The organism is Comamonas sp. MYb21, assembly GCF_037479395.1.
Classification (GTDB): Bacteria; Pseudomonadota; Gammaproteobacteria; order Burkholderiales; family Burkholderiaceae_C; genus Comamonas.
The window spans coordinates 227,976-285,491 of the sequence record NZ_JBBGZC010000008.1 but is presented as its reverse complement, the minus strand read 5'-3'; the positions used below and the strand labels follow the sequence as shown (position 1 = coordinate 285,491).

Genomic DNA, 57,516 nt, shown 5'->3' with positions numbered 1-57,516 from the left:
GCGTCGCTCAGCACGGGCAGCTGGTGCTCGCTGCTGTGCCAGCGGCCTTCCTTGAAGCGGGCCTCGCCCTGCGGCTGGCTCAGAAAGCTGGCGATGATCTGGCTGTGTTCCTCACCCAGCACATTGGCCACAAACTTGCCCGTTTGCAGCAAGGTATCGCCCATTGACGAGGCGCTGTGCGCAAAAAAGCCGACCATCGGCGGCTCGGCCGAGATGGAGGTGAGGCTGGAGACGATCATGCCGGCAACATCCTTGCCCTGGCCGGTGGTCACGGCGCTGATGCCGGCGGGCAGGGCGCGCATCGCGGCCTTGAAGTCGGCCACCGAGACGACCTGGTCTTCCGCAGCCAAGGTGATGTGCGCGCGCACCTGGCCTTGGGTATTGACCCAGCCGTGCTGCTGCGCATAGGCCAGCATGGCGGCAAAGCCCGTGTCCCATTCGCTGTCTGCGGCCTGGCAGGCCAGAAAGCGCAGCACCTGGGGGAAGAGCCAGACATGGCTGTCGCCGTCGCGCGTGCCGATGCGGGTCAGGGCCTGCGCGAGCTGGGGCTCGGGCTGGGGTTCTATCAGCACATCGAGTGCCCGAAAATTGTGGGCATCCATCAGGCTGATGGAGCCGCAGTTGCTGAGGTGAACGCGCATGGCCCTGTCTCCTTTACGCCAGCGCTACGGCCTGGCCCACTTCTTTTTTCACGGCGGGAATGATCTTGTCGCCCCACAGCTCGATCTGCTTGAGCATGGTCTTTTGGTCAAAGTCACCCAGCTGGGTTTGCAGCGCAATGTGCTTGGGCTTGAGGATGCTGATCTCCTCGAGCAGCTTGTCGATCACTTCGTTGACCGAGCCGACGGGCAGGTTCTTGCGCAGCTGCTCGAAGGTCGGGTCGGTCTCGGTCGGCACTTCCTTGACCATGTAGCCGTCTTCGGACTGGGCGCGGCGGAACTTGAGGCTTTCCGAGATGCGGCGCTGAAAGCGGGCGCAGTCCAGGTAGGCATTGATTTCCGATGCATTGTCCGAGGCATAGCCGCAGCGCAGAAAGCCGAACTTCACATCACTGTCCAGGTCCTTGCCTTCGGCCGAGGCGATGTTCTCCAGCTTGGTGCGCAGGCCAGCAATCGCTTCGTTGCCGTTGAGCAGGGCGGTGACAAACAGGTTGTGGCCTTCGCGCACGCCCCGGCCCAGGGTGACCGGGTTGCCCGAGGTGACCCAGAGCGGCGGCATCGGGTCTTGCACGCAGCGCACCGCGATGGAGCTGGGGAGGATATTCAGGAACTCGCCCTGGTATTCGAATATTTTCTGGGTCAGGGCCTTGGGAATAATGTCGAGAAACTCATTGAAGATCGCGCCGGAATTGGCGATCTCGACGCCAAAGCGTTCAAATTCAAATTGCTGGTAGCCCGAGCCCACGCCCAGTTCGAGTCGCCCATTGGACACGGTGTCGACAAAGCCGACCTCGGCCAGGAAGCGGGCGGGGTGGTAGAGTGGCAAAATGCACACCGCCGTGCCCAGGCGAATGGTTTTGGTTTTGGCTGCGGCATGGGCCACGGTCATTAATGGCGATGGCGACAGTGAATAATTGTTGAAATGGTGTTCGGCATACCAGGCGGTATTGAAACCCGCTTGCTCTGCCACCACGGTTTGTTCGATGGAGTTGTTGATAACGTCCTGAGAGCGCTGGTGGTAGCCGCGCTGCTGCGCCAGAATGAATACGCCAAATTCCATGATGTCTCCTTGATGATGGGCAATATGGAATCATTCTAGGGGTGGGGTCAGGAGATCTGTATGCGTGAAATTCGAGATTCAGTACTGCGCAATCTGGAGGAATCATGGACCGTCTGAGAGCGATGGAGCTGTTCCTGTCGGTGTCGCAGACCCGCAGTTTTTCAGAGACGGCGCGGCTGTTTGGCATCTCGGCCACCGCCGTGTCGAGAATGATCACCGAGTTTGAAGACGGGCTGCAGGTCAAGCTCTTGCTGCGCTCCACGCGCCAGGTGTCGCTGACCGAATCGGGCCAGGAGTATGCGGCCCAGTTGGAAGGCATTCTCTGGACCATCAACCAGGCCCACACCAGCATCACCGCCATCAGCTCCGCCCCGCAGGGGCGCCTGCGCGTGCATGCCCGCACGATGTTCGGTCAGCGCGTGCTGCCGGGCCTGATTGCCCGCTTTCGCCAGGCCCACCCCGAGATCCTGGTGGAGCTGCTGCTGTCCGAGACCAAGGTGGACCTGGTCAAGAACAATATCGATATTGATTTCAGAATATCGCCGCCGGTCGAGGCGGGGGTCAAACGGCGCATGCTGTTTCACAGCCAGCGCTATTTGGTGGCGTCACCTGCTTATGCCGAGAAAATGCCTGCGATCCATCAACCCGCTGATTTATTGCAGGCCCAATGCCTGGCCTATTATTTGCCCGGTAAAGACCATATCTGGCATTTCAAGAATGAGGCAGGGGTGGAAGATATTCGATTTTCTCCGCGTCATTTGACCAACAATGGCATTGCCTTGTTGGAATTGGCCAAATTGGGCGAAGGTATTGCACTGCTCGATGATTACACGGTCTATCCGGATCTGGCGGCGGGCAATCTGGTGCGGCTCTTGCCAGATTATGTGGTGAGCAATACCACGTTCGAAGAAGGCATGTTTGCCACGATTGTCGATTCGGCGATTATCCCGGCCAAGGTCAAGCTGTTTCTGGATTTTGTCGCCAGCCAGGTGGCGGGGGAGGCGCAGCGCTTTGCGCTGCCCAAGTGACTAGTCGGGAATAAGGATGCGCGCCTGGGGCTTGGCCAATCCCCGGTACCCCAGCCCGGTGATGCGCAGAATGGCACCGTCCAGCGGGCCGCTGGCGCGCAGGCGGCCGCTGTCCGAGATGCTGGTGACATACAGGTCCGCCAGATCCGGCCCGCCAAAGCAGAGCGCGCTGGGGTGGGCCACAGGCAGGCGGATCAACTGGCTCAGCGCCCCTTGGGCATCGTAGCGGGCGAGCTGGCCGGTACGCACCAGGGCGGTCCAGAGGCCTCCCTCACTGTCCCAGCAGCAGCCGTCGGGGGCGGATTGCTGGGCCTGGGTGCTGACGAACAGCTGCTGGTCTTGTGCTTGCCCGCTGCTGATATCAAAGGAATAAATGCTTTGTGCGGCGCTGTCGGCAATAAAGAGGCGGCCGCTTTGGGGGTGGATCAGCGGGCCATTGGCGGTTTTGAGGGCTGGGCCTATGCGCGCCAGCTGGCCATCCCGCTCCAACACATAGATACCTCCCATGGGCGCTTCGCCTTCTTCCAGATGCAGATGCATGCTGCCGACCAGAAAGCGGCCATCGGGCAGCGCGCAGCCATCGTTCAGGCGCAGATGGGGCAGGTGCTCGTCCAGCTCGGCGAGGGTCTGCAACTGGCGGCTGGCAGGGTCATACAGGCCCAGCGCCTCCTTCAGCGCGATGACGATCCTGCCATCGGCATTCAGCGCGAAGGAGCCGGTGGGTGCTGGCAGCAGGTACTGCTCGGTCCGGCCGCTTTCCGGGTCGATGCGCAGCAGATGGCCGCGCCGGCAGTCCATGGCCCAGAGCTGGCCGGTGGCGGCATCCCAGTGGGGGCATTCACCCAGGGCCAGGCGTTGCGGGATCAGGGGCTGGATATGCATGGGGGGCTTGAGGTTGGGGCTCCTGGGGTGGAGCCGCGCTGCACGTAGGTTGCTGTCCATCATAGGGTTGCCCCAGGGCGCCACTACCCCGGGGAACGCAGAACAGATTCAACCAATCGGGGGGAAATCATTTGCAGGGTTCCTTCCTAGAATCAAACACAGATTCGAAACAGGCGCTCGCCATGAGCGGCCAAGATCCAAGGAGACAACATGCAAGTGATAGCGCCTATTGCGCAGGCTGCGCCCTGCGCCGCCATCCATCCCCTGGCTACCGCCGTAGCGGCCCACACCCGGGGAGGCCGCCATGTCTGAGCCCTCCGTTTTGCTGGAAGTCGCCGATGGCGTGGCCCTGGTGACCTTGAACCGCCCACCCGTCAATGCCCTTAACCGTGCGATGCGGCGCGAGCTGGTGGCGATTTTTGATGCGATCTCCGAGCGCGACGATGTGCGCTGCGCGGTGCTGACCGGCTCCGGCTCGGTGTTCTGCGCCGGCGCCGATCTGAAGGACCGGCCCAATGCCGAGGTGGCCGGTGACTTTCTGGAGCACAACCGCGTCACCCGCGAAACCGGCAATGCGATCAAGGAATGCGCCAAGCCGGTGATTGCTGCGGTGAACGGCACGGCGCTGGGGGCAGGCATGGGCCTGGCTGCGGCCTGCGACATTCTCTATGCCTCGTCGAACGCGAGCTTTGGCATGCCCGAGATCAATGTGGGCCTGGCAGGCGGGGCCTCGATGCTCAAGACCTTGCTGGGGCGCTCGACCATGCGCCGCATGTTCTTTACCGGCCAGCGCCTGACGGCCCAGGAGATGCTGCAGCGCAATGTGGTCGAAGAAGTGCTGGCGCCCGAAGCGCTGCTGCCCAAGGCGATGGAGATGGCGCGCGAGATTGCATCCAAGGCACCGCTGGCCGTGATCTACGCCAAGCGCGCCGCCAACATGGTGGACCTGATGCCCCAGCGTGATGCCTACCGCTTTGAGCAGGAGTTCACGATGGCGCTGGCCAAGACCGAAGACGCCAAGGAAGCGCGCATGGCCTTCCTGGAAAAGCGCGCCCCTGTTTTCAAAGGACGCTGAGCATGCTGCAGACTACCCGCCTGCAGCCCGGTGCAGGTCTTGATCCGTTTTTCAATGCGCGCGCGATTGCCATCATTGGTGCCTCTGACGATCCCACCAAGATTGGTGGGCGGCCGCTGCATCTGCTCCAAAAGCATGGGTTTGCCGGCGCGGTGTTCCCCATCAACCCCAAGGGCGGCAGCATCCAGTCGCTGCCCGCTTACACCAGCGTGCGCGATGTGCCGCAGGTGCCCGAGCTGGCCATCATCGCGGTGCCGGCAGCGATGGCGCCCGCTGCGCTGCGCGACTGCGCCGACAAGGGCGTGCAGGCGGCGATTGTGCTGTCGTCCGGATTCATAGAAGCGGGCGAGGAGGGCGCTGCGCTGCAGCGGCAGCTGAGCCAGATTGCGCGGGAGCGCCAGATCCGCGTGCTGGGCCCCAACTGCCTGGGCGCTGTGGGCATCGAGGAGCGGGTGATTGGCTCGTTCTCGGTGGCACTGGAAGACAAGCTGCCAGCCGCCGGCCATGTGGGCATCGTCTCGCAGTCGGGCAACCTGGGCAGCTTCACGATGCAGTCGGTGGTGCGCCGGGGCCTGGGCATCAGCCGCTTTATGGCGACCGGCAATGAGGCCGATGTGGACATTGCCGACGGCATTGCCGCGCTGGCCGGCGATCGCCAGACCCGCATCATCCTGTGCTGCATGGAAACCTGCCGCGATGGCAGCAAGCTGCTGCAGGCATTGGAAGCAGCCCGCGCCGCCGGCAAGGTAGTGGTGGTGCTCAAGATTGGCGCGACCGAGCAGGGCCAGGCGGCTGCGGCCTCGCACACCGGCGCGCTGACGGGGTCGAACGCGGTGATCGAAGCGGCACTGACCCGCGCGGGGGCGCTGACGGTGCAGTCCATCGAAGACATGGTGGAGCTGACGGCCGCGCTGTCGGTGCTGCCCCAGGCGCTGCTGCCGCGCAACCGGGGCGTGACCCTGGTGGCGGCATCGGGCGGCTTTGGCGTGATGATGGCCGATGCCATGGTGCAGGCCGGCCTGGACCTGCCCGAGCTGTCGGATGCGACGCGTGCCCGTATCCAGGAAGCGGTGCCGGTGGCCGGCACCCGCAACCCGGTCGATGCGACAGCGCAGATGTCCAGCCGGCCCGATATTTTGTACAAGCTGCTCACGGCCTTGCTGGAAGACGCATCGCGCAGCACCCTGGTGCTGCTGCTGTCGCTGTCCTTGCACAACCCGCGTTTGAGCGGTGTGTACCAGGAGGCCTTGGCGCAGATCCGTCGCGACTACCCCGACCGCCTGATTGTGCTGATTGGCCAGGGCCCGGCCGAGGTGACCGAGCGCATTGCCAATGCGGGCATTGCGATCTTCCCGACCATTGATGCGGCAGCCCGTGGGCTGGCCGGACTGGTGCGCCTGGGCCAGACGCTGGGCCAGCCGCCAGCCGCGCCTGCTGCCGCGCAGCACTGGGAGCCGCTGGATGCCCAGGTCTTCCGCAACGAGTTCCATGCCAAGGCCTTTTTGGCGCGGGCCGGTGTGCCGGTGACGCAGGAGCAGGTGGTGCAGTCCGCCGGTGCGGCGGTGGCGGCGGCTGAGCAGATTGGCTTCCCGGTGGTGTTCAAGATCGTCTCGCCCGACATTGCCCACAAGACCGAGGTTGGTGGCGTCGAGCTCAACATCCGCAGCGCCGCGCAGGCCCGCACGGCCCATGCACAGTTGCTGGCGCGGGTGGCCGAGCGCGCGCCGCAGGCGCAGATCGATGGCGTGCTGGTCGCGCCGATGGTGGGCGGCGGTGTGGAGATGATCACCGGCGTCTCTCACGACGCGGCCTTTGGCCCGGTGTTGATGGTGGGCATGGGCGGCATCTATGCCGAGGTGCTGAAAGACGTGGCGGTGCAGGTGGCGCCGGTGACGCAGGCCGAGGCGCTGCAGATGATTGCGTCTCTCAAGCTCTACCCGCTGCTGCAAGGGGTGCGCGGCCAGCCCGCTGCCGATGTGCAGGCCATGGCCGCCACAGTGGCGCGCCTGTCGGAGCTGGCGCTGGCCTATGCCGGCGAGATCGCCGAGATCGACCTGAACCCGGTGCTGGTCCAGCCCGCCGGCGAGGGCGTGATTGCGGTCGATGCGCTGATGGTGGCGGCCCCGCCGCAGGCCTGATGTGCAGCGTCATGCAGACTTTGATCGGAACTATGCGATGAAACAGGAAGAGAATTTCGCCCGCCCCGATGCCGCATCGGGCCCGGGTGCCTACCGGCAATATGCGCGTGACTGGCTGCAAAGCCATTTGCCCGCCCACATGCGCGCCGACAGCGTGGACTACCGCACGCCCAGCCTGGATGAGTGCCGCGACTGGGAAGCGCGCATGTACCAGGCGGGCCTGGCCGGCATGACCTGGCCGACCGCCTATGGCGGCCATGGCCTGAGCCTGCGCGAGCACCTGGCGGTGAACAAGGAAGTGGGCGCGCTGGCGATGCCCGAGAGCGTCAGCTCGATCGGCAAGGAGCTGGCCGGCCCCATCATCATGGCCGTGGGCACTGAGGCGCAAAAACAGGCCTTTCTGCCCGCGATTCTGGAGATGCGCGAGTACTGGTGCCAGGGCTTTTCCGAGCCCGAGGCCGGATCGGACCTGGCGCGGCTGCGCACCAAGGCCACGCCCGATGGCGATGACTGGCTCATCCAGGGCCAGAAGATCTGGACCAGCGGCGCCGCCAAGGCCCACTACTGCCTGCTGCTGACCCGCACCGGCACGGTGGCCGACAAGCACCGGGGCCTGCTGATGTTTGCGGTGCCGATGGATACGCCCGGCATCCGCGTGGTGCCGATCCGCTCCATCGACAACAAGCAGTCCTTTGCCGAGGTGTTTTTTGACCAGGTGCGCGTGCCCGATTCGGCCCGCCTGGGCGCTGCCGACGAAGGCTGGAGCGCGGCCATCCGCGTGCTGTCGATCGAGCGTGCCACCAACCGCATGTACCGCGCCTGGCGCTTTGAGTGCGAATTGCGCCAGCTGGTGCGTGCCTACCAGTCCGAGCCCGCGCTGCGTGGCCGCCTGCAAGAGCCGGGCCTGCGCCAGGCCATCGGCCAGGTGGCCAGCCAGATCGATGGCCTCAAGGGCCTGGTCGAGCGCAGTGTGGAGCAGCTGCAGGCCGGCGAACCGATTGGTGCGCGCGGGTCGCTCACCAAGCTGTACTGGTCCGAATGCCACCAGGCCTTTGCGTCGCTGGCGTTGGCGATGGTGGCCGATATCCACCCTGGCCACAGCGCGCTGGCACGGCGCGCCAAGGCCCATTTCACGCAGGCCTATCTGTTCTCGCGCGCCGAGAGCATCTATGCCGGGACCACCGAAGTGCAGCTGGATGTCATTGCCCAGCGCATTCAACAGCTGACCAAGGACTAAAGGGATGACGATGCAAACTGAAGAGCTGCAGCCCGAGGAGTTTGGGCAGGCGGCGCAGGCGGTCATCGCAGCGCTGCAAGGGCAAGGCCCGGCCGAGGCGGCCACCGCCATGGCCGATGCCGGTCTGTTTGGTATCTGCGCCGATGAAGCGCAGGGCGGCCTGGGCCTGCCGCTGGCCTTTGCGATGCCGGTGGTGCGGGTGGCAGGGCAGATGCAACTGTCCTACCCCTTGCCTGAGCAGATTGCCGCGAGCAAGGCACTGCAAGGTACGGAGGCCGGTGGCCAGCTGCTGCGCGGTGAGAAATCGCTGTGCGTGGTGATGGCCGTGCAGGCCGCTGGCGACTGGAGCGGGGTGGCGCGCAATGGCCTGCTGGCCGACTATGTGCTGGTGCAGACCGGTGCCGATTTTGCGCTCTACGACAAGGCGGCCTTGCGCTGCCAGGCCGAAGAAATGCTGGACCCGGAGGTGCCCCAGCTGTGGGTATCAACCACCGGTGCCACGCCGCTCTTGAGCCTGGACGCGCAGCAGTCGCAGGCCTTTTGCGCCGATACCAAGCTGCTCTGGGCCGAGTATCTGAACGGGCTGTGTGCCGGCGCGCTGGAGCGCACGGCCGACTACCTGCAGGCGCGCGTGCAGTTTGGCCGGCCGCTGTCGGCCAAGCAGGCGGTGCGCCACCACCTGGCGCGCATGCGTCTGCTGCTGGAGGCATCGAGCGCACAGTCCTGGCGTGCGCTGCGCCCGGATGAGTGGGGCGCCCCCCGCCAAGCCGATAGCGCCTTGGCCGCTGCCTTGAACCAGGGCGCCTGGGTGCTGGAAAAGGCCATCCACCTGCATGGCGGCATGGGCTTTACCTGGGAGCTGGGGCTGCACCGCAGCCTGCGCGAGCTCAAGAAACTTGACGCCTGCCTGGGGGCGGGGGCTGTGATGCGCGCCGTGGGCGCTGACTTTATCGACCGTTGTGAGGTGACGCAATGACAGGCGCAATCGCGAGAGATATGGAAGGCCGCGTGGCCCTGGTCACCGGCGCTGGTGCTGGTATTGGCCGCGCCACCGCGCTGCAGCTGGCTGCGCGCGGCGCCGTGGTGGCGGTCAATGACCTGAAGGAGGCGCTGGTCGAAGAGACGGTGGCTGCCATCACCGCCCAGGGCGGCCAGGCCTTTGGCGTGGTGAAGAACGTGGCCACGCGCGAAGAGATGACGGCGGCGGTGGACGAGGCCTATGCCCGCCACCAGCGGCTGGACATTCTGGTCAACAACGCCGCCTGGGTGCGCTACCAATCGGTCAGCGAGATCATGCCCGAGACGGTGGACCGCATGCTGGACATCGGCTTCAAGGCCGTGCTCTGGGGCATCCAGGCCGCCGCTGCCCGCATGGATGCGGAGCGCGGTGGCGCCATCATCAATGTGGCCTCGGTGGCGGCGCTGCGCTCGGCCGGCAGCTCGATGGTGTATTCGGGCATCAAGGCCGGCGTGCTGGGCATTACCCGCGCTGCGGCGGCGGAGCTGGGCGAGCGCCATATCCGCGTGAATGCGGTCTGCCCGTCTGCCGTGCCGACCGAGGGCACGCAGCGCAACCGCAATGCCGAGCGCGATGCCGGCCGCGTGGCCAAGACGCCGATGGGGCGCCTGGGCACGGTGGACGACATTGCCGGCACGATCTGCTTCCTCGCCAGCGATGCTGCGCAGTTCACCACCGCGCAGGCGCTGGTGGTGGATGGCGGCATTACCTTCACCAATATCTGAAGCCTATGCCCGCTGTCTTGATCACCGGTGCGGCCTCCGGCATTGGCCGCGCTGCCGCGCTGCAGTTTGCGCAGCAGGGCTGGGACTGCCTGCTGGCCGATATCAGCCCCGCGATTGCCGAGCTGCCCCAGCAGTGCCTCGCGCAAGGCGCGGCCAGCGCACAGGCTTTTGCGCTGGACCTGACCGATGCGCAGGCGCTGGCCCAGCTGGGCCGCCAGCTGGCAGAGTTGCCAGCGCTCGATGCCCTGGTCAACAACGCCGGTATCTCGGACAGCAGCGGCCGGCCGCTGGCCGAGCAGGCGCCCGCGCAGTGGCAGCGCCTGCTGCGGCTGAACCTGCAGGCACCACAGGCCTTGTTCGAAACCTGCCTGCCGCGCTTGAAGGTGGATGCGCGCATTGTCAATGTGTCCTCCGGCGCGGGGCACAAGGCCATTCCTTGGCGCGGGCTCTACAGCCCCAGCAAGGCCGGGCTGATTGCCTGGTCGCAAAGCCTGGCACAGCGCTACCCGCAGCTGAGTGTGAGCACCTTGTGCCCCGGCTTTGTGCGTACCGAGCTGGTGCAGGGTCTGATGGATGCCGGCCGCCTGGCACTGGCCGATGCCGTTGCCAAGATCCCGCTGGGCCGCCTGGCCGAGCCCGAAGAAATGGCCGCTGCGCTGGTGTTTTTGGCGCAGCCCCAGGCCCGCGTGCTGTCGGGCCAGGTCCTATCGGTCGATGGCGGATCGGGTATTTACGGCGGCAGTAGCCGCTGCGCGCTGAGCACCGCCGCGCCCGCACCGCTGCAGACGCCGCTGCATCTGCAGCTGCAAGCGGGCAGCGATGCCGCTTGTGATGGCGCCTGGTTGCAAGCGCTGCAGGCGGAGGACGGCGCGCAGGCGGCAATGGCCGCACCATGCCAAGGCCTGGTCAGCACCCAGGCGCTGGCCCCTGCCGGTGGTGATCTTGTGGAAGCCGTGCTGAGCGCCGGCCAGCAGTTTGCAGCCGCCCATGCGCGCGATGCCAGCCTGCTGCTCCTGCTGCCCGCGACTGCCCCCGAAGGCGTGCCCGCCTGGCAGCACCAGACGGCACTGGCTGCCGCACGCATGCTGGTGGCAACCCTGGCCTGCGAATGGGCCATGCAGGGCCTGCGTATCAATGCGCTGCTGCTCTCGCCCCAGCAGGCTGGTGGCCCAGCGGTGGCGCAACTGCTACCGCTGGTCCGTTTTCTGACCGGGGCGCGGGCGCAGTTTGTGACGGGGCAGTGCCTCGATATCTCAGGCAGCAAGGAGAGCCAGCATGGCTGAACTGGACACCGCCGCCGTCGAAGCCCTGTATCGCCAGGAGCGTGGCTACTGGCGGCCCTGGAATGCCCAGCTGCTGGCCCGCCGCCCGGCATTTTTGCAGGCCTATGCCCACTATGCCGGCTACCCGGCGCGCAGCGGGGGCTTGAGCGAGCGCATGGTGGAGCTCGTCTATGTGGCGCTCGACGCATCGGCCAGCCATTTGTTTGCCAGCGGCTTGAAGCTGCATATGCAAAAAGCGCTGGCCTGCGGCGCCAGCGATGAGGACTTGCTCGATGTGCTGACCTTGGTTTGCTTGCAAGGCGCAGGCGCGACAGCGGCGGCGTTGGACGAGGTAGCCCAGGTGTATGGTCTGCCACCCAAGGCAGAACCCACGGAAGGCCAGCAGCCAGACCTGTGGGCGCGGCTGCAGGCCATCGACCCGGCCTACTTTGGCCATCTGCAGGCGCTGGCCAGCACCGCAGAAAGCGGCCAGGGCCTGAGTGCGGGCGAGCGCTGCCTGATCACGGTTGCGCTGCATGCCTGCTTTACCGCGATGCAGCCCGAGGCCTTGCGCGCCGCCTTACAGCAGGCCCAGGGCCTGGGCGTCGCGCGCGAAGCGGTGCTGCAGGTCATTCAGATGGGCGCGCACCTGGCGGTGCATGGCACAGCGCTGGGCATCACGGTGCTGGCTGAGCTGGACGCCGCATGACATCGAACGACAAGGACAAGGAGACAAACATGAACCAGTTGCGTATCGAGCGCCGCACCCTGCTGATGGCGGCCATGGCTGCCGCACTGCCTGCCGCCCTTCCCCTGGCGCGGGCGGCCGCGCCCTGGCCCAGCAAGCCGGTGCGCCTGGTGGTGACCAGCTCGCCCGGATCGGGCGGCGATGTGTTTGCCCGCCTGCTGGCGCCTGGCCTGCAGGCGGCACTCGGCCAGCCCTTCTATGTCGAAAACAAGGTGGGTGCCAACGGCATCATCGCCAATGACTTTGTCGTCAAAAGCAATGATGCGCACACGGTGTTGTTTGCGCCGTCGTCGGCCATCGTGATCAACCCCTTTATCCAGCCCAAGCTGCCCTATGACACGCAGCGCGATCTGCTGCCCGTCGGCCAGATTGGGCTGTCGGGCATTTTTCTGGTCGCCAATCCTGACACCGGCATTGCCTCCTTGGCCGACCTGGTGCGCTATGCCAAGGCCAACCCGGGCAAGCTGTCCTGCGGCTCCTGGGGCAATGGTTCGTCGGGCCATCTGGCGCTGGAGGGCCTCAAGGCCCATTACGGCATCGACATCCACCATGTGCCCTACAAGGCGCTGTCCACCGAGCTGTCGGACATCATCGGCAACAACATTCCGATGGGCTTTATGGACATCGCGTCGCCCGTGCCGCATATCCGCAATGGCAAGCTGCTGGCCGTGGGGGTGACGGGCACGCAGCGCGCACCGGCCACGCCGCAGGTGCCCACCTTTACCGATCAGGGCTTCAAGTTTGATGCCGACGGCTGGTATGGCATGTTTTTGCCCGCTGGCACTTCCAACCCCGAGATGGTGGAGCGGCTGAACCAGGCCCTGGTGCAGGTGGCGCAAAGCGCCGATATCCGCAAAAAGTTTGAAGACCAGAACATGGCCCTGCCTGCCGTCAAACCCGCGGCAGAGTTTGCCCGCTCCATCCAGTCCGATATGAAGATCTGGGGTGGGCTGGCCAAGCTGGCCGATCTGAAGATGTCGTAACGAGCGCGCTGGCGGCTGCACCGGGCGCGACAAGCCCGGGCAGCGCTGACATGGCCAGCGGTAGAACCAGGTGGTAGCTGTGGCAAGGGCCGGCTATCCGCAGTCAACAGGAGACAAAAATGACCGATTCATGCGCAAACTTCAACCGCCGGCAGATGCTGCTGGGCCTGCTGGCTGCAGCGGGCACCGGCACGGCGCTGGCCAATACCGCCTGGCCCAACAAGGCGATCCGGATGATTGTGCCGGGGCCGGCCGGATCGGGCGGCGACATCTTTGCGCGCATGCTGCTGCCGCCGCTGCAGTCTACGCTGAAGGAAAGCCTCTACGTCGAGAACAAGGCCGGCGCCAACGGCATCATCGGCAATGACCATGTGGCCAAGGCCCAGGCCGATGGCTATACCTTGCTGTTCTCGCCGTCGTCGTCGATTGCGATCAACCCTATCATCCAGCCCAAGATGCCCTATGACGCCATGCGCGACCTGGCGCCCGTGGCGCAGGTGGGTGCAGCGGGCGTGCTGCTGGTGACCAACCCTGCGACCGGCTTCAAGAACCTGGCCGACATGGTGCAGTACGCCAAGGCCCACCCGGGCCGCCTGGCCTATGGTTCCTGGGGCAGTGGCTCGACCGGCCACTTGGTGATGGAAGGCATCAAGGCCCATTACGGCCTGGACATGCCCCATGTGCCCTACAAGGGCACTGCCGTGGAGCTGGGCGATCTGCTGGCCAACACGATTGGCGTGGGCTTTATGGATATCGCCTCGCCCATTCCTCATATCCGCAGCGGCAAGCTGCGTGCACTGGGCGCCACCGGCTCGGCGCGCGGCCCGGCGCTGCAGGAGGTGCCGACCCTGACCGAGCAGGGCTACACCTTCGACGCCGACGGCTGGTACGGCGTGTTTGCCCCCGCCAAGACCGACCCCAAGATCATCGACCGCCTCAATGCCGATCTGGGCCAGGCGCTGGGCAGCCCCGAGATGAAGGCCAAGTTTGCCGAGCAGAACATGCTGATCCCTGCGCACAAGTCGGCCGCGGAGTTCAGCCAGGTCGTCAAGAGCGATATGGCGCTGTGGCAGCAGCTGGCCAAGGTGGCCAAGCTCAAGGTCGATTGAGCGACGCCCCGGACAGGCAGCGGGGCTGAAGGCTCTGCAGCCCTCTGTCCAGGCCCCTCTGTGCCGTATTGGCACAGCCCACTTTTGCAATGGTCTGGCAATTGCCCGGCAGACAGGCTGGGCAAGGAAGGTCTTATGTCGATTAGGATTTTTTGGCGCGCTACCGCGCTGGGGCTGGGCCTGGCTTGCTGCGTGGCCACTGCACCGGCCGCTGAGGCGCAGGCCGCTTTTCCGCACAAGCGCGTAACCATCGTGGTGCCTTATTCTGCCGGCGGGCTGACCGATACGCTGGCCCGCTCGCTGGCGGCGAAGCTGGCGCTGCTCTGGGGCCAGCCGGTGGTGGTGGAGAACCGCGATGGCGCAGGCACCATCATCGGCACGAGCGCCGTGGCCCGTACGCCAGCCGATGGCTACACGCTGCTGTTCACCAGCTATGCCTACACCTCCAACCCGGTGCTGCGCCGGCAGTTGCCCTATGGGCCCGATGCGTTCCGGCCCGTGGGCCTGCTGGGCTCCAGCCACAATGTGCTGCTGGTCACCAACCGCTTGCGTGGCCAGTCGCTGCAAAACCTGATCGACCGCGCCAAGGCCGAGCCGGGCAGCTTCAAGCTGGCCTCGTCCGGACCAGGGTCGAGCCCGCACCTGGCGGCCGAGCTGTTTGCGACCAAGGCGGGCATCCGCTTTACCCATGTGCCCTACAAGGGCCAGGGGCCGTCGATGACCGATCTGATGGCGGGTGTCGTCGATGGCATGTTTGACGGCATGTCGTCGTACGCGCTGGTCAAGTCGGGCAAGGTGGCAGCCGTGGCCATTGCTGCCGAGCAGCGCCACCCGGGCGCGCCCGAGATTCCGACTTTCAAGGAGCTGGGCATGGACTTTGTCAGTGGCAGCTGGTTTGGCATGCTGGCGCCGGCTGCAACGCCCGATGCGGTGGTGCGGCAGATCAATGCCGACCTGCACCGCGCCCTTGAAGACCCTGCCGTGCGCGCCCAGATTGCCAAGACCGGTTTGCTGGTGTCGCTGTCCACACCCGAGGCCTTTGGCCAGTTTCTGCAGGCCGAAACCCGCAAGCTGCAGGCGCTCCTCCAGAGCGGCGTGCGCATTGATCTGGATTGAGCCGGGGCGGGTGGGGGGCCTGCCGCATAATGGGCTTTTTGCCACCTGTCTGGATTGCCCATGCCCTACGCCCGCCATACCCTCGCTGCCGGATTGCTCGCGGCAGCGTCTTTGCTGAGCGCACCGGCCTGGGCCATCAACAAATGCGTCGATGCCCAGGGCCGCACCAGCTTTCAGGATGAGCCCTGCGCAGCCGGGCAGAAGGCCGAGGCGATCACCGTGACGCCCTCCAGCCAGGGCATCAACCCGCGCGAGCATGACCGCCCGGCCACCAGCCGCCCAACGGATAACCCGCCGCCGTCCGCACCACCGGCAACCGCACCCGCCGATGAGCCAGAACCCCGCCCGGCCGATTGCCCCGACCCGGAGCGCATGAAGAGCATGCAGATCGAGGCCGAGTCGATTGCGCTGCCGCTGCCGATCCGCAAGCAAAAGCGGGCGTCGTTTGAAGCGCTGAAAGAGCGCTGCGGGGGCTAAGGCACCGCCCTCAGCAAAACGCCCGCGATTGCGGGCGTTGTTGTTTACACAGCCATCGGCGCCGTCAGCGGTGCATGGTGCTGGTAGCCTTCCAGCCAGAAGTCCGAGGGCTCCACCTTCTCCAGCCACTCCGGCTCGTATTGGCCGGTCACCGCATAGTCGGGGATGCGGTCGGACAGCACCAGCTTCGGCGACTCAAAGGGCTCGCGCTTGAGCTGCTCTTGCAGCATGTCCAGGTGGTTCTCGTAGATGTGGGCATCACCGATGAAGTAGGTGAACCAGCGCGGGGTGTAGCCACTCAGGCGCCCCATCAGGTGCAGCAGCGCAGCGCCTTCGGTGAGGTTGAAGGGGGTGCCCAGGCCGACATCATTGCTGCGGATATACAGGCACAGCGAGATCTCGCGCTTGCTCTGGTCAACCAGGAACTGGTAGAGCAGATGGCAAGGGGGCAGGGCCATTTCTTCGAGCTGGGCCCAGTTCCAGCCGTGAAAGAGAATGCGGCGGCTGCCCGGGTCCGTCATGATGGTGTCCAGACACTGGCGCAGCTGGTCGATGGCCTTGTAGAGCACGATCTGGCGCTTGCCGTCTTCGGCCACTTCGCCAATCTGGGTGTAGCCCTTGGCCAGCGCGTCGGCCACCTGGGCGGCGCCTTGGGGCAGGGCCTGGTCGATCAGCTTGTAGGCCGGCCATTGGCGCCATTGCACGCCGTAGACGGGGCCCAGGTCGTCGGCCTCCAGGCGGTAGGGGTTGGCCAGCCAGGCCTGGTTTTCATTGGCGTTCTGGTCCCAGACCTTGCAGCCCAGCGCGCGGAAATCGGCGGCGCTGCGCGCGGCGCGCAGAAAGCCCACCATCTCACCGATGGCGGATTTGAAGGCCAGCTTCTTGGTGGTGACGGCCGGGAAGCCTTGCTGCAGATCAAACTTGAGCATGGCGCCGGGCATGCTGAGCGTGCGGATGCCTGTGCGGTTGGACTGCCAGGAGCCTTGGTCCAGGATGTTCTGGACGAGTTGGAGGTATTGCTTCATGTTCTTCTGGCCTGATCGAGACGGGGGCCTTGCCGCCTCGCTGGTGCTAAGGCATTGCCTGGCCCGGTGCGATGGGCGCACTGCGAGGGCGGGGCAGGGGGCGAGGCCCAAAGGGCCTACTGTACGATGCCTGCGCTTTTTGCGTAGGCCGTAAGGATAAGCCAGTGTGGGAGATGTCTGCGGCCGCCCTGAGCAGCCATAAATTGGTGTAGGGTGTCGGCTTTGGCGCCCGGGCCCACCGGGGCCGGCGGTGCATGGCCGTGGCAAGCACAGGTGGGCAGCGGGACATCGACAGTTTGCCTGGCGCAGGAGAGGGCGCGGCAAACGCTACAAGGACAGCTAACTATGTGGATGATGACGAAAAAATGGGGCCTGGCCCTGGGCGCTGCTGCGGCGCTGGCACTGGCCGGCTGCCAGACCACGCCCGCTGGCGGCAACCCCAGCGGCCAACAGGCCTGGAACCAGCTGCAGGCCCAGGTGGGCCAGTACCCGCAGGATGCCGCTTTCTTGCAGCAAGGCGTGATGGCTGCGCGCATGCAGCACCTGCTGGGCGAGCACCGCGCGGCCTTTATGCAGAACCTGCAGGTGACCGGGCCGCTGAGCAAACAGGGCTCCGTCTACTACATCACCGGCAACCGCCAGCACGATGGTGGCCAGAATGCCGCCGCTGTGGCGCTGGATGCCAAGAGCAACACCATGCGCATCTGGTGGCTGCAGGACGGCCAGCCGCGCGTGGTGCAGGACCCGGGCGCAGCGTTTTCCTGGCCCAAGGATGTGAACCAGATGATCAGCAACGCGGTGGGCACGCCGGCGTCGTGATCCGCTGATGCGTAAAAAAACAGGGCGGCACCTCATGGAGGGCCGCCCTGTTTTGTTTTGGCGCTGGGTTTTAAGCGCGTGTGACCATCGCATGCGGGTTCATGATGTTCTGCGGGTCCAGCGCGGCCTTCACCGCACGCATCATCGACAAGGCCACCGGCGACTGGTACTGCGGCAAGGTATCGACCTTGAGCGTGCCAATGCCGTGCTCGGCCGAGATGGAGCCGCCAAAGGCGGCTACCGCGTCATAGACGATGTGGTTGACCTCGTGCTCGCGCTCGTCGAGAAACTGCTTGGCGTCCCCGCCCTCGGGCGCCTGCACATTGAAGTGCAGGTTGCCGTCGCCCAGGTGGCCGAAATTGACCAGGCGCATGCCCGGGACCTTGTCGTTCAGCACCTGGGTGGCATGCTCGACAAACTCCGGGATGCGCGAGATGGGCACGGAGATGTCGTGCTTGATGTTGAGGCCTTCCTCGACCTGGGCGAGCGGAATGCTCTCGCGGATATGCCAGAGGTTGTGGGCCTGGCCCAGGTTCTCGGCGACCACGGCATCGAGCACGATTTCCTGCTCGAATGCCGCTTCCATCAAGGCTTCAAAGCGGCTGCGGGCATGCTCTTCCGATTCGCTGTCGGAGTTTTCCAGCACCACGGCATAGGGGAAGGCGGGGTTGTCGATAAAGGGCACGCGCAGCTGGGGCATGTGCTTGTCGACCAGGGTCAGTGCAAAGCGGTTCATCACCTCAAAGCCGGTGAGGCCCGCGCCCAGGTACTGGTGCGCCAGTGCCAGCAGGCGCACGGCAGCATCGAACGACGGCAAGGCCGCCCAGGCGGTGAGCTGGCTCGCGGGCATCGGGTAGATCTTCATCGTTGCTGCGGTGATCACGCCCAGGGTGCCTTCGCTGCCGATAAAGAGGTTGCGCAGGTCGTAGCCGGTGTTGTCCTTGCGCAGGCCCTTGAGGCCGTTCCAGATCTCGCCCTGGGCGTTGACCACTTCCAGCCCCAGGCAGAGCTCGCGCGTATTGCCATAGCGCACCACCTGGGTGCCGCCGGCATTGGTGCCCAGGTTGCCGCCAATGGTGCAGCTGCCTTCGGCGGCCAGCGACAGCGGGAACAGATAGCCTTGACTCTCGCAGCGCTCCTGCAGGGTCTGCAGGATGCAGCCGGCCTCGACGGTGACGGTCAGGTTGTCCGTGTCGATCGCGCGGATCGCCTGCATGCGGCCCAGGTTCAGCACCACCTGCTGGCCCGAGGTATCGGGCGTGGAGCCCACGACCAGGCCGGTGTTGCCGCCCTGGGGCACGATGGAGGTGCCATTGGCCGCGCAGGCCTTGACGACGGCGGCTACCTGCTCGGTCGTGGCGGGGCGCACCACCGCCAGCGCCTTGCCGTGGACGCGGCGGCGCCAGTCCTGCTCATAGGCCGTCAGGTCGCCCTCGGTAAGCACATGGGCATCGCCCACAATCTGGCGCAAGCTCGCAATCAGGTCGGTCATCGGAAGTCTCAGCAAATAAAAAGAAAACGGTTCTAGGAAGCGGCTGCGCGCTGGGTGGCCGGGGAGGCGGCGCGTTGGCGGCCCCGGATATGCAGCACGCAGGCGGCAAACAGCAGCAGGCACAGCGCGATCTCGGCCAGCGCGCACCAGCGGCTGGGCGGCGCATCGCCCCAGGCGCGCACCACGCCCTCAATAAAATACAGCCACACCAGCAGGCTCAGCCAGCGGTAGGTATACATGCGGCGCTTGAGCAGGCCGGCCAATGGAATGCACAGCGGCAAGGCCTTGAGCACCAGCCAGGAGCCGCCGGGCCGCAAGGGGGCCAGCCACAGCTCCCAGGCCAGAGACAGCAGCACCAGGCCCAGCAAGGCCGCCACGGCCAGCCAGCGCGAAAACTGCGCAGCGGCACCCGCAGTTGCACCCGCAGCGGCAGGCGTTACCAAATCAGGCAGATTTGCGGCGGGTTCAGGGGTGGATGCAGGCATGGAAATGGCATCATATCGGTATGTACGTCAGTGATGAGAAAAACGCGGCATCTTTGCAGGTGCAACCGCGCCAGGGATGGGCTTTGTGGTGGCAGCAATTCGCGGCTTTTCCCTGGCGCAACACCGTCAATACCTTGCGCACGCGCTTTGGCGAGGACCGCCTGGGCCTGACGGCCAGCAGCCTGACCTTTACCACCATGCTGGCACTGGTGCCTTTCTTCACGGTGGCGCTGGCCTTGCTCACCGCCTTTCCGATGTTCGCGACGGTCGAGGCGCAGCTGCAGCGCTGGCTGATCGAGAGCCTGATCCCCAGCACCATCGCCAGCCAGGTGCTGGGCTATATCACGCAGTTTGCGTCCAAGGCCAGCCGCCTGGGCCTGGCGGGCCTGAGTTTTTTGCTGGTGACGGCGCTGGCGCTGATATTGACGATGGACCGCACCCTGAACAACATCTGGCGCGTGCGCCAGCTGCGTCCGCTGGGCCAGCGGGTGCTGATCTACTGGGCGGCCATGTCGCTGGGACCGCTGGTGCTGGCCTCCAGCCTGGTGCTGACCTCGTCGGTGGTGGCCGCTTCGCGCAGCGCGATGGGCGAGCTGCCCTACCTCATCCGCCTGGCCTTTGATTCGCTGGAGTTTGTGCTGCTGGCATCGGGCGTGACCGCCATGTACCGCTATGTGCCCAACACCCATGTGCGCTGGCGCGATGCGCTGGCCGGCGGGCTGTTTGTCGCCGTGGGCATCGAGGTGGCCAAGAAGGTGCTGACCCTGTACCTCGTGCATGTGCCAACCTATTCCACCATCTACGGCACCTTTGCGACCTTGCCAATCTTGCTGATCTGGATCTATGTGGCCTGGGTGATTGTGCTGTTGGGCGCGGTGGTCGCTGCCTACCTGCCCAGCCTGCTGGCCGGTGTGGCGCGCCTGCCGCTGGCGCAGAGCTGGGATTTTCAGCTCGCGCTCGAATGCCTGCGCGCGCTCAACCTGATGCGCTACCAGCCCGAGAAGGGCCTCTACCTGCACCAGCTTGCCACCCGCTTGCAGGTAGAAGATGTGCAGCTGCACCGCGCGCTCGATGTGCTGTGCCAGCTCGACTGGGTGGGCGCCGTCGTCGATGTGGACGAGCGCCGAACCAGCGCGGGCGCGCCCGAGAGCCAGCATGACATGCGCTATGTGCTGCTGATCGAGCCGGCGCAGACCCTGGCTGCACCGCTGGTCAGCGCGCTGATGCTGGACCGCAACGAGGCGACCGAGCCTTTGTGGTGGCACAGCGGCCTCGACCAGATCGCGCTGATTGCGCTGCTCGAGCGCCGCCAGTGGCTGCCGGAGGAGGTGCCTGCGGAAGAGGTGGAAGCAGCAGCGCAGGAGTTGGAGCCTGTGCTGGGTGATGAGACCCAAGCCCTGCAGCCCAAGGCTTGAGGGCAGTTTGATCGCTGAGAGGGGCTGCCCATCAGCGGCCTGGCCTACCTGATGGCGATGCGCAGAGATAGCTGAAGCCGCTCAGTGCGCGGCGAAGCTGGCCTCATTGAAGGCCAAGCGCTGGCGGGCCAGCGCCACCATGTCGGCGGGGTAGCTGCTGTAGGCGGTCAGGGGGCTGTCATCCAGCTCGTACAGCACCACCAGCGCGGCGACTTCCCAGGCCCAGCGGGGGTGGTGCTCGCCCATGCCAATCAGCCGGCCAATGGCGGCCAGCGCAGGGTGCAGCTGGCTGCTGTAGTTCTCGTCCAGATAGGCTTGCAAGGGCTCGGTGCCCAGCTCGGACTGCTCGAAGAAAGCCATCAGATCGGCATAGGGCTTGGGGCAGAAGACCTGGGCCGAGGCTTCGTCCTTTTCGCAGGCGAGGGCGCTCAGGTAGTCGAGCAGGCAGTCGCAGCGGTTGCCCAGCAGGCGCTCGACAATGCCGGGGATCAGCTCCTGGCGCTCCAGCAATACGGGCAGCGCCAGCAGTTGCACGGCAGCCGGGTAGCTGTTGGAGGCGGGGTTGATCGGTTGGCGCGCTTGCGCCGGCGCTGCGGCATCGCTGCGCATAAAGACCGCATACTCATTGCACCAATGCAGCACATGCTCGAACAGGGTTTCCATCGCGCGAGGCGGCAGGCCCCGGCTGTAGGCTAGATCCAACAGTGCCAGCGATTGCAGCGCGGCACGGCACCAGCCGGCCCGGGCAGCACGTTGGCTGTCGGCGTCCAGATCTTGCACATCCAGACCATAGTAGCCATGGCTGGAGAATTCATGCAGGCTTGACAACTGGTCTGCCCAGGTCTCTGCCCATCGCTCCAGGTCCATGTCCACGCGCGGCCGCAGCAGATGCCAGGGTTGCGCCTGGCAGTGTTGCAGCAAACAGGGAAGGGCCTTGTATTGCATAAGTCGTATGTATCGGGTCTGCAGCTTTTCAGGTGCAGCTGTCTGGGCCTCCATCGGCCTGGCAGATAGGCTAACGCATTTGATGCCGGCATTGCGGCATTTTTTGCGGTGGCTTACGCCTTCTTACGCCAGATACATACTTGATCTTCTGCTATAAAAACAAAAGCAATATCGCAAAAGCAAAGCTGATAGGCCCACGTACTGCGCTGCAATAGCCTCTTAAGCCTGCGTTGGGGATGCGGTTGCGTGGCTGCTGAGGAAACGGTGGATTGCAAACAAGGTCGCGTCGGGTGACTCGGTCATCTGGTTGTGGCCGCTGGGCACCATCTGGACCTGCACCTGCTTGCCAGCGGCCCTGGCGGCGTCCACCAGGCTGCGCGCGGCGCGGGCCGGGGTCATCTGGTCTTGCTCGCCCAGCACAAACAGCACCGGGCATGCAAGGGCGGCCATCGCGGCCTGGCCATTGCGGTAGCTGTCGCAGGCCACAAAGCCGGTGTGCAGCAGGTTGGTGTCGCCGTTGCTGGCCTGCACGCGGCGGGCCAGCGCCATGCCGGCACCAAACACCCAGCTGCCAGCACCCGAGGGTGGGGCCAGGGTTGCGCGCGAGAAGGTCTGCACCATGGCAATCGCTTGGTCGGTTGCGCTGAGCGCTTGCTCCAGCAGGGCGGGGGCAACCTTCATCGGGTCGGCCGTGCCGACCAGCACCAGGTGGCTGATGCGCGCGCCCAGGCGTGCGGCCGCTTCCATCGCAATCAGGCTGCCCCAGCTGTGGCCGATAAGGGCCGCCTGCTGCAGGCCTGCGGCATCGATCAGCTGGGCGATGGTCTCGGCCGCTTCTTCCACCGTGCGCGGCGCCGGGCCGCCACTTTTGCAGTGGCCGGGCAGGTCGATGGCCAGCACGTTCCAGCCGTGGTTGGCCAGGTAGCGGCTTTGCAGTGCCCAGACGCTGTGGTCGCACAGCACGCCGTGGATAAAGATGGCAGTGGGCTGGTTCGCATCCAGCGCCTTGCCGCCGGTGTAGGCATACAGGTCGGCACCTTGTACTTGGATTCGCATGTCTGTGCTCCGATGGTGTGGCTGAGGCTAGATGTCGGCAATCAGGCGTTTGCCCAGGCTCACGGTCTGGTCGTTGGCATAGCCCAGGCTTTCGTAGAAGGCGATCACCGCCTCGTTGCCGGCGCGCACCTGCAAGTTGAGCTTGGGGCAGCCCAGTGCCGTCAGTTCGGCCTCGGCCCGCTGCATCAGCTGCCCGGCATAACCTTTGCGCTGCTGGCTGGGGTGCACCGCCAGATAGTTGATCCAGCCCCGGTGGCCGTCGTAGCCGACCATGATGCTGGCCATCACCGCGCCTTGTTCATCGACCCCGACCCAGAACAGCTCGGGCGAGACGCTCAGCTTGCGCGCAATGTCCTTGTGCGGATCGTTCCAGGGACGGTAGAGGCCGCAGTCATGCCACAGCTGCACAACGGCTTCGGAATCTTGCAGTGCAAAGACACGGATTTCCATCATGCCGCCTTCTCTGCGGCCTTGAGCGCGCGCTTCAAGTCATCGATCAGGTCGTCAGCGTCTTCCAGGCCGATCGATAGGCGGATTGTGCCCTGGCTGATGCCCGCCTGCGCCAGCGCATCGTCGTGCATGCGAAAGTGCGTGGTGCTGGCCGGGTGGATGACCAGCGAGCGGCAGTCGCCGACGTTGGCCAGGTGGCTGAAGACCTTGAGCGTCTCGATGAACTTCTTGCCCTGGTTGCGGTTGCCGGCAATGTCAAAGCTGAACACAGAGCCCGCGCCGCGTGGCAGCAGCTTTTGCGCCAGCGCGTAGGAGCTGTGGCTCTCCAGCATCGGGTGGCCCACGCGGCTAACCATCGGGTGGCTGGCCAGAAACTGCACCACTTTTTCGGTGTTGCGCATATGGCGCTCCATGCGCAGCGGCAAGGTCTCGATGCCTTGCAAGATCAGCCAGGCGCTGTGCGGGCTCATGCAGGCGCCAAAGTCGCGCAGGCCTTCACGCCGCGCGCGCAGCAAGAAGGCGCCGGTGGTCGATTCCTCGCTGAACACCATGTTGTGGAAGCCGTCATAGGGCTCGGTCAGCTCGGGGAAGCGGCCCGACTTTTCCCAGTCAAAGCTGCCGCCATCGACCACGATGCCGCCGATGACGGTGCCGTGGCCGGAGAGAAACTTGGTGGCCGAGTGGTAGACGATGTCGGCGCCATGCGCAAAGGGCTTGATGAGCCAGGGCGAGGTCAGGGTGGAGTCGACCAGCAAGGGCACGCCGGCCTCATGGGCGATGGCCGAGACGGTGGGGATGTCCAGCACATCGAGGCCGGGGTTGCCCACCGTCTCGCCAAAGAACAGCTTGGTGTTGGGCCGCACCGCTGCGCGCCAGCCGTCAATATCGCCGGGTTGGACAAAGGTGGTCTCGATGCCAAACCGGGCCAGGGTGTAGTGCAGCAGGTTCTGGCTGCCGCCATAGAGCGCGGTGCTGGCAACGATATGGCTGCCCGCGCCCATCAAGGTCGCAACCGACAGGTGCAGCGCGGCCTGGCCGCTGGCCACCGCGATCGCGCCCACACCGCCTTCGAGTGCCGAGACGCGCTGCTCCAGCACCGCATTGGTGGGGTTGCTGATGCGGCTGTAGACATGGCCGGGCCGCTCCAGATTGAAGAGGCTGGCTGCGTGGTCGCTCGACTCGAAGACGAAGGAGGTGGTCAGGTGGATGGGGACGGCGCGAGCCCCGGTGGCCGGGTCCGGCTGGGCGCCAGCGTGCAGACTCAGGGTGTCAAAGCCGGGGTCGGTGTAACCGGGCATGGCGTATCTCCGCGATGTTGTCGTTCTGGACGGGCATTGTCGGCTATATTTAGCAGACCTGGGCGGGCAGGCCTGTCGCCGATGCGTGTGCACGCAGGCGGGCCCGCCAGCATCGGAGAACGGTACAAGGAGACACCCATGAAAGTCAGCGATATCCTCCGCCTCAAAGGCAACACTCTCTACACGGCCAGCGTCAACGACCCTCTGGGCGACGCGATCCAGACCATGGCGGAGAAGGACATTGGCTCGCTGGTGGTGATGGAGCACGGCGATGTCGTGGGCATGTTGACGTTCCGCGAGGTGATCGTCGCCATCGTCAACAATGGCGGCACTGCAGGCAATATCCTTGTGCGCAGCGTGATGGACGATGCACCGCTTACCTGCACGATGGAAACCGACATGGACGAGGTGCGCCGCATGATGCTCGACCGCCATGCCCGCTATATGCCGGTGATGGACAAGAAGATGCTGATGGGTGTGATCAGCTTCTACGACGTGGCCAAGGCCGTCGTCGACAGCCAGAACTTCGAGAACAAGATGCTCAAGGCCTATATCCGCGACTGGCCGGTGGAAGGCGAGACCGATTCTTGATGCAGCGGCTGGCCCAGCTGGGAGGTTGAACCGGCCATCTGCCAGAACTGCCAAAGTAGCGGCCCGCGAGGCCGCTTTTTTGCGCCTGTGCTTTGGAGCAGAGGCTTGCTACGGGTCAGAAACGGATGATGCGCCCGGGGATGCGGCCGGCGCTGGTGTCGGCCGTGTCAGGGGCCTCCGCCTGCGCATCTGTCTCGGCCGGCAAGCCCACATACTGGGCCCGGGGGCGGATCAGCTGGCCGCTGTCGCGCTGCTCCAGCGCATGGGCCAGCCAGCCTGCCGTGCGGCCCAGTGCAAACAGCACAAAGGCCGCGCCTGCGGGCAGGCCCAGGCCGTGCTGGATGGCGACCAGCGCATAGTCCAGGCTGGGGTGCAGGCCCGTGTGGTGGTGTACGGCGGCCAGCAGGGCATGGCGCTGCGCATCGGCAGGCAGCAGGCGGAGCAGGCGCTGGCTGCGCGGGTCGCCTGCCGGGTAGAGCGGGTGGCCAAAGCCCGCGCAGTAGTGCGGGCTGCCGTTGATGCGGGTGTCCGCCAGCAGCTGGGCGAGTGATGGGGGCAATGCCTCGCTGCTGCGCCGCGCCGCATGCCAGTCGTCCCAGTGCTGGTCGATCACCGCCGTCATCCCCCCGTGCAGTGGGCCGGTCAGCGCGGCCAGACCTGCGCCCAGGCTGGCATGCAGGCTGGCGCCGGTTGATGCCACCACCCGGGCTGCAAAGCTGGAGGCATTGAGCTCATGGTCGGCGCAGAGCACCAGGGCCTGGCGTAAGGTGTTTTCGCCCACTGCATCTACTTGCCAGAGGGCGGCGAGCTGCTGGTGGATGAGCCGTTCGGCTGCAGGCTGGGCTTTATCGCTGGACGGTAGCCCCGTCAGTACCTCCAGCATCTGCTGCAGCAGCGGCCGGGGCCAGCCGGGTTGGGCCAGGTTGAGATCGTGGGCGGGCAGGCTGTGCCAGGCGCGCAGTACCTGCTCGGGTGGGCGGGGCTGCGGCAGGGGCTGTGCTGCGGCTGCCTTGGGGGGGGCCCTGCGGGCGCTGTCGGGTTCTGCCGCGATGGGCTGGCCCAGCAGCAGCGCGGCGGTGTCTTCCAGGCTGGCGTGCTGCGCCCATTGCAGCGCATCGCGCCCCCGGTAGTACAGCTGCCCTTGCGCCACCTGGGTGATGGCCGAGCGCAGCACCGGTGTGCCCCAGTCCAGGGTGGAGCGGGCCAGCTGCGCGGGGTTGCGCACGGTTTGCCGCTGGCGCGCGAGGCGCTGCACATCGATACGGGCATAGACATGGCCGCGCAGGCCCGGTTGGCGGTGCGCTTGCAGCAGGCCCCGGCTCACATAGGCATAGAGGCTGGCGCGCTGCACCCCCAGCATGGCGGCGGCCTGCTGGCTGCTGAGCCAGGGGCTGTCGTCGTCGGAAGGTGGGACGGGGATAGGTTGGGCGGGGCGTGCAGAAACCATGGGCCATGCTACTGCAGTGAGAGATGAATGGCATGTGGATCGGCTCAATCAAGATTGACCCCGGGGTGCGGCAGGTATGCAATGGCGGCAGTCCGTCACCCAGGAGAAAGCCTTGCCAACCACCAACAACCACACCGCCACCAGCCACCACCTGGCGCAGCAACCGCTGCATGCGGCCATACAGGCCAGCGTGCACATGCTCTGGCAGCAAGCGGGCCTGCCAGCGCAGGCTTTGCAGCAGGGCGCGTTGGCGCTCAGCGGCGATGGCGCAGCCTACCCCTCGAGTTTTTGCCTGGATGTGGCAGCGCCTGCGGCCGTGGCGGCCAGCGGCCTGGCCAGCGCCTTGATCCACCAGCACCGCCAGCAGCTGGCCATGCCCCAGGTCCAGGTGGATGTGGGCCATGTGCTGGCCGAGTGCAGTGGCTATTTCACCTTGGACGGCGAGCAGCCCAATCTCTGGGCGCCCATCTCAGGCCTCTATGCCTGCGGCGCCGATCGCGGCGAGCCGGGCTGGCTGCGCATCCATGCCAATTTTGCGCACCACCGCGATGGCATGCTGCGGCTCTTGGGCCTGCCCACCGGCGCGGCCACCACGCGGGAGCAGGTGGCGGATGCGCTCCAAGGTTGGACGGCGCAGGCAGCGGAGGAGCGTGCCGCAACGCTCGGCCTGGTGGTGGCAGCGGCCCGCAGCCCGCAAGCCTGGCAGGCCCATCCCCAAAGTGCGGCGGTGGCCGCGCAGCCCTTGGTGGCCATCACGCAGCTGGACAGCGACCAGCCCGCCGCCCCCCGCGATGGGCCTGTGCCGGCCCAGCACCGGCCGCTTGCTGGCCTGCGTGTGCTGGACCTGACCCGCATTCTGGCAGGGCCCGTAGCAGCCCGCAGCCTGGCGGCGCAAGGGGCTGATGTGCTGATGCTCAATGGGCCAGCTCTGCCCAATATCGAGGCCATTGCCGATATGAGCCGGGGCAAGCGCTCGGCCTTGCTGGATTTGAAAACCCCGGCAGGGCAGGGCGCCATGGCCGCGTTGCTGGGCCAGGCCCATGTGCTGCTGCAAGGCTACCGGCCGGGCGCGCTGGACGCGCTGGGGCTGGACCCGCAGTCTGCCGCCCGGCTGCGGCCGGGTATCGTCTATGCCAGCCTGTCGGCCTATGGCCGCAGCGGCCCCTGGGCCGACCGGCGCGGCTTTGATTCGCTGGTGCAGACCGTCTGCGGCATCAACTGGGCCGAGGGCCAGGCGTTTGGCAGCGCGGGGCTGCGCGCCTTGCCGCTGCAGATTCTGGATTACAGCGCAGGCTTTCTGCTGGCCTTTGGCATACAGGCGGCCTTGTACCGCCAGGCTACGCAGGGCGGCAGCTGGCATGTGCAGGTAGCGCGGGCGCGCGGCGCGCTGGGGCGCCCGCCCCGGGCCCCGCGGCGGGCCGCCGCGGCGGCGGCTACGGCCCCCCGCGGCGCGCCGCGGGGCGCCTATCTGGAGACGCTGGACTCCGGCTTTGGCCGCCTGCGTGCGGTGCGCCACAGCGCCGTGCTGCAGGGCCTGCCCGGCGGCTGGCTCCACGCCGGCCAGCCGCCTGGGGGTGACCAGCCCCGCTGGTGAGCCCTGCAGGGCTGCGTGGGGCACCGGCATCAGTGATAATGGCGGGCTATGAGCGGCAATACCTTCGGCACCTTATTTACTGTTACCAACTTTGGCGAATCCCATGGCCCGGCGATTGGCTGCGTGATTGACGGCTGCCCACCGGGCATGGCGTTGAGCGAGGCTGATATCCAGCAGGACCTGGACCGCCGCCGCCCCGGCACCAGCAAGTTTGTCACCCAGCGCAATGAGCCCGACAGCGTGGAAATCCTCTCGGGCGTCTACGAGGGCAAGACCACGGGCACGCCGATTGCGCTGCTGATCCGCAATACCGACCAGCGCAGCAAGGACTACTCCAATATTGCGCAGAGCTTTCGCCCCGGCCATGCCGACTATGCCTACTGGCACAAGTACGGTATCCGCGACCCGCGTGGTGGCGGCCGCTCCTCGGCCCGCCTGACGGCGCCCACGGTGGCCGCTGGCGCCGTGGCCAAAAAGTGGCTCAAGGAGAAGTTCGGTACCGCGTTCCGCGCCTGCATGCTGCAGGTGGGCGAGGTGGCCCTGCCTTTTGAGGACTGGGCGCATGTGCCTAACAACCCGTTTTTTGCGCCGGTGGCCGATGTGACCCGCTATGAAGACTATATGGATGCGCTGCGCAAGGCGGGTGATTCCTGCGGCGCGCTGATCCGCGTGCAGGCCAGCGGCGTACCGGTGGGCCTGGGCGAGCCGCTGTATGACAAGCTCGACGCCGACATCGCCTACGCGATGATGGGGCTCAATGCCGTCAAGGCCGTCGAGATTGGTGCCGGTTTTGACAGCGTGGCCCAGCGCGGCACCACGCATGGCGACTCGCTCAGCCCCCAGGGCTTTCGCAGCAACAATGCCGGCGGCATTCTGGGCGGCATCAGCACCGGCCAGGACATCGAGATCCGCATCGCCATCAAGCCCACCAGCTCGATCATCAGCCCGCGCGAGTCCATCGATACCGAGGGCAAGAGCACCGAGGTCATCACCAAGGGCCGGCACGACCCCTGCGTGGGCATCCGCGCTGCACCGATTGCCGAGGCCTTGCTGGCCATGGTGCTGATGGACCATGCGCTGCGCCACCGCGCCCAGAACAGCGATGTGGTGCAGGCGGTGGGGCCGATTGCCGCCGAGGCGCCGCAAGACTGACAAGGCGCAGCCCGGGATGGCTCCGTGGCCGGCTCCCAAAGAAAAAATGCGAACCCAGGGGTTCGCATTTTTTTGTGCCTCAGTCCTTTTTACGGGCGCTGTCTTTCTTGGGCTCGGGCGGCGGGGTTGTCACCTCGTCGACGATGGACTTGAACTGGTCAATGTCTTCGAAGCTGCGGTAGACGCTGGCATAGCGGATGTAGGCCACCTTGTCGAGCTTTTGCAGCTCGGCCATGACCAGCTCGCCGATCAAATGCGTCTGCACCTCGCGCGCACCCAAGGTGCGCAGCTTGTCCTCGACATGCTCGAGCGCCAGGTCCACCTTGTCGATGGGGACCGGGCGCTTGCGCAGCGCCAGGCTGAATGAGCCGCGCAGCTTGCTGCGGTCGTAGTCGATGCGCCGGCCGTCCTTTTTGACGATGACCGGCAGGCTGACTTCGGGCCGCTCATAGGTGGTGAAGCGCTTTTCGCAGTTGCCGCACTGGCGCCTGCGCCGTACAAAGCCGCCGTCTTCTGCAACACGGGTCTCCACCACCTGGGTATCGGGATGGCTGCAGAAGGGGCATTTCATAGGCGCGGGCGCAGGTCAGATCAGCGGTAGACGGGGAAGCGTGCGGTCAGGGCGTTGACCTTGGCGCGCACGGCAGCGATGTTGGCCTCGTCCCGTGGGTTGTCCAGCACGTCGGCGATCAGGTTGGCCGTGAGGCGCGCCTCTTCGTCCTTGAAACCACGGGTGGTCATCGCGGGCGTACCGATACGGATACCGCTGGTGACCATCGGCTTTTCCGGGTCGTTGGGGATGGAGTTCTTGTTGATCGTCATGTGGGCAGCGCCCAGCACGGCTTCGGCTTCCTTGCCGGTGATGCCCTTGGCGCGCAGGTCCACCAGCATCACGTGGCTTTGGGTGCCGCCGGAGATGATGCGCAGGCCGCGCTCGGTCAGGGTCTCGGCCACGATGCGGGCGTTGGTCTTGACCTGCTGGGCATACTGCTTGAACTCAGGCGTCAGCGCTTCCTTGAAGGCCACGGCCTTGGCTGCGATCACGTGCATCAGCGGGCCGCCTTGCAGGCCGGGGAACACGGCCGAGTTGATGGCCTTCTCGTGCTCGGCCTTCATCAGGATCACGCCGCCACGGGGGCCGCGCAGGCTCTTGTGGGTGGTCGTGGTCACCACGTCGGCGTGGGGCACGGGGTTGGGGTATTCGCCAGCGGCGATCAGACCGGCGTAGTGGGCCATGTCGACCATGAAGATCGCGCCCACATCCTTGGCCACCTTGGCAAAGCGGGCAAAGTCGATTTCCAGCGAGTAGGCCGATGCGCCGGCGATGATCAGCTTGGGCTTGGTCTCGTGCGCCTTCTTTTCCATGGCGTCGTAGTCCAGCTCTTCCTTCTCGTTCAGGCCGTAGGAGACGACGTTGAACCACTTGCCGGAGATATTGAGCGGCATGCCATGGGTCAGGTGACCGCCTTCGGCCAGGCTCATGCCCATGATGGTGTCGCCGGGCTTCAAGAAAGCCAGGAAAACCGCTTCATTGGCCGATGCGCCGCAATGGGGCTGCACATTGGCAGCATCAGCGCCGAACAGTTGCTTGACGCGGTTGATGGCCAGTTGCTCGGCGATATCGACAAATTCGCAGCCGCCGTAGTAGCGCTTGCCGGGGTAGCCTTCGGCGTACTTGTTGGTCAGCTGGGTGCCCTGGGCCCACATCACGGCGGGGGAGGCATAGTTTTCGCTGGCGATCAGCTCGATGTGCTGCTCTTGGCGCTGGTTTTCGGCCTGGATGGCCGCAAAGAGTTCTGCGTCGGTCTGTTCGACAAGGATGTTACGTTGGTACATGGCGGTCGTTGGAGTCAGAAGTGAGCCCTGCCTGCCAACAGTGAGGTTGGCGAAAACAGGGGCTGCCCAGGCGCACGGCTAACACGTGGCGGGTGCGGGGGGCGATGCGCTCGCCCTGGCACTGCACGGTACGCTCCCCGGTGGTTGCTGCAGGCCGGGCCTGCATTCCACGTCAACAATCCGGTCATACAGATGTCTATCGCCAGTCGCGTACCCGGCTAGTGTAGCCCAGGCTGCACCGGCCTGGGGCAATGGGTTTATCGCCACGTCTGGATAAAAACCGGTTCCGGGAAGCTGTGCCAGGGCCAGAAAAAACAAAAGCACCCGGCTGGGTGCTTGTGCGAAGAGGGCGATGAGCCGGAGGGGCTGGTCAGGAACCCATGGCCACGGCGGTGGCCTCGGCCTTGGCCGCTGCTGGCAGCGCGGCTTGCTTGTCGGCCAGGGCCACGGTTTCAGAAGCGTTGCCTGCAGCTGCGCTGTTGCTGGCGGCCTTGGCCTTGTCGGCCACGGTGCCGGCTGCGGCGGGCGTATCCGCCTGGGCCGACAGCGAAGGCTTGGCAGTGGGGGCCACCGGTGCCTTGGGCGTGTTGCTGCGGCCTTCGGCCACTTGCTTGATGCGGAAGTGCTCGGCCATCACCTTGGCGGCGTAGCCACCGTCGGTCGGCAGGTTGGCTGCGCCCACATAGTATTTGAGGCCGCCTTCGAGCGAGCCGGCGCGCTCAATGCATTCTTGCAGCACCTTGACGCCCACGCGCAGGTTGGTCACCGGGTCAAAGGCCGCAAAGTGGCCGCCGAAGTGCTCGTACTTGTCGGTGTGGATCTTGGTCATCACCTGCATCAGGCCTTGCGCACCCACCGAGCTTTGGGCAAAGGGGTTGAAGCTCGACTCCACGGCCATGATCGCCAGGATCAGGGTGGGGTCCAGTTTGGTTTCCTTGCCCACCAGGTAGGCTTCGGAGACGAGCACGGCCAGGGGCTCAGGCGCCACGCGGTATTTCTTGGCCAGCCAATAGGCCACATTGGCCTGGTTGCGGGGCAATTGCTGGGGGTTGCTGGCGGTGGCACGGTCCACGGCAGCCACCATGGCGGCATCGTCGCCAGTGGATGCGTCGGCATCGGCACCTGCCAGGTCAACGGCAGGTGCATGGGTGCGGGCCTGCAGCCAGCTGCGCAATTGCGCCTCGCCGGCGTGGCGCAGATCGTCGCGCGACACCAGGGTGAGGGCGCAGAACGCCACCACCAGACCGATCAAAGCAAAACTGTTGTGTGCCATGGTCATCAGACCACGGCTGATGGTGGCGCTCAATGAGCGCGCACCGGCATCCACTTGCGCGGGAGCCGTCATAGGGATTTTTCCTTTCTAAGTCCCGCCACCTCCAACAAATAGCCCGGCGGATAGTGCACCGGGCTGGGGTCTGGCAGGGTGGAGCCACACTGTCCTGTGTGGTCTCCGGCAGGCTGTCTGCGTTGCAGACGGCCCTTTGTCGTTTCAAGCACGCTCTTGCGTGTCAGGGGCTACGATCAAAACACCGTGAGGGGTGTTGACTAAAAAATCAGCAATCAATGCAATGGGCTGAATTCTAGAAGCTTGCTTAATACTCAGTCAACACTATTGAATCGAAAAATGAGAAAAAAAAGTAATAAAAAAACGTGTATAGCGGGCTGCCGCAGGGCCGGATCCAGGCAGGGGCGGCAGCCACCCCTGCAACTGGGATGGCAGGCAGAAAAAGCACCGGATCGGGGCCCTGTCGGGGACCCCGTTTTATGGGTTCAATAGCTTGTATTTAATCTTTTAAATACATTGATTGATATAAAGGATGCAGCAAAAAGTCAATCTTTATCAAATGCTGCGCGGCTGTTGTGCTCTGTTTTTGGTGTAGCACGCAGCCCCATTTGCGCTTTTGCAGCCCAGGGCGGTGCCTGGGTGCCGCCTGCGCATAGGCGCACAGAACCGTTGCGGGCCGCGCAAAACGCTGGCCTGATTTGGGCGGGCAGGTCTTGGTCATCATGCGGTCATCTGCGCCTACACAAATTTCACCTGAAAAGGCCAAAAAACTGTATAAAAACCAGGATAAAACAGCCAATAACCCATGGCTACATCAGGTTTTTGGTATTTATACCTGGGTAAAAAATAGGTGGACGCAAAAAAGCAGGGCCTGGCGTTGTGTTTTTGCGGCTCCACGCTGCGGTTTGGCATGCCGCAGTGTGAAAAGCATGGCCGTGTTTGAGGCGGTCGGTCGGGCGGCTGCCCGATCCGGCTGTTGGATCCGTGCATCGCGGCATCGCCCCCTGCTGCCTTTAGCCCTGGCCGTGCCGCTACCGCAGGGGGTGCCGCCATAGAAACTGCGTTTTTCCTCTATATATAGAGAGGCACACCGTTTCCTGGGGCAGCCTGCAGGATTTGAACGATTGTGAACCAGCGACAGATGCCGCTTTTGTGTGCTAAGCCAGCGCCGCCACAGCGGCTTATTTGTGCACAATGGATCTTGGGCCTGCCATCGCAGCCATGGATACCATGGGGTGGGCCGTACTGACTCTGAGTGAGGATCATCGCCGTGAGCGAAACGCAAGAAACAAACAAGAAAAAGGTCGTCGCGATGCGCTGGTTGCGCCGGCTGGGATGGTGCCTGCTGGCGCTGCTGCTGCTGTGGGCGCTGTCGTGGCTGCTGCTGCCCTGGCTGCTGCGCACCCAGGGGGAGAAGCTGGGCACGGAAAAACTCGGGCGGGCGGTGCATATCGGGGCGGTGGAGTTCAAGCCCTGGTCGCTGGAGCTGACCGTGCGCGACCTGCAGATCGCCGGGCCCCAGGCAGACAGCGCGGCGATGCTGGCGGTCGAGCGCATCTATGTGGATGCCGATATCCAGTCGGTGTTCAGGCTCGCACCGGTGCTCGATGCCATCCAGGTGGACAAGCCCGTGCTGCGCATCGCGCAGACCGCCCCCGGGAAATTTGACTTTGACGACATTCTGCAAAAGCTGCGCAGCCCTGAGCCGCCGCCCGATGACGGCAAGACGGCGCACTTTGCGCTCTACAACATCGAGCTCAAAGAGGGGCAGGTGGCCTTCCGCGACGATACCGTGGGCCAGACCCATGAACTCCAGGGCCTGCAGCTGGGCATTCCTTTTCTGAGCAACCTCGAATCCAAGCGCGAGATCAAGGTGCTGCCCCAGCTGGCCTTTGTGCTCAATGGCAGCCAGTTTGCCAGCCATGCCGAGGCCACGCCCTTTGCCGATGACCGCAAGGCCGAGGCCCAATTTGCGATCAAGGACCTCGACCTCCAGCCCTACCTGGCCTATATTCCCGCGTCCTTGCCCGTCAAGCTGGTGGCCGGCGTGCTCAATGCCGACCTGGCACTGGCCTTTGAGCAGCAGGACAAGACGCAGGTGCGCCTGAGCGGCGAGGTGCATGCCAGCGCTGTGCAGCTGCACGACGCGGCCGGCGGTGAATTGCTGGGCTGGGAGCGGCTGGATGTGCAGCTGGCCGATGTGCAGCCCTTGCTGGGGCAGGTGCATATCGCCCAGCTGGCGCTGGATGGCGCGCAGCTGTCGCTCAAGCGGGGCAAGAATGGCCAGCTGAGCCTGCTCGATGCCCAGGGCCAGGCGCTGCCGGGGCGGGCTGAGGATGCCCCGCAGGCCGCCAAGCCCACAGACACCGCTGCCACCGCAGACAAGGCGGAGCCTGCAACCTCCGTGGCCAGTGCAGATGGTGCAAGCCCCGAAGCCAAGGACGACAAGGCTGGCAAGACCGACAACGCGGACTCTCAGGCAGTCGCTGCCGAAACTGGCGCATCCGTAGGCAAAGCCAGCAGCGGCCAAGCTGCCTGGTCGGTGCGGGTCGATGCGCTCAAGCTCAGCCGCCTCAAGGGGGTTTGGGTCGATGAAAGCGTGCCGCTGCCTGCGCGCGTACAGCTCGATGACTTCAGCATGGAGGCCCAGCAGATTGCCTGGCCCTTCAAGCAGCCTTTCAGTTTTGAGGGTTCGTCGGGGCTGTCGGGTGCGCAGGGTGTGCCGTCTACCGGCCGCCTGGTGTTTTCGGGCAAGGCAACCGACCAGATGGCCGAGGTGGATGTGAGCACCACGGGCCTGCCGCTGCAACTGGGCGCTTCCTATCTGACTGGGGTGATCGAGCCCGGCCTGCTGGGCACGATAGACAGCGAGATGCACCTGAGCCGCCAGGGCACGGCGCTCAAGGTGGCGCTGGCGCAGATGCGCGTGTCGGACGTGGCCCTGCAGTGCAACAGCAAGGCCAACTGCGCGCCGCCCCATGGCCCTGCGATCGGCCTCAAGGGCAAGAACAACCTGCTGGAGCTGCGCCAGTTGCTGGTCAAGGATGCCGTGCTGGATACCGAAGCCCAGCAGGTCAAGCTCGGCTCGGTGCAGCTGGTCGAGCCGGTGCTGGGTGTCTCGCGCGCCAAGGACGGGCGCATGATGTTTGAAGACTGGCTGGTCGCATCGCAGGCCCGCCAGAATGAGGCCAAGGCGCCCGCAAAGGCGGCTACGTCCAGCAAGGCCGCAGCCAGCAAACCCTGGGATGTGCAGCTGGACCTGGTTGCCATCAAGGGTGCCCAGCTGGCCTTCCAGGATGAATCGACCGCCCGCAAGGTCGCCTTTCGCCTGACCGGCTGGGATCTGGAGCTGCGCGACTATGCGCCACTGGCGACCAAGGCCAAGCCCTCGCCGCTCAAGCTCTCGGGCCGGATTGGCAGCGGCCGCGCCGAGCCCGGCCGCATCGCCTATGACGGCAGCCTGGGCCTGGCGCCGGTGTCGGCCGTGGGGCGCCTGAATGTGAGCCAGCTGCCCATCCACGCCTTTGAGCCCTATGCGGCGGCCCTGCTGCCAGTGCGCCTGGTGCGGGCGGATGCCAACTTCCGGGGCACGGTGGACTATGCGCAATCGGACAAGGGGCCGGTGCTGCATGTCAAGGGCGATGCCGGGCTGGACGATGTGCGCGTGCGCCCCCTGGTGGCCGCCGCAGCGCCGGCCAGCGGTGATGATGCTGGCGACGACGACGGCAATGGCGCGAGCGAGACTGGCCGCAAGGCGGCTGCAGCTGCTGCCAACCGGGGTACCGGTACCTTGGGCATTGGGTTGATGGGGGCGGGCGATGACCTGCTGAACTGGAAGCTGCTGAGCCTGCGCGCCCTGGCCGTGGACATGGTGCCGGGCCAGCGCATGAAAGTGCAAGTGGGCGAGACGGCCTTGACCGACTTTTATGCGCGCCTCGTGGTGCAGGAGAACGGCAAGCTCAATCTGCAGGACCTGGGCGGCAGCAGTGCTGCGGGCGCTGGCGATGCGGCCGCGCCATCCGAAGGCGTGGTGGTCGAGGCATCGGGTGCTGCAGCGGTCAGCCCACCGGCTGCGCCCACCAGCCCCGAACCCGCCACGGGGCCCATCATCGACATGGGCCCGATCACGCTCGCCGGCGGTACCGTCAAGTTCAGCGACCAGTTTGTGCGGCCCAACTACTCGGCCGACCTGTCCGAGCTCGCCGGGCGCATGGGTGCGTTCTCGTCCGAGCCAACGGCCGGCCAGCTGCAACTGGCCGAGCTGGAGCTGCGCGGCAAGGCAGAAGGCACCGCGTCGCTGGAGATCACCGGCAAGCTCAACCCGCTGGTCAAGCCGCTGGCGCTCAATATCCATGGCAAGGTGCGCGATCTGGAGCTGTCGCCGCTGACGCCCTACAGCATCAAGTACGCCGGCCACGGTATCGAGCGCGGCAAGATGAGTGTGGACGTGCAGTACGACGTGACGCCCGAGGGCCTGCTGACGGCCAGCAACAAGCTGGTGCTCAACCAGCTGACCTTTGGCGATGCGGTGCAGGGCGCGCCAGCGAGCCTACCGGTCAAGCTGGCTGTGGCCTTGCTGGCTGACCGCAATGGCGTGATCGACCTGGACCTGCCCATCAGCGGCTCGCTCAACGATCCGCAGTTCCGCCTGGCGCCGATCATCTTCAAGGTGATTGGCAACCTGATCATGAAGGCAGTGACCTCGCCGTTTGCGCTGCTCTCGGGCGCCTTTGGTGGCGGCAGCGAAGCCAGCCATGTGCCCTTTGCCCCCGGCAGTGCGGTGTTGGATGCGGACAGCAAGCAAAGTCTGGACAAGGTGGCCAAGGCGCTGGAGGACCGGCCGGCGCTGCAGCTGACCGTTGCCGGCCAGGCCGACCTGGAGCGCGAGAAGGACGGCTGGCGCAAGGCCCGCATCGACGACCTGGTGCTGGCCCAAAAGCGCCGCAGCGCGGTGCGCGCCGGTGGCAAACCCGAAGACGTGCAGGCCGTGAGCGCTGCCGAGTACCCCGCCTTGCTCAAGGAGGTGTACAAACGTGCCGATATCCAGAAGCCGCGCAACCTGGTGGGCATGGCCAGCGACATCCCGGTGGCCGAGATGGAAACCCTGCTGCTGACCAGCATCAGCGTGCCCGACAATGCGATGCGCGAGCTGGCGCTGGCCCGGGGCGTGACGGTGCGTGACTACCTGGCCAGCAAGGGCGTCAAGCTCGAGCGGCTCTTCCTGGGCAATGCCAAGACCGAAGGCTTTGGCGAGGACAAGGACTGGACGCCGCATGCCGAGCTCAGTCTGGCGCCGCGCTGAGCGCTGACAGGCCATTGAACAAGGGCTGGGCCGCAGGGCGCCAGCCCTTTGTTTTTGGCCATGCTTGGGTTGAATTACCTTATAGCGATGCCCGTGTGCTTGGAGTCCACGCCAAACCGGGTCAAAATAGCAACCTGGATGCAGGCTAGGCAGTTTCGCAGAGACTCCCTCGGGCCGGCCTCCCTCTTTTTTATGTGCCAATGGCTGCATTGCGCTGCGATGCAGGCCGTATTTACGACTGAACTGACTCCATGTTCCCCTTTATCTCGCGCAACAAGACGCCCGAAACCCCTGAGCCCGCACCCGCACCCGCCAAGGCGGCCGCTGCCCCCCATCCCCTCGATGGCGTCACCGGTGGTGCTTTCTCGGCTGCCACCTCGGGTGAGCGTGCAGCCAAGGTGCGCGAATGGCTGGCAACCAACCCGGGTGCCGAGCAGCTGCAGGAAGTGTTCAAGGAGCTGTCTGCCCGCGACAAGGGTGCTGCCAAGGCCATCCGTGAGCGCATGGACGAGATGCGCCGCGCCAAGGGCCAGGAAGCCATCGCCGCGGAATGGGCCGAGAAGGCCGAGAAGCTGCTGGGCGCCTCCAAGCTGAACATTGCCGATGCCCTGGCCTGGCAGCGCGACGCCGCCAAGGCTGGCGCGCCGCTGTCGCGCGAGCCGCTCGCTGCGCTCAAGATCCAGCTGGCCGACCGCATCAAGACGATTGAAGACCTGCAGCACCGCGTGCAGGTGCAGCGCGAGGCCGCCGTGCTGCTGGCCCAGCGCGTTGAAGTGCTCTCCACCAAGTCCTACAAGGATGCCCAGTCTGCCGAGACGGCACTGGCCACCGATGTGCAGCACTGGCAGGACCAGGCCGCCGTGCTCGAAGGCGATGCCAGCTGGGGCAGCGTCGAAGCGCGCTACCCGAGCATGCTCGAGGCCTCCAAGTCGCAGCTGCTGCTGGTCTGGGATGCGTTCCAGTCGGCCCTCAAGCAAACCCTGGCTGCCGCTGAAGATGCGCAAGCACCGCTGCCCACGGTGCCGGTCTGGGCCGACGAGATCCGCGCCGGGCGCGGCCTGCCCACCGAGGTGGAGCAGGCTGCCGCCCGTGCTGCTGCTGCCAAGCCCGCTGCGGATCCGCAGGAAGCCAAGCGCGCCAAGCATGCGGTGCAAGAAGCGCTCAAGGCCTTGCAGGCCCACACGGCCGAAGGCCATGGCAAGGGCGCATCCAGCGCGGCGCAGCAGCTGCGCGCTGCCCTCAAGCAGCATGGCAAGCTGATCGACCAGGACCTGGAATCGCAGGTCAATACCGCGCTGATCGCCGCCGGTGAACTCGAAGGCTGGCAGCGCTGGAGCGCCGACAAGGTGCGCGAGGAGCTGCTGGCCAAGGCCCAGGGCCTGCTCGCCCGCCCCGAAGGCCAGGAGCTGGGCGGCCGCAAGCTGCAAGAAGCGCTGCGCCAGCTGCGCGAGGACTGGAAGAAGGCCGACCAAAGCGGCCCCACCAACCATGCGCTGTGGAAAAAATTTGATGAGGCCTGCAATGCGGCCTACAAGCATGTCGAGGTCTGGCTGTCCAAGGTGCGCGAAGAGGGTGCCAAGCACCGCGCCGAGCGCGAGGCCCTGATTGCAGAGCTCAAGGGCTGGGTCGAGGCGCACAAGCCATCGACCGACTGGAAGCGCATTCAGCGCGACCTGTTCCAGTTTGGTGACCGCTGGCGCGCCAGTGGCCATGTGGGCGAAAAGGCCTATGCCGAGCTGCAAGAGGCCTGGAAGACCGCGCTGCACGAGGCCTCTGCGCCTTTGCATGCAGCCCAGAAGCAGAGCATTGCACGCCGCGAAGCCATGGTGGCCCAGGCCGTGGAGCTGGCCGCTGCGCCCAACCTGAATATTGACGCCGTGCGCGAGCTGCAGCGCCAGTGGCAGACCGAAGCCCAGTCCGTGCCGATGGACCGCCGCCATGAGCAAAAGCTCTGGGATGCGTTCCGCAAGCCGCTCGATGAAGCCTTTGCCCGCAAGACCCAGCAGCGCGAACGTGTGCAGCACCAGCTGAGCGCCCGCGACCAGGCCGTGCTCGATGCCTCCAAGGCGCTCGAAGCGGCCAACCACAGCGGCGATGCCGCCCAGATCCAGGCCGCGCTCGATGGTTTGCAGCAAGCGCTGCAGGCCCAGCAAGCCCCGGTGGCGGCCGAGCCTGTTGCCGCTGCAGCAAAGGCGGCCGCGCCAGAGGCGGTCGCAGCAGATACGGCAGCCGTAGCGGCGGCAGCGCCAGCGGATGCGGAGCAGCCGGCAGAGCCGGCAGCCCAGGAGGGTGCCGATGCAGAGGCCGCTGCTGCTGCTCCGGCACCAGCGCCAGCACCTGTGCCCCCCAAGCCCGTGATTGCCCAGCGCAGCGGCGATGACCGCCCTGGTATGCGCCGTGATGCGCCCGCAGCCGCTGGCCGCCCTGGCAAGCCCGGTGGCGATCGCCGTGACAGCCGCGATGGCCGCGACAGCCGTGGCCCACGCAGCGACCGTGGCCAGGAGCGCCGTGGTGCTGACGACCGCTTTGGCCGGGGCGACCGCATGGACCGCGCGCCGCGCGAAGACCGGGGTCCCCGTCTGGGCGATGCCGCCTTCCGCGCCCAGCGCGATGCGGTGGAGCATGCCCAGGCAGCCCTGCGCAAGCTCGCCACCCAGGCCCATGGCCAGGCGCTGACGCAGATGATGGAGGCCTGGAGCAAGCGCGATGCCGCGCTGCTGCCCCAGGCCCAGGATCTGGGACGCCTTGCCAGCGGCTCGCGCAACAGCTGGAGCCAGGCCATTGCCGCACCTGCCGCCGGTGATGGCCGCGAAGCCATGCTGCGCCTGGAGATGGCCGCTGAGGTGCCCACCCCTGCCGAGCACATCAATGCCCGCCGTGCACTGCAATTGCAGTTGCTGACGCGCCGCAATGATCCTTCGCCGCAAGAGACCTGGCAGCAGGATGTTGCCAAGGTGCTGGCCACCGGCAGCGACGAGGCCTCGGCCCGCCGCCTGCAAAATGCCTTGAAGGCTTTGCTGAAGAAGTAAGCCTTCTACAGCGCCTCCCCCACAACGCCCTGTGCTTGAACGCCAGGGCGTTTTTTCATGGGCCTGGTGCTGGGCTTACCTGGTGGATATGGGGGGTGTTGGAGTGTGGCGGGTGCGGGCTGGCAACTTGCGTGCGAGCAGACAACAAAAAAGCCATTGCACATGGGTGCAATGGCTTGATGTTTGGTGCCCAGGAGAGGACTCGAACCTCCACGATGTTACTCGCTAGTACCTGAAACTAGTGCGTCTACCAATTCCGCCACCTGGGCTTTCAGGATGGAGCAATTATAGGGGCGTGTTGGCGGTGGTTTGAGAAAAACTGCAAAATTTTTCTCAAAAAAGATAGCGTGAGACTGTGGGTGGCTGTGCGCTGCCGCGATGCATGCCCGGCCCAAAGCAAAAAAGCTGCTGCACATCGTGTGTGCAGCAGCTTTTGCTGTTTGGTGCCCAGGAGAGGACTCGAACCTCCACGGAGTTACCCGCTAGTACCTGAAACTAGTGCGTCTACCAATTCCGCCACCTGGGCTTTCAGGGAAGCCGCAATTATAGGGGCGATTTTTGGCCGCTTTGGGGCAAATTCGGAAAATTTTTCAGAGCGCCTGGTGGGGGTGCCATTTTGCTCAGCGGAGGCCTTGGTGCCAAGGTGCTGCGAGCGGTTGCCGTGGCTGGTGCTGGCCCTGCCTGGCAAGCGACGCAGGTAGGCATGGCGTCCAGGTGAATACAGCATCACTGTGCAGTGGCGTGTGGCGAGGAGGGTGTTCTGCTGCCTTTGCAGCGGATGGTGTGCTGTCTGCCGAGGGCAGGCGATATCGGCAGCGCAAAGATGCGGTGTGCGCCGTCGTTGCTGGGCTCGGGGTAGATGCGCATCGCAGACAAAGAAAAAGCCGCTGCACAAAAAGTGCAACGGCTTATGTCTGGTGCCCAGGAGAGGACTCGAACCTCCACGATGTTACTCGCTAGTACCTGAAACTAGTGCGTCTACCAATTCCGCCACCTGGGCTGATGATGCAGGGCAGTGCCCCTTATCGACTTTCCTAAAAAAACCACTGTAGAACCAGCCCGTTAAGACTGATTTTTCACCGTTTTCACAAAACAAGTTGTACTTGTCGTTAAACTTGGTGCCCAGGAGAGGACTCGAACCTCCACGGAGTTACCCGCTAGTACCTGAAACTAGTGCGTCTACCAATTCCGCCACCTGGGCATTTCAGGAAAGAATCAGATTGTATATCAAAAAAACGGCTTCCAAAACAGGAGCAGATAATTTGTCAGAAGAAATTGAAGGTGTAGTCCAAGGCCACCGTGAAGGCCACGGCTTTGTGATCCGGGATGACAACGAAAGCGACATCTACATCCCGGCCAATGAAATGCGCGCCGTACTGCACCGAGATCGGGTCCGCGCCCGCATCGTGCGCACCGACCGCCGCGGCCGCCCCGAGGGCCGCATTGTTGAAATCATCGAGCGCTCCGCGCAGCCCATCATTGGCCGGCTGCTGCAGGAAAGCGGCGTCTGGCTGGTGGCGCCCGAGGACAAGCGCTATGGCCAGGATGTACTGATCCCCAATGGCGCGATCGGCGCGGCCAAGACCGGCCAAGTGGTAGTTGTTGAATTGACCGAGCCGCCGGCCTTGTTTGGCCAGCCGGTGGGCCGGGTGGTTGAGGTGCTGGGCGAGATCGATGACCCCGGTATGGAAATCGAAATCGCGGTGCGCAAATATGGCGTGCCCCATGAGTTCTCGGACGAGTGCCTGGCGCTGGCCAAGAAGCTGCCCGACAAGGTGCGCCTGGCCGACCGCAAGGCCCGCATCGACCTCACCGATATCCCGCTCGTCACCATCGATGGTGAAGATGCGCGTGACTTTGACGATGCGGTGTACTGCGAGCCCGCCAAGATTGGCCGCACCAAGGGCTGGCGCCTGTTGGTGGCGATTGCCGATGTGAGCCACTATGTGCAAAACGGCAATGCCATCGATGTCGATGCCTACGACCGTGCCACCAGCGTCTACTTTCCGCGCCGCGTGATTCCGATGCTGCCGGAGAAGCTCTCCAACGGCCTGTGTTCGCTCAATCCCAACGTGGACCGCCTGTGCATGGTGGCCGATATGCTGGTCACCGCCGATGGCGAGCTGCAGGCCTACCAGTTCTACCCTGCGGTGATGCACAGCCATGCACGCTTTACCTATACCGAGGTGGCGGCCATTCTGGCCAACACCCGGGGCCAGGAAGCGATCAAGCGCAAGGAGCGCGTGGCTGATCTGCTGAACCTGCACGATGTGTACAAGGCCTTGCTGTCGGCGCGTGGCCGTCGCGGCGCGGTGGATTTCGAGACCACCGAAACCCAGATCATCTGCGACGAGAACGGCCGCATCGAGAAAATCGTGCCCCGCACCCGCACCGAGGCCCACCGCCTGATTGAAGAGGCGATGCTGGCAGCCAATGTCTGCGCGGCAGATTTCATCCAGCAAAGCGGCCAGCCCGGGCTCTTCCGGGTGCACGAAGGCCCGACGCCCGAGAAGCAGGACATTCTGCGCGGCTACCTCAAGGCCATGGGCGTGGGTCTGTCGATCAGCGACGACCCGAGCCCGGCCGAGTTCCAGGCCATTGCGCAGGCGACCAAGGACCGGCCCGACGCCCAGCAGATCCACACGATGCTGCTGCGCTCGATGCAGCAGGCGATCTACACGCCGATCAACAGCGGCCACTTTGGCCTGGGCTACGAGGCCTATACCCACTTCACCAGCCCGATCCGCCGTTACCCCGATTTGCTGGTGCACCGCGTCATCAAGGCCGCCCTGCTGGGCAAGCGCTACCAGCTGCCGCTGCTGCCCACGCCGGGCGAGGCCGAGGCCAAGCTGGCCAAGCGCCTGGCAAGCCGGGTGGCTGCCCCCAAGCAAAAGCTGCAGGCCGAGCGTGTGCAACGCGTATCGCGCGAAGTGCAGGCCTGGGAAGCGGCGGGCCTGCATTGCAGTGCCAATGAGCGCCGCGCCGATGAGGCCAGCCGCGATGTCGAAGCCTGGCTCAAGTGCAAGTACATGCGCGAGCACCTGGGCGAGGAGTACAGCGGCATGGTCTCGGCTGTCACCTCGTTTGGCTTGTTCGTGACCTTGGACCAGCTCTATGTTGAAGGTCTGATCCACATCACCGAGCTGGGTGGCGACTACTTCCGCTTTGACGAGATGCGCCAGGAGCTGCGCGGCGAGCGCACCGGCATCCGCTACACGATTGGCACCCGCCTGCAGATCCAGGTCAGCCGCGTGGATCTGGATGCGCGCAAGATCGACTTCCGCCTGGTGCGCGAGGGCGAGGATGCGGCCCGCGCGCCGGCCTCCAATGCCCGTGCGGCCAAGGTGGCCTCGTCGCCGTCCAGTCGCCAGCGCGAGGGGCGCGATGAGGCCTATGACGCGCAGCGCGCCAGCCTCAAGCGCAAGGCCAAGGGTGCCGCCCATGGTGCCGGCAAGCCGCGTGGCAACGACCGGGGCGCGGGCGCGAGCAAACAACCGGGACAGAAGACCCCGCGCAAACGCCGCTGATCGGCTGTGAATTCACTATGATCGAAGCCAGGCCATCCCAGCGATGGCCTGGCTTTTTTGTTGACAGAACCAAGGAGTACGGATGACCGAGAAGACGCGCAAGATTGCAGTGGTGACCGGTGCGGGTACCGGGATTGGCCGCGCAGCGGCGCTGGCCTTGATGAAGGACGGCTGGTCGGTGGTGCTGGCCGGCCGCCGCGCGCAGCCCTTGCAGGAAGTGGCCAGCCATGCGGCAGACGCCGGCCAGGCCTTGGTGGTGCCCACCGATGTGGCCGACCCGGTGGCGGTCAAGGCCTTGTTCGATGCGGCCATCGCCCAGTTTGGCCGGGTGGACATGCTGTTCAACAACGCCGGGCGCGGCGCGCCAGCCGTGCCGATCGATGAGCTGCCGGTCGAGACCTGGCAGGATGTCGTCAATGTCAACCTCAACGGCATGTTCTATTGCCTGCAGCAGGCCTTCCGCGTGATGCGCCAGCAGTCGCCGATGGGGGGGCGCATCATCAACAATGGCTCCATCTCGGCCCATGCGCCCCGGCCCATGTCGATTGCCTATACCGCCACCAAGCATGCGGTGATGGGCCTGACCAAGACCGCCGCGCTCGATGGCCGCAAGTGGAACATCGCCGTCGGCCAGATCGATGTGGGCAATGCCGGCACCGAGCTGGCGATGCGCATGACCCAGGGCGTCATGCAGGCGCATGGCGAGATTGCGCCCGAGCCGCTGATGGATGTCGATGTCGTGGGCCAGTCAGTGCTCTACATGGCCAATCTGCCGCTGGAATGCAATGTGCTGTTCCACACGGTGATGGCCACCAAGATGCCGTTTGTGGGCCGGGGCTAAGCCCGTTGGTTGATCTTTAACCTGGCCGTTGCAGGCTGCGCGCCAGGCGCGAAGCCGTCAGCATGCGTGCGGGCGGCCAGATATCGGCCGCATGGCCATGCAGCCAGACGGCGTGGAGCAGCGGCTGCCAGGCTTGTGCCCAGCTGCTGCCCGGTGCTAGAGCGGCCAGGTGCGCGCCAATGCAGCCGGCCAGCACATCGCCGGTGCCGCCAATCGACAGGCGGGCATTGCCGCTGTGGTTGATGGCATAGCGCCCATCTGGCGCGGCAATGACCGAGCCACTGCCCTTGAGCACCACCAGGCACTGCCATTGCCGTGCCGCCTGGCGCGCGGCGCCTATGCGGTCGTGCTGGATCTGTGCGGTGCTGCTGCCCAAGAGCCGCGCCAGCTCCAGTGGATGGGGCGTGAGCACCGTGGCGCCGGTTGCACCCCCTTGGGCTGCCCGGTGCGACAGTGCTTGTTGTAGTGCCGGCTGGCAGGCAATGGCGTTGAGCGCATCGGCATCGAGCACCAGGCTGCCTGCATGTCGCAGGGCCTGGGGCACCACCCCGGCCACCAGGCTGCCACCGCCGCAGCCGCAAACCAAGCTGCCGCGCAGTGCCTGCATGGCCTCCAGCGACCGGAGCATGATGTCGGCCGCGACACCACCAGGCCTGGGTGATGCGCTGCTGCTGCCCAGCAGGTGCAGCATGACCCTGCCCGCGCCTGCATGCAGCGCTGCACTGGCGGCCAGCATGGCTGCGCCTTCCATGCCCTGGCCATCGTGGCTGGCGCTTTGGCCGCCGATGACGCCGACATCGCCAAACAGGCCTTTGTGGCTGTTGTGGGTTGGTAGAGGGGTTGGCGCCTGGGTGACGAGCTGGCCGGTGCCTGAGGAGGTATCCATGTCGGCGGCGGGAATCTGGTCACAGCGCCAGACCGGGTTGTGGGCCGACAGCGCTGCCAGCCAGACCTCGCCCGCCCAGTCGCGCCCCTGCAAGGTAAAAAGCCCCGGCTTGAGGGCCAGCATGCTGAGCGTGAAGCGGCGTCCTCGGGGTGCTGGTGGCACCAGGGAATCTAGCGAGGGCAGCCAGGCGCCGGTATCGGCCAGCAGGCCTGAGGGCGTGTCGATGCACAGCACATCGCGATCGGTTTCCAGCAGTTGCTGCAGCCAGGCGAGTACGGGGCCTTCAATGCGGGCGCTGCGGCCGGCGCGCAGGCCAATACCCCAGACCGCATCGATGGCCAGGTCGAAGTGGGCGGGCGGTTGCGCGCTGATCGCCAGGCCTGCTGCCTGGGCGCGTTGCAGTGCATGGGCGGCATCGGCGGGCAGGGCCTTGCCGGCGCTGGGCTGCAGGCTGATGTGCACGGTCTTGCCAGCAGCTTGCAGATGGATGGCGGCCTCCAGGCCATCGCCGCCGTTGTTGCCGGCGCCGCACACGACCCAGATATGCCGGGCATGCGGCGCGATGGCCAGGGCCAGGCGGGCTGTGGCTTCGCCAGCGCGGGCCATCAGGCGGTACTGGGGCAGCGTGGCCGCCAGCGATTGCTCGCGCGCGCGAACCTGGTCGCTGGAGAGCAGGGCGGGGTAGGGCAGGGCGGCAGAAGCGGGCATGGCGCTATCGTAGCGCAGTGCCCTGGTGCTGGGTCGCTCGCCGAAGTGCTCAGCGCAGGCGCTGCAGGTCCAGCGCTTCGGGGGCGGTGCTGGTGCTCTGGCCCATGACCAGCTGGCGCACATGGTGGGCGCAGCCCATCGACAGCCCCCAGCCAAAGCCGCCGTGCGCGGTATTGAGCCAGACGCCCGGGATGCCGGAGGCGCCCACCACCGGCAGGCCATCGGGCACGGTCAGGCGCGCGCCGCGCCACATCTGCAGGATCGATTGGCTCGGCTGGATGCAGCCGGGGAACCACTCGAGCAGCACGCTGATAAGTGCGTGGCGGGCGTCATCGCTGCGCTCGGGGCTGTCGGGGTAGCCCAGCTCGGCGCCGCCGCTGATGCGCAGGCGCGAGCCCTGGCGCGTCAGAATCATGTTGTTTTCCAGATCGATGACTGCGCGGCGTGGCGCCAGCGACTCTTCGCTGATCTGGATGCTGGCGCTATAGCTATAGATAGGGGCGCTGGGCAGCTGCACATGGTGCGGGCGCAGCAGCTGGTTGGTGTGGGCACCGGCGCAGAGCACCACCGCATCAAAATCCTGCGTGCCACTGGCCAGTTGCAGGCGCAGGCCCTGGCCTGCGCTCTGGATGCCGCTGACGGCCTGCTGGGTGTGCAGCTGCAGCCCATGCGTTTGCAGCGCCTGCAGCAGCCCTTGCGAGAACAGCCGTCCATTGCCGGACCAGGCCTCGGGCAGGTGCAGCGCGCCGGCAATCTGGATCTCGGTGGCCAGGCCGGGCTCGATGGCGCGGGTCTGGGCTTCGTCGCAGCGCTGGTAGTCAATATGCGCGGCCGACAGGCGCCGGGTGAGTTCATACAGTGCCGCGGCGCTGGGCTCCTTGCGCAGCGGCAGCAGCAGGCCCTGGCTGAACTGGCCGTTGATCTCGAGCATTTCCTGCACATGCTGCATGCGCTGCATCGCCAGCAGCTCGAGCGACTGCAGCGCAGGCAGGATTTCGCTGTCGCGCAGCTTCTTGGCGACGCCTTGCTGGCGGCGTGCCCAGCGGCGGGCAGAGGAGAGCACGCTGCCCTGGACCTGCAGTTCGGCAAAGGCCGGGCGCGACATGCCCAGCTGCAAGGCCTGCTGGAAGGCGGTGGCGCCCCAGGGATTGATCGCGCAGGGCCACATCAGGCCTGAGGGGGCAAAGCTGGCTTCTTCGCCAGCAGCGCGGTGCTGCTCGAAAACACTGACCTCGTTGCCGGCCTCCATCAGCTCGAAGGCCGTTGCAATGCCTGCAATGCCTGCTCCAACGATCGCAATCTTCATAACAACAAAAACAGGGGGCCGTTCATAGAGTGGGGCACGGCCGGTGCAAGCATTTGCAAAAGCCGTGCGTTCGAGTGCCAGATTGTGCCTAGTTTTTTGCGCTCGCCGTGGTAAGGCGCGCCACTGTGGTTCAAAAAACGCAAGCAATCGTCAAGGTGGGGTTGGCGCGACTTCTTCGCGACCCATGCCGGACTATGTTAGAATCCTAGGGTTTTGCCGAGTGTGGCTTGCCACATCGGTTCAAAACGAAATCGCAAACCTGCCTACCTAAGGTGTTGCGGCATGCGGTGCACAAGCACGGCTGCCGTGATAGTTGGGCAGAATTTTAGACCTAACCTTCGGAGAAGATATATGTCCGTTACGATGCGCGAGATGCTGGAAGCCGGCGTCCACTTTGGCCACCAAACCCGTTTCTGGAACCCCAAGATGGGCCAGTACATTTTCGGTAGCCGCAACAAGATTCACATCATCAACCTGGAAAAGACCCTGCCTCTGTTCCAGGACGCACAAAAGTTCATCAAGCAGCTGTCGGCCAACCGTGGCACCATCTTGATGGTGGGCACCAAGCGCCAAGCGCGCGAAATCCTGGCCACCGAAGCACAACGTGCTGGCGTGCCTTACGTCGACCAACGCTGGTTGGGCGGCATGCTGACCAACTTCAAGACCGTCAAGACCTCGATCAAGCGTCTGAAGGACATGAAGGCTCAGCAAGAAGCGGGTCTGGAAGCTATGAGCAAGAAAGAGCAACTGATGTTTGCTCGTGAGCTGGAAAAGCTGGAAAAGGACATCGGCGGCATTCAAGACATGAACGCGCTGCCTGACGCCATTTTCGTGATCGACGTGGGCTACCACAAGATTGCCATCGCTGAAGCCAAGAAGCTGGGCATTCCTCTGATCGGCGTGGTTGACACCAACCACAACCCAGAAGGTATCGACTACGTGATCCCTGGTAACGATGACTCGGCCAAGGCTGTGGAGCTGTATGCTCGCGGTATCGCCGACGCGATCCTGGAAGGCCGTGCCAACGCCGTGAACGATGTGGTCAAGGCTGCTTCCGGCGAAGAAGGCGACGAGTTTGTGGAAGTGGAAAACACCGCTGCTTAATCCACAGGGCTGCCCATTGGGCCGCGAATGAAAAGCGGGGCTCCAGATTAGCCCCGTTTTTTTTACCTACGTTTCCACAATCACCCCAACTGAACTGAATACGGAGAGAGAAAAATGGCAATTACCGCAAGCATGGTGGCAGAACTGCGCGCTAAGACCGACGCGCCCATGATGGAATGCAAGAAGGCTCTGACCGAGGCTGATGGCGACATGGCCAAGGCTGAAGAGCTGCTGCGCGTCAAGCTGGGCACCAAGGCCGGCAAGGCAGCATCGCGTATTGCCGCTGAAGGCGTGATCGCTGCTGTGGTTGAAGGCAACAACGGCGCGATCATCGAAGTCAACAGCGAAACCGACTTCGTCTCCAAGAACGACAGCTTCATCGCCCTGGCCAATGCAGCGGCCAAGCTGGTGTCCGAAAAGAACCCTGCCGACGTGGCAGCCCTGAGCGCACTGGCTTACGAGCAAGACGGCTTTGGCCCCACCCTGGAAGACGTGCGCAAGGGCCTGGTCGGCAAGATCGGCGAGAACATGTCGTTCCGCCGCTTCAAGCGCTTCGAAGGCAGCAACCTGGCGCTGTACCTGCACGGCACCCGCATCGGTGTGGTGGTCGAGTTCGAAGGCGACGCGCAAGCAGCCAAGGACGTGGCGATGCACGTGGCTGCGATGAAGCCCGTGGCGCTGACCAGCGCTGACGTGCCTGCCGAGCTGATCGAGAAGGAACGCACCGTCGCTGCAGCCAAGGCTGAAGAGTCGGGCAAGCCCGCTGACATCGCTGCCAAGATGGTGGACGGCGCTGTGCAGAAGTACCTCAAGGAAGTCTCGCTGTTCAACCAAGTCTTCGTGAAGGCCGCTGACGGCAAGCAAACCGTTGAGCAAATGCTCAAGGCCGCCAACACCTCGATCAAGAGCTTCACGCTCTACGTGGTGGGTGAGGGCATTGAGAAGAAGGTGGATGACTTCGCTGCCGAGGTCGCCGCGCAGGTTGCGGCCGCCAAGGGCCAGTAATCATCCTGACAAAGGGGCTACGGCCCCTTTGTTTCACCTATCGTTTTTTCACCCATCCCCCACACCTGGAGCTCTCCACCATGTCCCAAAGCCCTGCCCACAAGCGCATTCTTCTCAAACTCTCCGGTGAAGCTCTGATGGGGGATGATGCTTTTGGCATCAACCGCGCAACCATTGTGCGGATGGTCGAGGAGATTGCCGAGGTGACTCGGCTGGGCGTTCAGGTCGCTGTCGTGATCGGTGGCGGCAATATTTTCCGCGGCGTGGCCGGCGGCTCGGTCGGTATGGACCGTGCCACTGCCGATTACATGGGCATGTTGGCCACGGTGATGAATGCGCTGGCGCTGGCCGATGCGATGGACAAGCAAGGCCTGACCGCGCGCGTGATGTCGGCGATTGCGATTGAGCAGGTGGTCGAGCCCTATGTGCGTCCCAAGGCGCTGCAGTACCTCGAAGAGGGCAAGGTCGTGGTGTTTGCTGCAGGTACGGGCAACCCCTTCTTCACCACCGATACCGCAGCGGCGCTGCGCGGTGCTGAAATTGGCGCAGAATTGGTGCTCAAGGCCACCAAGGTCGACGGTGTCTACACGGCCGATCCAATGAAGGATCCCAATGCCACGCTCTACACCAAGCTGAGTTTTGATGAGGCGATGAGCCGCAACCTGGGCATCATGGATGCGACGGCCTTCGCCCTGTGCCGTGATCAGAAGCTGCCCATCCGTGTATTCTCCATCGTCAAGAGTGGCGCGCTCAAGCGCGTGGTGATGGGCGAAGAAGAGGGCACGCTGGTCTACGCCTGATGGGCGGCTGGCGTGTGCAAGAGCAGAATGTGGTAGTTAGGAGTTGACAATGACAGTCGCAGAAATCAAGAAGAATCTCGAAGGCAAGATGGACCAATCGATTGCCGCGTTCAAAAACAACCTGACCAAGATCCGCACCGGCCGCGCCAATCCCGCGCTGCTGGACACCATCCAGGTTGATTACTACGGCTCGATGATGCCGCTGTCGCAAGTGGCCAATGTCGCCTTGATCGACAGCCGCACCATCAGCGTGACGCCTTGGGAAAAGGCCATGGCGGCCAAGGTCGAAAAGGCCATCCGCGAAAGCGACCTGGGCCTGAACCCGGCCTCAATGGGCGACCTGATCCGCGTGCCGATGCCGCCGATGAGCGAAGAGCGCCGCAAGGAAATGACCAAGCTGGTCAAGGCCGAAGGCGAGAACGCCAAGATCGCCATCCGCAACCTGCGCCGCGATGCCAACGAAGGCGTCAAGAAGCTGGTCAAGGACAAGGAAGCATCGGAAGACGACCAAAAGCGCTCGGAAGCCGAGGTGCAGAAGATCACCGACAAGCACATCCAGCTGATCGACCAGCTGGTGGTCGAGAAAGAAAAAGACATCATGGCGGTCTGATCCAGGTCTGGATCTGTTTTTCCGCGCATGACTGCTGCTGCAATACCGCACCACATTGCCATCGTGATGGATGGCAATGGCCGGTGGGCCAAACGCCGTTTTCTGCCACGCCTGGCAGGCCACAAGCAAGGGGTGGACTCGCTGCGCCGCTGCGCCAAGGCCTGTGCCGAGCGCGGCGTCAAGGTGCTCACCGTGTTTGCCTTTTCTTCCGAGAACTGGAACCGGCCGACCGACGAGGTCGATGGCCTGATGAACCTGCTGGCCGGCGCACTGGCCAAGGAGGTGCCATCGCTGGCCCGTGACGGCATCCGTTTGTTCTTTGTCGGTGACCGCGCCTCCCTGTCTGCCAAGGTGCAGGCGGGTCTGGCACAAGCCGAACAGGCCACGGCCCACAACGACCGCATGGTGCTCAACGTCTGCTTCAACTACGGCGGCCGCTGGGACATTGCCCAGGCGGCAGCCAAGCTGGCCGCTGCGGGCCAGGCCATCACCGAAGTGGCCCTCAACGATGCCATGGCCCTGGCCCATGTGCCCGACCCCGATCTGCTGATCCGAACCGGTGGCGAGATGCGCATCAGCAATTTTCTGCTGTGGCAATCGGCCTATTCGGAGCTGTATTTCAGTGACAAGTGGTGGCCTGATTTTGACGAACAGGCCCTGGACGAAGCGATAGCCGAATTCCAGCGGCGCGAACGCCGCTTTGGCAAGACGTCCGAGCAACTGGTCCAGTCCCCCTCGTAGTGCCCCTGCCCGCTGATGCCTGCCGCTGTAGGCATCAGTTTTCTTTTTTCAGGAGATCCATTTGCTCAAACAACGCATCATCACGGCCATTGTTCTCCTGCTGATTCTGGTGCCCGCCATCGTCGCGGGCAATCCGGTTCCCTTTGCTGCGTTGATGCTGTTGGCCGTGGTCGCCGCGGCCTGGGAGTGGGGGCGCCTCAATGGCCTGCAGGGCCTGGCCGCCTACGGCCTGGGGGCTGTCGCCTTGCTGCTGTGCGGCGCTGCCTGGGCCATGGGCTGGACGCAGGCTGCGCTGCCGGCTGTCTGGCTGGTGGCTGGTGCCGCCTGGGTGCTGCTGGCCGCCTTCTTGCTCAAGGGTGGGGTGCCTGGCTGGGCGCCCATTCCGCGCGCACTGCGCCTGGTGGTTGGTGTGCTGGCGCTGTGGGTGGCCTGGCTGGCGATTGCACAGGCCAAGTGGATGGGCGTGAATTTTCTGCTGTCGGTCTTTGCCCTGGTGTGGATGGCCGACATTGGCGCGTACTTTGCAGGCCGCCAGTTCGGTCTGCGTTTTACCAAGAACAAGCTCGCGCCGGCGATCAGCCCGGGCAAAAGCTGGGAAGGCGTATGGGGCGGCGCGCTGGGCGTGCTGCTGATGGCCTTGGTGTGGAGTTGGGCGGACCGCCATTTTGGCGCGCAGGTGCCCAGCTTCTACAGCCGGCTCTGGGATTTTTCGCCCTGGCTGATGGTGCTGTCCTGCGTGTTTCTGGCCGGCATGAGCGTGGCCGGCGACCTGGTGGAGTCCCTCGTCAAGCGCAGCGCCGGCATGAAGGACAGCAGCCATCTGCTGCCCGGCCATGGTGGTGTGCTTGACCGCATCGATGCCATCTTGCCGACGGTGCCGCTGGCGCTGATGCTGCTGCAATTTTTGGATAAGTGAACCTCGCGATGACCATGCAAGTTACCGTGCTCGGATCGACGGGCTCGATCGGAACCAACACCCTGGATGTGGTGGCGCGCCACCCCGACCTCTACCGCGTTTTTGCGCTGAGCGCGCATTCGCGCGTGGACCTGATGCTCGCGCAGTGCCTGCAGTTCCAGCCGCGCTATGCGGTGATGACCGGCGCTGCGGCTGCCGCCCAATTGCGCGCAGGCCTGCAAGCGGCAGGCAGCCGGGTCGAAGTGCTCGAAGGCGAGGCGGCGCTGGAGATGGTGGCCTCCCACAGCGATGTGCATGCGGTGATGGCGGCCATTGTGGGCGCCGCCGGCCTGCGCCCTGCGATGGCAGCGGCCAAGGCCGGCAAGCGCTTGATGCTGGCCAACAAGGAAGCCCTGGTCGTCGGTGGCCAGCTCTTCATGGATGCGGTGGCCGACGGCGGCGCGACCTTGCTGCCCATCGACAGCGAGCATTCGGCCATCTTCCAGTGCCTGCCCGAAGACCCTGCGGTCTGGCCCCAGCGCGTGGACCACATCATCCTGACGGCCTCGGGTGGTCCGTTCCGCACCCGTGAGCCATCGAGCCTGCGTGATGTGACGCCGCAGCAGGCGGGCAACCATCCCAACTTTGCGATGGGCCGCAAGATCTCGATCGACTCGGCGACGATGATGAACAAGGCGCTGGAGGTGATCGAAGCGCGCTGGCTGTTCAACCTGCAGCCCGAGCAGATCAAGGTGGTGATCCATCCGCAGCAGATCGTGCATTCGATGGTGCAGTTCCGTGATGCCTCGGTGCTGGCCCAGCTGGGGACGCCCGATATGCGCGTGCCGATCGCCTGTGGCCTGGCCTGGCCCGAGCGCGTGGCCAGTGGCGCGGCGCCACTGGATTTTGCCAAGCTATCGGCGCTGACCTTTGAAGAGGCCGATGCAACACGCTTTCCTGGCCTGCACCTGTCCTGGCAGGCGCTGCGTGCGCCCCATGGCACGACCACGGTGCTCAATGCTGCCAACGAAGTGGCGGTCGCCGCTTTTCTGGACGGCCGCATGCGCTTTGACCAGATCTACCAGGTCAATGCGCAGGCACTCGAAGGCGTGCAGCCGCAGGCGCCGGACAGCATCGATGCGCTGCTGGCGCTCGATGCCGAGGTGCGTGCCTATGCCGAAGGCCTTATTTCGGAGCTGGCCGTTTGACAGGGCTATTGTCCGGCTCAGTAGAATCGCGTTTTTCATAGCAAGGGCTTGAGCAATGTTGACCGTTGTTGCATTTGTCGTTGCGCTGGCCGTTTTGATTGCCGTGCACGAATATGGCCACTACCGCGTGGCCGTGGCTTGCGGCGTGAAAGTGCTGCGTTTCTCGCTGGGGTTTGGCCGCCCCCTGCTGCGCTGGAAGAAAAAAGGCGCAGACACCGAATTCGTCATCAGCGCCATTCCGCTGGGCGGCTATGTGCGCATGCTCGATGAGCGTGAGGCGCCGGTTGCCGCGCATGAGCGCCATCTGGCCTTCAATGTGCAGCCGCTGCGCTCGCGCGCGGCCATCGTGGCCGCAGGGCCGCTGGCGAATCTGCTGCTGGCCGTGCTGCTCTACGCCTGTGTGAACTGGGTGGGTGTGCGCGAGCCCGCGGCCATTGTCGGCACGCCACCGGCTGCCAGCATGCTGGCCCAGGCGGGCATGCAAGGCGGTGAAGAAATTGTGTCCATGGGTTTCCCCGATGCGGAGCCAGAAGCGGTGCGTTCGCTTGACGACCTGCGCTGGTTTGTGGCGCAGGCTGCACTGGGTGGCAAGGATGTGGTGCTGAGCGCCCGCCCCGGTGCCGGCGCTGCAGAGCGCAGCTACCGCTTGCCGCTGTCAAGCATCGATGCCCGTGAGGCCGATGCCAAGCTGGTCGAAAAAATTGGGTTGACCCATCCCTGGACTGATGCCGTGCTGGGCGACTTTGAGGCGGGCAGTGCAGCGGCCCAGTCGGCGCTGCGCAAGGGCGACAAGGTGCTGTCCATCGATGGCCAGCGCGTGGGCGATGGCGGCGAGCTGCGCCGCATGATTCGCGCATCGGGCGAGCAGGGCGTGCCTGCCTTGCAGGACTGGCTGGTGTCGCGCAACGGCGCGCAGCTGCATGTGCCGGTGCAGCTCGCGCAGAGCGAGGACAAGGGCAGCAAGATCGGCCGCCTGGGCGCCTTCATCGGCGCGCCGCCTGCGATGGTGGATGTGCGCTATGGCCCCTGGGAAGGCCTTGCCCGGGGTGCGCAAAAGACCTGGGAAGTCTCGGCGCTGACGGTCAAGATGATGGCCAAGATGGTCATCGGCCAGGCCTCGCTGCAGAACATCAGCGGGCCGCTGACGATTGCCGAATACGCGGGCAAATCTGCCGAGGTCGGCCTCACCCAATACCTGGCCTTTTTGGCCCTGATCAGCGTCAGTCTGGGCGTGCTCAATCTGCTGCCGCTGCCGGTGCTCGATGGCGGTCACCTGATGTATTATCTTTGGGAGGCTGTCACTGGCAAGCCACCCACCCTGCAATGGATGGAGCGCTTGCAAAAAGGCGGTATAGCCGTTTTGCTGCTCATGATGTGCATTGCGTTCTTTAACGATTTGTCTCGGCTCTTGGGCTGACTTTCTTGCCCCTGCTGCATAATGAGCGGCTCTGGTTGCTATCACAAATGACATATTCCATCCCTTCTTCGCTTCTTCGCAAGACCACGGCTGCAGCTGCGTTGATGCTGCTTGCCAAGCTGTCGTGGGCTTTGGACCCATTCACTATCCAGGACATTCGTGTGGAAGGCCTGCAGCGCGTAGAGCCGGGCACCATCTTCGCGTCCATGCCTTTGCATGTGGGCGATGACTACAACGACGAAAAGGGATCGGCAGCCATTCGCTCCTTGTTCGCGCTGGGCCTGTTCAAGGACGTGCGCCTGGAAGCCAATGGCAATGTGCTGGTCGTGGTGGTGGAAGAGCGCCCCACCATTGCCAACGTCGACTTCCTGGGCACCAAGGAGTTCGACAAGGACGCGATGAAAAAGGCCATGCGGGATGTGGGCCTGACCGAAGGCCGTCCTTACGACAAGGCCCTGACCGACCGCGCCGAGCAAGAGCTCAAGCGCCAGTACATCAACAAGAGCCTGTATGCCGCCGAGGTGGTGACCACGGTCACGCCTATCGAGCGCAACCGCGTGAACCTGACCTTCACCGTCACCGAAGGCGATGCGGCCAAGATCAAGGAAATCCACATCAGCGGGAACAAGGACTTCAAGGAATCGACCTTGACCGACCTGTTCGACCAGGACACCGGCGGCTGGCTCAGCTGGTACACCAAGAGCGACCGCTACTCCAGCTCCAAGTTCAACGCCGACCTGGAGACGCTCAAGTCCTACTACCTCTCGCGTGGCTACCTGGAGTTCCGCATCGAGTCGACCGAAGTGTCGATCTCGCCGGACAAGGAGCGCATCTCGATCAACCTGCAGATCCATGAAGGCCCCAAGTACGTGGTCTCGGGCGTCAAGCTCGAAGGCAACTACCTGGAGCGCGAGGACGAGTTCAAGTCGCTGATCTCGATCAAGCCCGGTGAGCCCTACAACGCCGACCGCGTGACCGAGACCACCAAGCGCTTTACCGACCACTTCGGCAGCTTTGGCTATGCGTTCTCGCGCGTGGAAGCGGTGCCCGAGATCGACCGCGAGAACAACCGCGTTGAGCTGGTGCTCAAGGCCGAGCCATCGCGCCGCGCCTATGTGCGCCGCGTGAACGTCGCTGGCAACAACCGCACGCGTGATGAGGTCGTGCGCCGCGAAGTGCGCCAGTACGAGGCGTCCTGGTACGACTCGGACAAGATCAAGCTCTCACGCGACCGCGTCGACCGCCTGGGCTTCTTCAACGATGTCGCGATCGACACACAAGAGGTGCCCGGCGCGCCCGACCAGGTTGACGTCAACGTCACCGTGCAGGAAAAGCCCACCGGCTCGCTGCAGTTGGGTGCCGGTTACTCCAGCGCTGAAAAGGTCTCGCTGACCTTCGGTATCAAGCAGGAAAACGTCTTTGGCTCGGGCAACTACCTGGGTATCGACGTCAACACCAGCAAGTACCACCGCACCCTGGTGGTGAGCACGACCGACCCCTACTTCACGCCGGACGGTATCTCGCGTACCTACGACATGTACTACCGTACCGACCGTCCTTATGACGAGCAGGGCGGCAACTACCAGATCGTGACCACCGGTGCCAGCGTGCGCTTTGGTATTCCGTTCAGCGAACTTGACACCATCTATGTCGGCGGCGGCTTGGAGAACACCCGCATCAAGCTGGGCACCAACATGCCGGCGGCCTACCTGGATTACGCCACCCGCTAC

Annotated in this window: 47 protein-coding genes, 4 tRNA genes and 1 riboswitch (2 of these 52 running past the window's edge); of the genes, 30 read left to right on the top strand and 21 right to left on the bottom strand. The window is 64.8% G+C overall.

Annotated elements, in window-relative coordinates; genetic code table 11:
- Both WH367_RS14035 and WH367_RS14030 read right to left on the bottom strand, forming a co-directional pair.
- Positions 1-641, bottom strand: the 5' portion of a protein-coding gene (locus tag WH367_RS14035; RefSeq protein ID WP_339536578.1) for a flavin reductase family protein. 154 nt of this gene lie to the left of the window's left edge; only the first 641 of its 795 coding nucleotides appear in the window; it begins with the start codon at positions 639-641; the stop codon falls past the left edge of the window.
- Between the two features lie 13 nt (positions 642-654).
- Positions 655-1,719: an LLM class flavin-dependent oxidoreductase gene (locus WH367_RS14030; RefSeq protein ID WP_339536577.1), complete on the bottom strand. Its 1,065-nt coding sequence runs from the start codon at positions 1,717-1,719 to the stop codon at positions 655-657.
- 104 nt (positions 1,720-1,823) lie between these two features.
- Between WH367_RS14030 and WH367_RS14025 the strand changes: the two genes are divergently transcribed.
- Positions 1,824-2,747 (top strand): LysR family transcriptional regulator, encoded by a 924-nt coding sequence (locus WH367_RS14025; protein WP_339536576.1) that lies wholly within the window; start codon positions 1,824-1,826, stop codon positions 2,745-2,747.
- On the opposite strand, the gene WH367_RS14020 is transcribed toward WH367_RS14025, so the two are convergent.
- Complete coding sequence (locus WH367_RS14020; RefSeq protein ID WP_339536575.1) at positions 2,748-3,629, bottom strand: SMP-30/gluconolactonase/LRE family protein; 882 nt, start codon at positions 3,627-3,629, stop codon at positions 2,748-2,750.
- Positions 3,630-3,933: 304 nt separating this feature from the next.
- Here WH367_RS14020 and WH367_RS14015 point away from each other — a divergent pair, with 304 nt between their 5' ends.
- From WH367_RS14015 to WH367_RS13965, 11 genes are all read left to right on the top strand, one after another.
- The gene (locus tag WH367_RS14015) at positions 3,934-4,704 is read left to right on the top strand and encodes an enoyl-CoA hydratase/isomerase family protein (protein WP_116924227.1); all 771 of its coding nucleotides are present in this window, start codon (positions 3,934-3,936) and stop codon (positions 4,702-4,704) included.
- Positions 4,705-4,706: 2 nt separating this feature from the next.
- A complete protein-coding gene (locus tag WH367_RS14010; protein ID WP_339536574.1) occupies positions 4,707-6,842 on the top strand; it encodes an acetate--CoA ligase family protein in 2,136 nt (711 codons plus the stop codon).
- Positions 6,843-6,879: 37 nt separating this feature from the next.
- The gene (locus WH367_RS14005; protein WP_339536573.1) at positions 6,880-8,079 is read left to right on the top strand and encodes an acyl-CoA dehydrogenase family protein; all 1,200 of its coding nucleotides are present in this window, start codon (positions 6,880-6,882) and stop codon (positions 8,077-8,079) included.
- Positions 8,080-8,083: 4 nt separating this feature from the next.
- Positions 8,084-9,055 (top strand): acyl-CoA dehydrogenase family protein, encoded by a 972-nt coding sequence (locus tag WH367_RS14000; RefSeq protein ID WP_339536572.1) that lies wholly within the window; start codon positions 8,084-8,086, stop codon positions 9,053-9,055.
- The gene (locus tag WH367_RS13995) at positions 9,052-9,822 is read left to right on the top strand and encodes an SDR family NAD(P)-dependent oxidoreductase (protein WP_339536571.1); all 771 of its coding nucleotides are present in this window, start codon (positions 9,052-9,054) and stop codon (positions 9,820-9,822) included. The genes WH367_RS14000 and WH367_RS13995 overlap by 4 nt, the downstream gene beginning before the upstream one ends.
- Before the next feature lie 5 nt (positions 9,823-9,827).
- Positions 9,828-11,105, top strand: a complete 1,278-nt coding sequence (locus tag WH367_RS13990) for an SDR family oxidoreductase (RefSeq protein ID WP_339536570.1) — start codon at positions 9,828-9,830, stop codon at positions 11,103-11,105.
- The gene (locus tag WH367_RS13985; RefSeq protein ID WP_339536569.1) at positions 11,098-11,793 is read left to right on the top strand and encodes a carboxymuconolactone decarboxylase family protein; all 696 of its coding nucleotides are present in this window, start codon (positions 11,098-11,100) and stop codon (positions 11,791-11,793) included. Before WH367_RS13990 ends, WH367_RS13985 begins: the two co-directional genes overlap by 8 nt.
- Positions 11,794-11,822: 29 nt before the next feature.
- Positions 11,823-12,815 carry a Bug family tripartite tricarboxylate transporter substrate binding protein gene (locus WH367_RS13980; RefSeq protein WP_339536568.1) on the top strand — a complete coding sequence of 331 codons (993 nt, stop codon included), beginning with the start codon at positions 11,823-11,825 and terminating at the stop codon, positions 12,813-12,815.
- A 119-nt stretch (positions 12,816-12,934) separates the two neighbouring features.
- A complete protein-coding gene (locus WH367_RS13975) occupies positions 12,935-13,924 on the top strand; it encodes a Bug family tripartite tricarboxylate transporter substrate binding protein (RefSeq protein ID WP_339536567.1) in 990 nt (329 codons plus the stop codon).
- Positions 13,925-14,059: 135 nt separating this feature from the next.
- Positions 14,060-15,040, top strand: a complete 981-nt coding sequence (locus WH367_RS13970) for a tripartite tricarboxylate transporter substrate binding protein (RefSeq protein ID WP_339536566.1) — start codon at positions 14,060-14,062, stop codon at positions 15,038-15,040.
- Between the two features lie 60 nt (positions 15,041-15,100).
- Positions 15,101-15,517 carry a DUF4124 domain-containing protein gene (locus tag WH367_RS13965; protein WP_339519940.1) on the top strand — a complete coding sequence of 139 codons (417 nt, stop codon included), beginning with the start codon at positions 15,101-15,103 and terminating at the stop codon, positions 15,515-15,517.
- A 44-nt stretch (positions 15,518-15,561) separates the two neighbouring features.
- On the opposite strand, the gene WH367_RS13960 is transcribed toward WH367_RS13965, so the two are convergent.
- Complete coding sequence (locus tag WH367_RS13960) at positions 15,562-16,542, bottom strand: thymidylate synthase (RefSeq protein ID WP_339536565.1); 981 nt, start codon at positions 16,540-16,542, stop codon at positions 15,562-15,564.
- Between the two features lie 351 nt (positions 16,543-16,893).
- On the opposite strand from WH367_RS13960, the gene WH367_RS13955 reads away from it, so the two are divergent.
- Complete coding sequence (locus tag WH367_RS13955; RefSeq protein WP_339536564.1) at positions 16,894-17,361, top strand: hypothetical protein; 468 nt, start codon at positions 16,894-16,896, stop codon at positions 17,359-17,361.
- Between the two features lie 70 nt (positions 17,362-17,431).
- Here WH367_RS13955 and WH367_RS13950 read toward each other — a convergent pair whose 3' ends face one another.
- Positions 17,432-18,853: an FAD-binding oxidoreductase gene (locus tag WH367_RS13950; protein WP_339536563.1), complete on the bottom strand. Its 1,422-nt coding sequence runs from the start codon at positions 18,851-18,853 to the stop codon at positions 17,432-17,434.
- 32 nt (positions 18,854-18,885) lie between these two features.
- A complete protein-coding gene (locus tag WH367_RS13945; RefSeq protein ID WP_339536562.1) occupies positions 18,886-19,338 on the bottom strand; it encodes a DUF2069 domain-containing protein in 453 nt (150 codons plus the stop codon).
- A 20-nt stretch (positions 19,339-19,358) separates the two neighbouring features.
- Between WH367_RS13945 and WH367_RS13940 the strand changes: the two genes are divergently transcribed.
- Positions 19,359-20,753 carry a YihY family inner membrane protein gene (locus WH367_RS13940; RefSeq protein ID WP_339536561.1) on the top strand — a complete coding sequence of 465 codons (1,395 nt, stop codon included), beginning with the start codon at positions 19,359-19,361 and terminating at the stop codon, positions 20,751-20,753.
- 81 nt (positions 20,754-20,834) lie between these two features.
- Here WH367_RS13940 and WH367_RS13935 read toward each other — a convergent pair whose 3' ends face one another.
- The 4 genes from WH367_RS13935 to WH367_RS13920 form a co-directional block, all read right to left on the bottom strand.
- Positions 20,835-21,674, bottom strand: coding sequence for a PoNe immunity protein domain-containing protein (locus WH367_RS13935; RefSeq protein ID WP_339536560.1), 840 nt, complete (start codon positions 21,672-21,674; stop codon positions 20,835-20,837).
- A 243-nt stretch (positions 21,675-21,917) separates the two neighbouring features.
- Positions 21,918-22,754 (bottom strand): alpha/beta fold hydrolase, encoded by an 837-nt coding sequence (locus WH367_RS13930; protein WP_339536559.1) that lies wholly within the window; start codon positions 22,752-22,754, stop codon positions 21,918-21,920.
- Positions 22,755-22,781: 27 nt separating this feature from the next.
- Positions 22,782-23,204, bottom strand: a complete 423-nt coding sequence (locus WH367_RS13925) for a GNAT family acetyltransferase (protein ID WP_312989080.1) — start codon at positions 23,202-23,204, stop codon at positions 22,782-22,784.
- Positions 23,204-24,502 carry an O-acetylhomoserine aminocarboxypropyltransferase gene (locus WH367_RS13920; RefSeq protein ID WP_021028720.1) on the bottom strand — a complete coding sequence of 433 codons (1,299 nt, stop codon included), beginning with the start codon at positions 24,500-24,502 and terminating at the stop codon, positions 23,204-23,206. The genes WH367_RS13925 and WH367_RS13920 overlap by 1 nt, the downstream gene beginning before the upstream one ends.
- Positions 24,503-24,640: 138 nt before the next feature.
- Here WH367_RS13920 and WH367_RS13915 point away from each other — a divergent pair, with 138 nt between their 5' ends.
- Positions 24,641-25,093, top strand: coding sequence for a CBS domain-containing protein (locus tag WH367_RS13915; RefSeq protein ID WP_021028721.1), 453 nt, complete (start codon positions 24,641-24,643; stop codon positions 25,091-25,093).
- A 115-nt stretch (positions 25,094-25,208) separates the two neighbouring features.
- On the opposite strand, the gene WH367_RS13910 is transcribed toward WH367_RS13915, so the two are convergent.
- Positions 25,209-26,540 (bottom strand): citrate synthase family protein, encoded by a 1,332-nt coding sequence (locus tag WH367_RS13910; protein ID WP_339536558.1) that lies wholly within the window; start codon positions 26,538-26,540, stop codon positions 25,209-25,211.
- A 112-nt stretch (positions 26,541-26,652) separates the two neighbouring features.
- Here WH367_RS13910 and WH367_RS13905 point away from each other — a divergent pair, with 112 nt between their 5' ends.
- Both WH367_RS13905 and aroC read left to right on the top strand, forming a co-directional pair.
- Positions 26,653-28,134 (top strand): CoA transferase, encoded by a 1,482-nt coding sequence (locus tag WH367_RS13905; RefSeq protein WP_339536557.1) that lies wholly within the window; start codon positions 26,653-26,655, stop codon positions 28,132-28,134.
- Positions 28,135-28,182: 48 nt separating this feature from the next.
- Entirely contained in the window at positions 28,183-29,286 is a 1,104-nt protein-coding gene (gene aroC, locus WH367_RS13900; RefSeq protein WP_339536556.1) for a chorismate synthase, read from the top strand.
- Positions 29,287-29,365: 79 nt separating this feature from the next.
- Here the strand turns inward: aroC and nrdR are convergent, their stop codons facing one another.
- The 4 genes from nrdR to WH367_RS13880 form a co-directional block, all read right to left on the bottom strand.
- Positions 29,366-29,857, bottom strand: coding sequence for a transcriptional regulator NrdR (nrdR, locus tag WH367_RS13895; RefSeq protein ID WP_021028724.1), 492 nt, complete (start codon positions 29,855-29,857; stop codon positions 29,366-29,368).
- Between the two features lie 20 nt (positions 29,858-29,877).
- Positions 29,878-31,122, bottom strand: coding sequence for a serine hydroxymethyltransferase (gene glyA, locus WH367_RS13890; protein ID WP_339536555.1), 1,245 nt, complete (start codon positions 31,120-31,122; stop codon positions 29,878-29,880).
- A gap of 57 nt (positions 31,123-31,179) precedes the next feature.
- Positions 31,180-31,342: riboswitch (ZMP/ZTP riboswitch) on the bottom strand.
- Between the two features lie 150 nt (positions 31,343-31,492).
- Positions 31,493-32,467: a lytic transglycosylase domain-containing protein gene (locus WH367_RS13885; protein ID WP_339536554.1), complete on the bottom strand. Its 975-nt coding sequence runs from the start codon at positions 32,465-32,467 to the stop codon at positions 31,493-31,495.
- A gap of 439 nt (positions 32,468-32,906) precedes the next feature.
- A complete protein-coding gene (locus WH367_RS13880; RefSeq protein WP_339536553.1) occupies positions 32,907-33,131 on the bottom strand; it encodes a hypothetical protein in 225 nt (74 codons plus the stop codon).
- 546 nt (positions 33,132-33,677) lie between these two features.
- On the opposite strand from WH367_RS13880, the gene WH367_RS13875 reads away from it, so the two are divergent.
- Together WH367_RS13875 and WH367_RS13870 are read left to right on the top strand one after the other, a co-directional pair.
- Entirely contained in the window at positions 33,678-37,709 is a 4,032-nt protein-coding gene (locus WH367_RS13875; protein ID WP_339536552.1) for a DUF748 domain-containing protein, read from the top strand.
- A gap of 251 nt (positions 37,710-37,960) precedes the next feature.
- Complete coding sequence (locus WH367_RS13870; RefSeq protein WP_339536551.1) at positions 37,961-40,738, top strand: DUF349 domain-containing protein; 2,778 nt, start codon at positions 37,961-37,963, stop codon at positions 40,736-40,738.
- 184 nt (positions 40,739-40,922) lie between these two features.
- Here WH367_RS13870 and WH367_RS13865 read toward each other — a convergent pair.
- The 4 genes from WH367_RS13865 to WH367_RS13850 all read right to left on the bottom strand — a co-directional run bounded on the left by WH367_RS13865 (position 40,923) and on the right by WH367_RS13850 (position 41,939).
- Positions 40,923-41,007: transfer RNA gene (locus WH367_RS13865), tRNA-Leu, on the bottom strand.
- 172 nt (positions 41,008-41,179) lie between these two features.
- Positions 41,180-41,264: transfer RNA gene (locus WH367_RS13860), tRNA-Leu, on the bottom strand.
- Between the two features lie 389 nt (positions 41,265-41,653).
- Positions 41,654-41,738: transfer RNA gene (locus WH367_RS13855), tRNA-Leu, on the bottom strand.
- A 116-nt stretch (positions 41,739-41,854) separates the two neighbouring features.
- A tRNA-Leu gene (locus WH367_RS13850) sits at positions 41,855-41,939 on the bottom strand.
- Between the two features lie 19 nt (positions 41,940-41,958).
- Between WH367_RS13850 and rnr the strand changes: the two genes are divergently transcribed.
- A complete protein-coding gene (gene rnr, locus WH367_RS13845) occupies positions 41,959-44,265 on the top strand; it encodes a ribonuclease R (protein WP_312986503.1) in 2,307 nt (768 codons plus the stop codon).
- Positions 44,266-44,347: 82 nt separating this feature from the next.
- Positions 44,348-45,106: an SDR family oxidoreductase gene (locus WH367_RS13840; RefSeq protein ID WP_312986502.1), complete on the top strand. Its 759-nt coding sequence runs from the start codon at positions 44,348-44,350 to the stop codon at positions 45,104-45,106.
- 16 nt (positions 45,107-45,122) lie between these two features.
- Here the strand turns inward: WH367_RS13840 and WH367_RS13835 are convergent, their stop codons facing one another.
- On the bottom strand, positions 45,123-46,700 hold the full coding sequence (locus WH367_RS13835) for an NAD(P)H-hydrate dehydratase (RefSeq protein ID WP_339536550.1): 1,578 nt from the start codon (positions 46,698-46,700) through the stop codon (positions 45,123-45,125).
- Positions 46,701-46,749: 49 nt separating this feature from the next.
- Positions 46,750-48,006: an NAD(P)/FAD-dependent oxidoreductase gene (locus WH367_RS13830; RefSeq protein WP_339536549.1), complete on the bottom strand. Its 1,257-nt coding sequence runs from the start codon at positions 48,004-48,006 to the stop codon at positions 46,750-46,752.
- A 351-nt stretch (positions 48,007-48,357) separates the two neighbouring features.
- Here WH367_RS13830 and rpsB point away from each other — a divergent pair, with 351 nt between their 5' ends.
- The 9 genes from rpsB to bamA all read left to right on the top strand — a co-directional run.
- Positions 48,358-49,110, top strand: coding sequence for a 30S ribosomal protein S2 (rpsB, locus tag WH367_RS13825; protein ID WP_021026555.1), 753 nt, complete (start codon positions 48,358-48,360; stop codon positions 49,108-49,110).
- Between the two features lie 114 nt (positions 49,111-49,224).
- On the top strand, positions 49,225-50,115 hold the full coding sequence (gene tsf / locus WH367_RS13820) for a translation elongation factor Ts (protein WP_021026556.1): 891 nt from the start codon (positions 49,225-49,227) through the stop codon (positions 50,113-50,115).
- 80 nt (positions 50,116-50,195) lie between these two features.
- Complete coding sequence (pyrH, locus tag WH367_RS13815; protein WP_339536548.1) at positions 50,196-50,915, top strand: UMP kinase; 720 nt, start codon at positions 50,196-50,198, stop codon at positions 50,913-50,915.
- Positions 50,916-50,964: 49 nt separating this feature from the next.
- A complete protein-coding gene (gene frr / locus WH367_RS13810) occupies positions 50,965-51,525 on the top strand; it encodes a ribosome recycling factor (RefSeq protein ID WP_021026558.1) in 561 nt (186 codons plus the stop codon).
- A gap of 27 nt (positions 51,526-51,552) precedes the next feature.
- Positions 51,553-52,266, top strand: a complete 714-nt coding sequence (gene uppS / locus WH367_RS13805; protein ID WP_339519912.1) for a polyprenyl diphosphate synthase — start codon at positions 51,553-51,555, stop codon at positions 52,264-52,266.
- 61 nt (positions 52,267-52,327) lie between these two features.
- A complete protein-coding gene (locus WH367_RS13800) occupies positions 52,328-53,182 on the top strand; it encodes a phosphatidate cytidylyltransferase (protein ID WP_339536547.1) in 855 nt (284 codons plus the stop codon).
- 8 nt (positions 53,183-53,190) lie between these two features.
- The gene (gene ispC / locus WH367_RS13795) at positions 53,191-54,369 is read left to right on the top strand and encodes a 1-deoxy-D-xylulose-5-phosphate reductoisomerase (RefSeq protein WP_339536546.1); all 1,179 of its coding nucleotides are present in this window, start codon (positions 53,191-53,193) and stop codon (positions 54,367-54,369) included.
- A 55-nt stretch (positions 54,370-54,424) separates the two neighbouring features.
- On the top strand, positions 54,425-55,786 hold the full coding sequence (gene rseP / locus WH367_RS13790; protein WP_339536545.1) for an RIP metalloprotease RseP: 1,362 nt from the start codon (positions 54,425-54,427) through the stop codon (positions 55,784-55,786).
- Between the two features lie 104 nt (positions 55,787-55,890).
- Positions 55,891-57,516 carry the 5' portion of an outer membrane protein assembly factor BamA gene (gene bamA, locus WH367_RS13785; RefSeq protein ID WP_373604917.1) on the top strand. The gene runs 615 nt beyond the window's last position, so only the first 1,626 of its 2,241 coding nucleotides appear in the window; the start codon lies at positions 55,891-55,893; its stop codon lies beyond the right edge, outside the window.

Coding starts and splice junctions, on each gene's coding strand:
- WH367_RS13925 (WP_312989080.1), bottom strand. CDS start 23,204: ATGGAAATCCGTGTCTTTGCACTGCAAGATTCCGAAGCCGTTGTGCAG.
- frr (WP_021026558.1), top strand. CDS start 50,965: ATGACAGTCGCAGAAATCAAGAAGAATCTCGAAGGCAAGATGGACCAA.
- WH367_RS13975 (WP_339536567.1), top strand. CDS start 12,935: ATGACCGATTCATGCGCAAACTTCAACCGCCGGCAGATGCTGCTGGGC.
- WH367_RS13835 (WP_339536550.1), bottom strand. CDS start 46,700: ATGCCCGCTTCTGCCGCCCTGCCCTACCCCGCCCTGCTCTCCAGCGAC.
- WH367_RS14020 (WP_339536575.1), bottom strand. CDS start 3,629: ATGCATATCCAGCCCCTGATCCCGCAACGCCTGGCCCTGGGTGAATGC.
- ispC (WP_339536546.1), top strand. CDS start 53,191: ATGACCATGCAAGTTACCGTGCTCGGATCGACGGGCTCGATCGGAACC.
- WH367_RS13945 (WP_339536562.1), bottom strand. CDS start 19,338: ATGCCTGCATCCACCCCTGAACCCGCCGCAAATCTGCCTGATTTGGTA.
- WH367_RS13970 (WP_339536566.1), top strand. CDS start 14,060: ATGTCGATTAGGATTTTTTGGCGCGCTACCGCGCTGGGGCTGGGCCTG.
- tsf (WP_021026556.1), top strand. CDS start 49,225: ATGGCAATTACCGCAAGCATGGTGGCAGAACTGCGCGCTAAGACCGAC.
- uppS (WP_339519912.1), top strand. CDS start 51,553: ATGACTGCTGCTGCAATACCGCACCACATTGCCATCGTGATGGATGGC.
- glyA (WP_339536555.1), bottom strand. CDS start 31,122: ATGTACCAACGTAACATCCTTGTCGAACAGACCGACGCAGAACTCTTT.
- WH367_RS14010 (WP_339536574.1), top strand. CDS start 4,707: ATGCTGCAGACTACCCGCCTGCAGCCCGGTGCAGGTCTTGATCCGTTT.
- WH367_RS13920 (WP_021028720.1), bottom strand. CDS start 24,502: ATGCCCGGTTACACCGACCCCGGCTTTGACACCCTGAGTCTGCACGCT.
- WH367_RS14030 (WP_339536577.1), bottom strand. CDS start 1,719: ATGGAATTTGGCGTATTCATTCTGGCGCAGCAGCGCGGCTACCACCAG.
- WH367_RS13950 (WP_339536563.1), bottom strand. CDS start 18,853: ATGACCGACCTGATTGCGAGCTTGCGCCAGATTGTGGGCGATGCCCAT.
- aroC (WP_339536556.1), top strand. CDS start 28,183: ATGAGCGGCAATACCTTCGGCACCTTATTTACTGTTACCAACTTTGGC.
- WH367_RS13955 (WP_339536564.1), top strand. CDS start 16,894: ATGATGACGAAAAAATGGGGCCTGGCCCTGGGCGCTGCTGCGGCGCTG.
- WH367_RS14005 (WP_339536573.1), top strand. CDS start 6,880: ATGAAACAGGAAGAGAATTTCGCCCGCCCCGATGCCGCATCGGGCCCG.
- rseP (WP_339536545.1), top strand. CDS start 54,425: ATGTTGACCGTTGTTGCATTTGTCGTTGCGCTGGCCGTTTTGATTGCC.
- rpsB (WP_021026555.1), top strand. CDS start 48,358: ATGTCCGTTACGATGCGCGAGATGCTGGAAGCCGGCGTCCACTTTGGC.
- pyrH (WP_339536548.1), top strand. CDS start 50,196: ATGTCCCAAAGCCCTGCCCACAAGCGCATTCTTCTCAAACTCTCCGGT.
- WH367_RS13910 (WP_339536558.1), bottom strand. CDS start 26,540: ATGGTTTCTGCACGCCCCGCCCAACCTATCCCCGTCCCACCTTCCGAC.
- WH367_RS14015 (WP_116924227.1), top strand. CDS start 3,934: ATGTCTGAGCCCTCCGTTTTGCTGGAAGTCGCCGATGGCGTGGCCCTG.
- WH367_RS13885 (WP_339536554.1), bottom strand. CDS start 32,467: ATGACGGCTCCCGCGCAAGTGGATGCCGGTGCGCGCTCATTGAGCGCC.
- WH367_RS13880 (WP_339536553.1), bottom strand. CDS start 33,131: ATGATGACCAAGACCTGCCCGCCCAAATCAGGCCAGCGTTTTGCGCGG.
- WH367_RS13830 (WP_339536549.1), bottom strand. CDS start 48,006: ATGAAGATTGCGATCGTTGGAGCAGGCATTGCAGGCATTGCAACGGCC.
- WH367_RS13985 (WP_339536569.1), top strand. CDS start 11,098: ATGGCTGAACTGGACACCGCCGCCGTCGAAGCCCTGTATCGCCAGGAG.
- nrdR (WP_021028724.1), bottom strand. CDS start 29,857: ATGAAATGCCCCTTCTGCAGCCATCCCGATACCCAGGTGGTGGAGACC.
- WH367_RS13980 (WP_339536568.1), top strand. CDS start 11,823: ATGAACCAGTTGCGTATCGAGCGCCGCACCCTGCTGATGGCGGCCATG.
- WH367_RS13995 (WP_339536571.1), top strand. CDS start 9,052: ATGACAGGCGCAATCGCGAGAGATATGGAAGGCCGCGTGGCCCTGGTC.
- WH367_RS13915 (WP_021028721.1), top strand. CDS start 24,641: ATGAAAGTCAGCGATATCCTCCGCCTCAAAGGCAACACTCTCTACACG.
- WH367_RS14025 (WP_339536576.1), top strand. CDS start 1,824: ATGGACCGTCTGAGAGCGATGGAGCTGTTCCTGTCGGTGTCGCAGACC.
- WH367_RS13960 (WP_339536565.1), bottom strand. CDS start 16,542: ATGAAGCAATACCTCCAACTCGTCCAGAACATCCTGGACCAAGGCTCC.
- WH367_RS13990 (WP_339536570.1), top strand. CDS start 9,828: ATGCCCGCTGTCTTGATCACCGGTGCGGCCTCCGGCATTGGCCGCGCT.
- WH367_RS14000 (WP_339536572.1), top strand. CDS start 8,084: ATGACGATGCAAACTGAAGAGCTGCAGCCCGAGGAGTTTGGGCAGGCG.
- WH367_RS13930 (WP_339536559.1), bottom strand. CDS start 22,754: ATGCGAATCCAAGTACAAGGTGCCGACCTGTATGCCTACACCGGCGGC.
- WH367_RS13870 (WP_339536551.1), top strand. CDS start 37,961: ATGTTCCCCTTTATCTCGCGCAACAAGACGCCCGAAACCCCTGAGCCC.
- WH367_RS13840 (WP_312986502.1), top strand. CDS start 44,348: ATGACCGAGAAGACGCGCAAGATTGCAGTGGTGACCGGTGCGGGTACC.
- WH367_RS13940 (WP_339536561.1), top strand. CDS start 19,359: ATGTACGTCAGTGATGAGAAAAACGCGGCATCTTTGCAGGTGCAACCG.
- WH367_RS13965 (WP_339519940.1), top strand. CDS start 15,101: ATGCCCTACGCCCGCCATACCCTCGCTGCCGGATTGCTCGCGGCAGCG.